Genomic DNA, 57671 nt, shown 5'->3' on the forward strand with positions numbered 1-57671 from the left:
GGGTCGGGCATACCGATCGGGTGATCAATAATGCCAATGAAGCGCTCAAGCTGAGCGTGGATCTGGAAACCGGCATGCGCGGCTACCTCCTGACGGGCGACGAGCATTTCCTCGACCCTTATGAAGTGGCCAAGCCGCGTATCGCCGTCGCCCTGGAGACATTGTTGGAATTGACAGCCGACAACCCGATCCAGACCGACCGCCTGCATAAAGTGCAAGCGCTCCAGGTGGAGTGGGCCAACTACGCGCAAAGCATGATCGACCTGCAACGCAGCAGTGGCGATTACCGGGGAGCGGTGAAGGCCGGGCGTGGCAAGCGCTTGACCGATGAAATACGCAAGACCTACGAGGATATCGTCGAATCCGAGCAGCAGCTGCGCGCAGAACGCAACGACCAGGTGCGCACCACCACCCTCTGGAGCATCGCTCTGTACCTGTTGTTCGTGGCCGCCGTCAGCGGCTTGCTGGCCTATGTCGGGCGCCGGGATCTGTTGGGGCTGTCCAACAATTACAGCGCCAGCCTGAAGGTCCAGCAGCAGAGTGCTTTGCATCTGGAAAAACAGGCCTGGCTGCGCAATGGCCAGACGCTACTGGCCGAGCAGGTTCTGGGGCAACTGACGTTGAACCTGCTGGGACGCAACATCCTGCAGTTCTGTGCCCAATACATGGGCGCTGTAGTGGCCGCACTGTATGCGCGGGAAGAAAGCGGCCTGCTCAGGCGCGTCGCCACCTACGGCATGTCCCGAGAGGATGAAGAGCAACAGCAACAGGTGATCGTTGTCGGCGAAGGCATCGCTGGCCAGGCGGTCCAACAGGCGCGACTCATCCGCCTGGATGACGTGCCCGACGACTACCTGAAAGTCAGTTCGGGGTTGGGCCAGGGGTTGCCCAACAGCGTACTGGTCATGCCCACCAGTGACGATGACCGGATCAACGGCGTTGTCGAACTGGGCTTCCTGCGACCTGTGACCGATCGCGATATCGAACTGCTGGAACTGGTGGCCGGCAATATTGGCACCTCCATCGAAGCGGCCCGTTACCGGCAGCGTTTGCAGGAAGTCCTCGCCGAAACCCAACAGTTGAACGAAGAACTGCAAGTTCAGCAGGAAGAACTCCGGACCGCCAACGAAGAGCTGGAAGAGCAGTCACGCATCCTCAAGGAGTCCCAGGCGCATCTGGAAGCCCAACAACAGGAACTGGAGCAGACCAACGAGCAACTGGCTGAACAACGCGATGCCATGGACCAGAAGAACAGCGAGCTGAACCTGGCGCAGATCCAGTTGCAGGAACGCGCCGAAGAGTTGCAGCGTTCGAGCAAATACAAGTCCGAGTTCCTGGCGAACATGTCCCATGAACTGCGTACACCGCTCAACAGCTCACTGATCCTGTCCAAGCTGCTGGCGGAGAATCCGCAGCAGAACCTCAACGAAGAACAGGTGAAATTTGCCGAGTCGATCTATTCCGCCGGTAACGACCTGCTGAACCTGATCAACGACATTCTCGACATTTCCAAGGTCGAGGCCGGGAAACTGGAAGTGCGTCCGGAAAACACCGGCGTGACGCGCCTGGTGGAAGGCTTGCGTGACATGTTCATGCCCCTGGCGACCGAAAAAGGCCTGAGCTTCGAGGTGCAACTGCTGCCCGACGCCCCGGCCATGCTGTATACCGACCGTCAGCGCCTGGAGCAGGTACTCAAGAACCTGCTGTCCAATGCCATCAAGTTCACCGAGAAAGGCACGGTATGCCTGACGGTGGCCGGCCAGGCCGGGGCGGGCATCGCGTTCATGGTGCGGGACTCAGGAATCGGCATCGCCGCCGATCAGCAACAAAGCATCTTTGAAGCCTTCCGCCAGGCCGATGGCACTACGAATCGCCGGTACGGCGGGACCGGTTTGGGCCTGTCGATTTCCCGCGACCTGGCCACCTTGCTCGGCGGCTCGATCTCTGTCTCCAGCGAGCCGGGGCAGGGCAGTGTGTTTACGCTGGTATTGCCAGAACGCTATGTCGAGTCGGGTGAGCCGCTGGTAGAACCGGGGATGTTCACTGCGACCACCACAATGGCGCCACCCGCGCCCCCTGAACCCGTCAGCGCACCGCTGATCGCCCAGGTCGATGTGCCCGTCGCCCCCTTCGCCGATGACCGCGACAAGGCACCGTTCAACACCCGCTGCATTCTGGTGATCGAAGACGAGTCCAGCTTTGCCCGGATCCTGTTCGACCTGGCCCACGAACTCGGTTACCAGTGCCTGGTGGCCCAAGGTGCCGATGAAGGCTTCGACCTGGCTTCGCAATTGAGCCCCGATGCAATCCTGCTGGACATGCGCCTGCCGGATCACTCCGGGCTGACGGTATTGCAGCGGCTCAAGGAGCAACCTGGAACCCGGCACATCCCGGTACACGTGATTTCCGTCGAGGATCGTGTAGAAGCCGCGATGCACATGGGCGCCGTCGGCTATGCGGTCAAGCCGACCTCTCGCGAAGAACTCAAGGAGGTATTCGCCCGCCTGGAAGCCAAGCTGACCCAGAAGGTCAAGCGGGTGCTGCTGGTGGAGGACGATGATTTGCAACGCGACAGCATCACCCGGCTGATCGGTGACGATGACATCGAGATCACCGCTGTCGGCCTGGCGCAGCAAGCCCTGGACCTGCTGCGAAGCAACGCCTACGACTGCATGATCATCGACCTGAAGCTGCCTGACATGCTGGGCAATGACCTGCTCAAGCGCATGTCCACCGAAGATATCTGCTCATTCCCGCCCGTGATCGTCTACACCGGACGCAACCTGACCCGCGATGAAGAAGCCGAACTGCGCAAGTATTCACGCTCGATCATCATCAAGGGCGCCCGTTCGCCGGAGCGGTTGCTGGACGAAGTGACACTTTTTCTGCACAAAGTCGAATCCCGGTTGTCCCATGAACGGCAGCGGATGCTCAGGACCGCCCGCAGCCGCGACAAGGTTTTCGAGGGCCGTAAAGTGCTGCTGGTGGACGATGATGTGCGCAACATTTTCGCCCTGACCAGTGCCCTGGAGGCCAAGGGGGCGATCGTCGTCATCGGCCGTAACGGCTATGAAGCGATCGAGCGTCTGAACGAAGTCGACGACATCGACCTGGTGCTGATGGATGTGATGATGCCGGAGATGGACGGTTTCGAGGCCACCGCGCTGATCCGCAAGGACCCGCGCTGGCGCAAGCTGCCCATCATTGCCGTGACGGCCAAGGCCATGAAGGATGATCAGGAGCGCTGCCTGGCGGCCGGTTCCAACGATTACCTGGCCAAGCCGATCGATCTGGATCGTCTGTTCTCGCTGATTCGCGTGTGGTTGCCGAATATGGAAAGAATTTAGTGGAACGTAACACTGACATTGAAATCCGTTTGTTGATCGACGCGATCTACCTCAAGTACAGCTACGATTTTCGGGACTATTCCGGCGCCTCCATCAAGCGTCGGGTCCAGCACGCGCTGAGCCAGTTCGAGTGCAAGACCATCTCGGCACTGCAGGAGCGCGTGTTGCACGACCCGGGCATGTTCATGCAACTGCTGCAACTGTTGACGATCCCTGTCAGTGAGATGTTTCGCGACCCGTCGCATTTCCTGGCGATCCGCGAAGAAGTGGTGCCGCTGCTCAAGACCTATCCTTCGATCAAGATCTGGATCGCTGGTTGCAGCACCGGGGAGGAGGTCTATTCCATGGCGATCCTGCTGCGCGAGGAAGGGCTGCTGGACCGCACGCTGATTTATGCCACCGACATCAATCCGCGGTCCCTGGAAAAAGCCAAGCAGGGCATTTTTTCGCTCGAGAACGTACGGGCCTACACCCAGAATTATCAGCGCGCGGGAGGGCGGCGATCATTTGCCGATTACTACACCGCCGCCTACGATTACGCGATGTTTGACAAAACCCTGCGCGAGAACGTGACCTTTGCCGATCACAGCCTGGCGACTGATAGCGTATTCTCAGAAACTCAGTTAATTTCATGTCGTAACGTCTTGATATATTTTAACAAAAAGCTGCAAGATCGCGCGTTCGGATTGTTCCATGAGTCCCTCTGTCACCGTGGTTTCCTGGTACTGGGCAGTAAAGAGACACTGGATTTTTCGTCTTTCGGCAAGCAATTCGAGCCGTTGGTCAAACAGGAACGGATCTATCGCAAGTTATGAATCAGACGATGCACAGATCCAGATCGCCCATTCAAGCCATTGTCGTCGGTGCATCCGCCGGTGGCGTCGAAGCGCTGCTCAAAGTCTTCGGGCAACTGCCAAAGGGCTTCGGCGTACCCATTCTGGTCGTGTTGCATCTGCCCGATGAGCGTGACAGCCAGATGGCCCAGGTCTTCGGCCATCGTCTGGCGATACCGGTGCAGGAAGCTCAGGACAAGCAGAACATTCAACCGGGCACTTTGTATGTAGCCACACCCGGCTATCACCTGTCGGTCGAGGCCGACCGCAGTCTTTCGTTGAGCCTGGAGGAACCGGTGCACCATTCGCGGCCGTCGATAGATGTGCTGTTCGAATCCGCCGCCGACGCCTTCGGTCCGAACCTGCTGGCGGTCGTGCTGACCGGCGCCAACAACGACGGTGCCCAGGGCCTGGCCAAGGTCCGGGAGCTGGGTGGAATTACGGTGGTCCAGGACCCCGGCGAAGCCCAGGTTTCGACCATGCCCGAAGCAGCACTTGCCCTGCAAGAGCCCGACCATATCCTCACTTTGCAAGGCATCGGCCAATTGTTGGCCGCTCTGGAATGAACCACATGCCAAGAGATATTCAAGCCAAACTGCTGATCGTCGACGATCTGCCAGAAAATCTGTTGGCCCTGGAAGCGCTGATCAAACTCGACGGCCGCCAGGTTTTCAAAGCGCTGTCGGCCGATGAGGCGCTGTCCTTGCTGCTGCAACACGACTTTGCCCTGGCCATCATCGATGTACAGATGCCGGGAATGAACGGCTTTGAACTGGCCGAGCTGATGCGCGGCACGGAGAAGACCCGTAGCATTCCTATCATCTTTGTCAGCGCCGCCGGCCGTGAGCGCAACTATGCCTTCACCGGCTATGAAAGTGGCGCGGTGGACTTCCTGCACAAGCCGCTGGACAACCACGCCGTCAAAAGCAAGGTCAATGTGTTCGTCGAGCTGTATCGCCAGAGAAAGGCGATGAAGGAGCAGGTCATTGCATTGCAGGAGAGCCGCCGCGAGCAGGAGGCCTTGTTGCAGCAGTTGCAGGCTACTCGCAGCGAGCTGGAACAGGCGGTTCGCATGCGTGATGACTTCATGTCGATCGTTGCCCACGAAGTCCGTACGCCTCTCAACGGCCTGATTCTCGAGACGCAACTGCGCAAGATGCACCTGGCCCGGGACAACGCCGCAGCCTTCAGCCTGGATAAGGTGCAGGCGATGGTCGAGCGCGACGAGCGCCAGATCAAGAGCCTGATCCGGCTGATCGAGGACATGCTCGACGTGTCGCGGATTCGTACTGGCAAATTGTCCATTCGGCCAAGCCGCTTCAACCTGACGACACTGGTTGAAAACCTGCTGCGCAACTTCCAGCCGCAGATCGCGGCGGCCGAATGCACATTGACGTGCTCGACCGAGCCGTCGGTGGAGGGACAATGGGATGAGTTTCGTATCGAACAAGTGGTGTCGAACCTGCTGACCAACGCCTTGCGCTACGGCGGGAAAAGCCCGATCGAGGTGCGCGTCTACAAAACGCCTGACCATGCTTGCGTCGAAGTCCAGGATCACGGTATCGGCATCAGCGAGGAAAACCAGCAGCGCATCTTCCAGCAGTTCGAGCGGGTGTCGTCCAAAGCCGTCGCATCCGGCCTGGGCCTGGGGTTATTCATCTCCGAGCAGATTGTGACCGCCCATGGCGGTACTATTACGGTCAATAGCCGCCTCAATGAAGGGGCGTTGTTTCGCGTCTGCCTGCCTTTGCAGAAAACGGTCCTGGCCAAAACCGTCGAACAGACGCAACCTCTGAGTGACCCTACGGTCGTATCAGCAGCTATTGATCGAACAAAGGCTTCTCATGAGTGAAGATGCGCAAGACGTTGTACTGATCGTCGAGGATGACCCGTCGATCCTGATGGTATTGTCGGCCTACCTGTCGGGCGAGGGGTATCGAGTGCTGCAGGCCGAAAACGGTGAGCAGGCGTTCGAGATCCTCGCCAGCAAGCCCCACCTGGACATGATGATCACCGACTTCCGCCTGCCCGGGGGTATCACCGGCGTGCAGATCGCTGAACCGGCGGTCCGGTTGCGACCCGACCTGAAAGTCATCTTTATCAGCGGTTATGCCCAGGAAGTGCGCGACACCGACAGCCCCATCACCCGCAAGGCGCCGATCCTGGGCAAACCGTTCGACCTGGATGTGCTGCAGGACATGATGCGGACGATGTTGTCCTAGGCCTGTAAAAGCAGGGTGCAGGGCGGGATTTTGTGGGAGCAGGCTTTGCTGCCACAAAATCCTTGATCACGGGCGCACGGTCGGCTGATATCCGGGCATTGCCTCAAACCTTGATCATCTCCCGCACCTTGGCCGTCAACAGGTCAAAGGTGAACGGTTTGGTGATCATCTGCATGCCCGGGTCCAGGAAGCCGCCGCGCACCGCTGCATGCTCAGCATAACCGGTGATGAACAGTACCCGCAGGTCCGGGCGGATCTGCCGGCCGATTTCCGCCAGTTGCCTGCCGTTCATGCCTGGCAGGCCCACGTCACTGATCAGCAGATCGATGCGCTGGCTTGACTGAAGGATCGGCACCGCGCCGTCAGCATCGGCTGCCTCGACGAAGGCATAACCCAGCTCGCTCAGTACGGCGCTGACCAGCACCCGCACCGCCGGGTCGTCCTCGACGATCAGCACGGTCTCACCGTCTTGTGCGTACGGGGCGTGTTGTGTATCGACCCGTGGTTCGTGAACCTCTTCACCGACGAAACGCGGCAGATAGAGGCTCACGGTTGTGCCTTTGCCGACTTCACTGTCAATCGTCACGTGACCACGCGACTGCTTGCTGAACCCATAGATCATCGACAAGCCCAGCCCGGTGCCCTGGCCGATCGGCTTGGTGGTGAAAAACGGGTCGAACGCACGATTGATGACCGCTTCGGGCATTCCGCAACCGGAATCCTGCACACTCAGCACGACGTAATCGCCCGGCTCCAGGTTGGTATAAGCCTGGGTGAAGTCGGCATCCAGGTGTTGATTGAGCGTCTTGACCACCAGTTGCCCACCGTCGGGCATTGCGTCCCGAGCGTTGAGTACCAAGTTGAGTAGGGCGCTTTCCAGTTGGTTTGGGTCGGCTTCGGCGATCCAGAGCTGGTCGTCCAGTTCCATGTCCAGCCGGATACTCTCGTTGAGGCTGCGCTGCAGTAGCTCGCCCATGGACAGCACCAGGGTGTTCATCTGCACCGCTTTTGAGTCCAGCGATTGGCGGCGGGAGAAGGCCAGCAAACGATGCGTCAGGCCGGCTGCGCGATTGGCCGATGTCACCCCCAGGTCGATCAGGCTGTCCAGATCCTCGGTGCGACCTCGGGCCAGGCGTCGGCGCAGCAGTTCGAGGCTGCCGATGATCCCGGTGAGCATGTTGTTGAAGTCATGGGCGATCCCCCCCGTGAGTTGCCCGACCGCTTCCATTTTTTGCGACTGGCGCAAGGCCTCTTCGTTGTGGCGCAGTTGGGCCGTGCGTTCTTCCACTTGTTGCTCAAGGGTCTCCAGGGTGGTTTGCAGGCGCAGCTCGCTGTTGCTCAGGTCGATCAGCCGGTCTCGGGCTTCATATTGCCTGCGCCGGCCCCGCAGGGCGGTGGTGACCACGCTGACCAGGGTTATCGGGTGAAAAGGGCGCTCGAGGAACGTTACGTTGCCCAACTGAGTGCCGATACGCGCCGCCGGGTTCTGTTCCGGCCCGCCGTGGTGGGTCAACAATACGATTGGCAAATCCGACCAGGCCGGTTGCTCTTCTATATGTGACAACAGCGTTTCCAGCTCCGGCCCGACCAGGGCTTCGGAGGAAATCACCAACAGGCCGGCGCCGTGCTCCAGCTCTTCGCACAAGTGGCCCAGATGCTGGCAGATAAGGCCGCCGAAGCCGGCTTCGCGCAGGATCATCAGGGCGATCTGGCTGTCGCGCCCCAGCGGTGCGAGGATCAACGCCCGCTCCGACAGGGGCTCGACCAGCGTCACTGTTGATCATCCTTGAGCAACGGATTATCCGCTCCCATATAGTTCGGCACCCCACGCAATACCCCCTGGAATGCTTCCAGCGGCTCGCCGATGGTCATGCCCTCGCTGCTGATGCGGTATTCGCGAATAGTGGATTCATGGCTACCGGTGCGTTTCTTGATGATGGAGATCGCTCGACGAACTTTGCCCAGCGCTTCGAAATAACGCAACAGAATCACCGTGTCGGCCAGGTAGGTAATGTCCACCGGGGCCTGCATATCGCCCACCAGACCGTGTTGCGCAACGGTCATGAAGGTCGCAGCGCCCCTGCGGTTCAGGTAGAGCAGCAGTTCATGTACGTGCAGCACCAAGGCGTTTTCTTCCGGCATGGCGGCCTGGTAGCCATTGATACTGTCGATCACGACCGTCTTGATGTTACCTTCATCGACGCAACGGCGTACCCGATGGGAGAACTCACCGGGAGACAGCTCAGCGGCGTCCACCTGTTCGATCACCAGGTTGCCGGTTCGTCTCAGCGCTTCCAGGTCGATACCGACGTTCCTCATGCGCTCGAACAGCAAGCCCAATTCTTCATCGAAGATGAACAGCGCGGCTTTTTCGCCACGCTGCACGGCGGCTGCAGCGAAAATCATCGAAATCAGCGACTTGCCGGTGCCGGCCGGGCCCAGGATCAAAGTGCTGGAGCCTGTCTCGATGCCGCCGCCCAGCAAGGCGTCCACGCCATCGAGGCCGCTGGACAGTTGTTGGCGCAGGTATTGCCCGCGGTGTTCGGCGGCTACCAGGCGTGGGAAGACATGAATGCCGTCGCCCATGATGGTGAAGTCGTGAAAGCCGCCACGGTATTTCTGCCCGCGATACTTGACCACCCGAATGCGTCGCCGCTCGGCGCCATAATTGGGTGTCAGTTCTTCCAGGCGAATCACCCCATGGGCGACGCTGTGCACGGTCTTGTCCAGGGATTCGGTGGTCAGGTCATCAAGCAGCAGCACCGTGGCGTCGTAGCGCACAAAGTAATGCTTGATCGCCAGGATCTGCCGGCGATAGCGCAGTGAGCTTTGCGCCAGCAGGCGGATCTCCGACAGGCTGTCGAGCACCACCCGGGTCGGCTTGACCCGCTCGACCACCTCGAAAATCTGCCGGGTCGCTTCCCCCAGCTCCAGGTCCGAGGAGTACAGCAGGCTTTGCTGATGCTCGGCGTTGAGCAGGCTCTCAGGAGGGGTAAGCTCGAAGATATGCACGTTTTCGTCGATCATCCAACCGTGGGACGCCGCGCCCTGGCGCAACTCACGCTCGGTTTCCGACAGGGTGATGTACAAGGAACGCTCGCCGGCCTGGGCACCGGCCAAGAGGAATTGCAACGCGACCGTGGTCTTGCCGGTCCCGGGTTCCCCTTCCAGCAGGAACACATGGCCGCGGGACAAGCCACCGGAAAGGATGTCATCCAGCCCTTCGATACCGGTGGCGGCTTTAGCGCTGATCAACTCGTTAGATGTAGACAAAAAAAGCCCTCTCATGACTAGGGAAGTGGGCAGCAGGCTGGAGTACGCCTGAAAATGAACTGCCTGAACACTTGACCTTTTGCCGTGATCACGGTTCCGCTTTCGTTGATAAAACGAGGTGTACTGCTCAATTTTCTGGCAGCGGGGAAACGCCTACAGGCCTTGCTGCAGCGCCGGATCATCGGGGTTGAGTTGCTCCAGTTGCGCCAACAGGATCTGCACATTCTGCAACTGCCCGGACTCCTTCCAGTAGTTGATCAGCAGCACCCGCGCCCTGCGATCAGCCGGGTAGCGCTGGACGATTTCCTGTAACTGTTTCTGCGCCGCTTCCAGTTCCTGTTCGGCATACAAGGTGGTTGCCAGGTCATAACGGTAATGTCGGTTTTCGGGCTCAAGCTCCACGGCTTTTGCCAAACCAAGCAGCGCGTACTCCGCCTGGCCATGGTGCAGCAGCCACAGACCCAATGCATGTTGCAGATAAGCCGACTCCGGCTGGTTTTTCAACTGTTGGGCAAGCAACTGACGTGCAGCGTCGGCCTGGCCCTGTTTGTCCAGCACGTCGATCTGCATGACCAGCGCTGGCAGGTTGTCCGGTTGCAGGCGCAGGACTTGTTCCAGCGCCAACTGAGCCTTTTTCAGTTCGGCGTTATGCAGGTGCAGCCGGGCGAGCTGATAGTGGGACTCGGCGGTTGGTGGACCGTCTTCAAGCATCTGCTCCCACATACCGATGACAAGCTGCATAGGCCCGAAGTACAAACCAAGCTCATCCGGCGATAGGCCCAGCAACGCGTTCACTGCGGCGAAGCGGACGCTGGGGTCTTGATCTTCGAGCAACGGCCCCAGCAACAGGCTGCGTTGGCCGGTTGGCACCAGCCCGCTGATGCTGCCGATGGCCGCTCGACGCACATCCGGCGACTCGCTGTGCAGGTCCGCGTCCGCCAGTTTCAGGGCTTGGGGGCTTGGGTAGTTCGCCAGCTCTGCGTGCAGCCATACCCGGCGCTTGGGCGACAGGTCCGGGCGACCCAATTGCTGATAGAGCATCCGCGCCGCCCCTGGCTGCCCATTGCGTGCGTGCTCAAGGGCTTCACTGTAGCCACGCTTGATTGCCTCGGGAATTTGCGGCGTGGTGCTGCGTAGCCACATTGCGACTAGACCGATTACCAACAGGACAGACAGGCTGAGCAACAGATAGCGGCGAGGCGAGGGCATGCAGGTAGTCCATAACCAGGAAGCGTGAAATGCCGCAAGCTTCGGTCAGGTGCGGGCTTGAGTCAAACCTTGAAAGAATCTGCAGATAACCCGGTGGGAGCGAGCCTGCTCGCGATAGCGGTATATCAGTTGGCATTTGAGTTGACTGACCCAGCGCCATCGCGAGCAGGCTCGCTCCCACCGGGCGTTTTGCAGCAGGCAAAAAAAGCCCCGCGTCCAACATGGGAGGCGGGGCGAAAATTTGGTTGGTTGCGGCCAACCAAAGGAGCTCGGTTGAATAAGGTCGGTCAGTTGCTGGCTACGGCTTCCGGTTGCCAGCCGCCGCCCAGGGCCTTGTAGATCGCGACAATGCCGCGATACAGGTCCACTTCGGCCTGGGCCTGAGTGTCCTCGGCGGCCAGGCGCTCACGTTGGGCATCCAACAGGACGAGGAAATCCTCTGTGCCTTCGCGGTAGCGGATTTCGGCCAGGTCAGCGGCGGCTCGACTCGATTCGCTCTGCCGGATCAGCGAAATCAGGCGTTGTTGGCGCTTGCCGTAGTCGCTGAAGGCATTTTCCGATTCCTCCAGGGCCAGCAGCACTTGCTGTTCGTAGGTCGCCAAGGCGCCGTCCGCCTCAGCGTCGGCACCGCGCAGACGCGCCCGCACACTGCCCAGATCGAAGGCAGCCCAGGTGATGCTTGGCCCCAGCGCCCAGGCATTGGCCGCCGATGAGCCGATCTGCGAACCGCGCCCGGCGGTAAAGCCCAGGAAACCGCTGAGGCTGACCCGTGGGAACAGATCGGCCTTGGCCACGCCAATGCGCGCGGTGGCGGCAGCGAGTTGGCGCTCGGCGCTGAGAATGTCCGGGCGACGTTGCAACAGTTCACCCGGATCGCCAATCGGCAGGGCCTTGGCGATGGCCGGAAGCTGTTTGGGACTCAGGTCCACACTCAGTTTGTCCGGGCGCTCACCCAGCAAGGTAGCGATGCGGTTGCGCTGGCGTACCTGTTCGGCCTGCAACTGCGGCACGCTGGCTTCGACCGAGGCCAGGCGCGCATCGGCACGGACCACGTCGAGCTGATCGCCGACGCCGGCATCACGCAGACTTTCGGTGATCTTGCGCGACGCCTGCTGGTTCTCGAGGTTTGCCAGGGCGATTTTTTCCCGCAGTTGGGCGCCGCGCAGTTGACCGTAGGCGTCCACCAGTTCGGCGATCATTGTCACCTGCAACTGGTAGAGATCGGCTTCGACCGCCTGCTGATCGGCATCGGTGGCTTCCAGGTTGCGCTGGATGCGTCCGAACAGATCCAGCTCCCAGGCCATGTCCAGGCCCAGGTCATAGCGTTCGGTGCTGACCCGGTCGGTGGTCTGCCCCGGAATCTGGCCTTTGCCCAGGTTGCTGCTGGCGCGGCTGGTGATGGTCGGCATGACGTCATTGCTGGCGTCGTCGCGTATCGCTCGGGCTGCTCGCAAACGGGCGAACGCCACGCGTAACTCGCGGTTGCCCTCCAGGGAACGGGTGACCAGCGCGTTGAGCGTCGGGTCTTCGAACTGCTGCCACCAGATCCCTTCGAAACGGGCACGGTCGAAATTTTTCTGGCCGGCGGCACCGTCGGTGGCGGTGGTGATGTTCGCCGCCTCCGTTTGCGGTGCCTTGTAGTCCGGGCCTACGGCGCAAGCACTCAAGGCCAGTACCAGCAGGCTCGGCACAAACACTTTCAAACTCATTGTTGCGCCTCCAGTTTCAACGCCCGGGCCGCTTTGCGGGCCTCGCTGCGCTCGACGAAGTTGCGGATCAGTACATAGAACACTGGCGTGAGCAGCAGACCGAAGAAGGTCACCCCGAGCATGCCCGAGAACACCGCGACACCCATGGCATGGCGCATTTCAGCACCTGCACCGCTGGAGAAGACCAACGGCACCACGCCCATGATGAACGCGAAAGAGGTCATCAGGATCGGCCGCAGACGCAGGCGGCAGGCCTCCAGCACCGCAGCCAGGGGGTTCATGCCCTCGAGCTGTTTATCCTTGGCGAACTCAACGATCAGAATGGCATTCTTACAGGCAAGCCCCACCAGTACGATCAATCCGATCTGGGTAAAGATGTTGTTGTCGCCGCCGGAAAGAATTACCCCGGTAATGGCCGACAGCAGGGTCATCGGTACGATCAGGATCACCGCCAGCGGCAAGCTCCAGCTTTCGTACTGTGCCGCCAGCACCAGGAACGCCAGCAGGACACAGAGCGGGAACACGAACAGCGCGGTATTGCCCGAGAGAATCTGCTGGTACGTCAGGTCGGTCCACTCGTAAGTCATGCCGTTGGGCAATTCGTCCTTGAGCAGTTTCTCGATGGCTTTTTCAGCCTGGCCGGAACTGTAGCCCGGGGCAGCGGCACCGTTGATTTCCGCAGTGATGAAGCCGTTGTAGTGCATTACGCGGTCAGGCCCCGAGGTGTCGCTGACCTTGATGAAGGTCGCCAGCGGGATCATCTCGCCACGGTTGTTGCGCACCTTGAGCTGGCCAATCTGGTCCGACTCCAGGCGGAACTGTTGCTCGGCCTGAACGTTGACCTGATAGGTGCGGCCAAAGCGGTTGAAGTCGTTGGCATACAGCGAGCCCAGGTAGATCTGCAGGGTGTCGAAGATGTCACTGACGGCCACGCCGTGGGTCTTGGCTTTTTCACGATCGATGGCGGCATCGACCTGCGGCACGTTCACCGTGTAGCTGGTGAACAGCCCGGCCAGTTCCGGCACGTTGTGGCTCTTGGTGATGATGTTCATGGTTTCTTTGTACAGCTCGTCGTAGCCCAGGTTGCCCCGGTCTTCGATTTGCAGACGGAAACCACCGATCGTGCCCAGGCCCTGTACCGGCGGCGGCGGGAAGATCGCCATGTAGGCTTCCTGGATTTCCGAGTACTGGCCGTTCAAGGCCCCGGCAATGGCCCCGGCAGACATGCTGGGGTCCTTGCGCTCGTCGAAAGGCTTGAGGGTGACGAACACGATGCCGGCGTTCGGACTATTGGTGAAGCCGTTGATCGACAGGCCAGGGAAGGCCACGGCGCTTTCGACGCCCGGCTGCTTGAGGGCCATGTCCGACATACGCTTGATCACGTCTTCGGTGCGGTCCAGGCTCGCGGCATCCGGCAGTTGGGCAAAGGCCACCAGGTATTGCTTGTCCTGGCCGGGTACGAAACCGGTCGGGGTGTTGGAGAACCCGAAGAACGTCAGCACCATCAGGCCTGCGTACACCAGCAGGGCGATGCCGCTGCTGCGGATCACGCGGCCAACTGTGCCCACGTAGCTGTGACTGGCACGGTCGAAGAAGCGGTTGAACGGACGGAACAGCCAGCCACCGAATATCTTGTCCAGGAACCTGGAAAAACGGTCCTTGGGCGCGTCATGACTCTTGAGCAGCACTGCGGCCAGGGCTGGCGACAGGGTCAGGGAGTTGAATGCCGAGATCACCGTGGAAATGGCAATGGTCAAGGCGAACTGCTTATAGAACTGCCCGGTCAAGCCACTGATGAACGCCGCCGGTACGAATACCGCGCACAACACCAATGCCGTGGCGATGATCGGCCCGGTCACTTCGCCCATGGCGCGTTTGGTGGCTTCCACCGGAGTCAGTCCCAAGCCGATGTTGCGTTCGACGTTCTCCACCACCACGATGGCGTCGTCCACCACGATACCGATCGCCAGTACCAGCCCGAACAGCGAGAGCGCGTTCAGCGAGAAGCCGAACAGATGCATCACGGCAAACGTACCGATCAGCGACACCGGCACGGCCACCAGCGGAATGATCGAGGCGCGCCAGGTCTGCAGGAACAGGATCACCACCAGTACCACGAGAATCAGCGCTTCGAAGAGGGTGTGAACCACCGCCTCGATGGAACCGCGCACGAAGATCGTCGGGTCATAGACGATGCTGTAGTCCATTCCCGCCGGGAAGTTCTGCTTGAGTTCGTCCATCTTGGCGCGAACATCGTTGGAAATCTGGATGGCGTTGGAGCCGGGGCGCTGGAAGATCGGGATCGCCACCGCCGGCTGGTTGTCGAGCAATGAGCGCAGGGCGTATTGACTGGAGCCCAACTCCACTCGTGCGATGTCTTTGAGGCGGGTAATTTCACCGTCCTCGCCGGAACGGATAATGATGTTTTCGAACTCTTCCTCATTCACCAGGCGTCCCTGGGTGTTGATCGAGAGCTGGAATGCCTGGGCATTGGGTGCCGGAGGCGCGCCCAGGGCACCGGCGGCGACCTGACGGTTCTGTTCGCGGATGGCGGTGACCACGTCGGTGGCGGTCAGGTTACGCGAAGCAGTTTTGTTCGGGTCAAGCCAGACCCGCAGGGAATAGTCCCCCATGCCGAATAGCTGCACATCACCCACGCCGCCCAGACGCGCCAGCTCATCCTTGATGTTGAGCAGGGCATAGTTGGACAGGTAAAGCATGTCGTAGCGCTGGTCCGGCGAGGTCAAGTGCACAACCATGGTCAGGTCGGGCGATGCCTTGTCCACCGTGATGCCGATCCGGGTGACTTCTTCCGGCAACTTGGGTTCAGTCCGCGTGACGCGGTTCTGCACCTGCACCTGGGCGTTGTCCAGGTCGGTACCCAGCGCGAAGGTGATGGTCAGGGTGATCTTGCCATCGGCGGTGGATTGCGAGGACATGTACAGCATGTTCTCGACGCCGGTGATGGCTTGCTCCAGGGGCGCGGCTACGGTTTCGCCGATGACCTTGGGGTTGGCACCCGGGAAGTTGGCGCGCACGACCACAGTCGGCGGCACGACTTCCGGGTACTCGCTGATCGGCAACTGGAACAGTGAGATGGCGCCGGCGATCAGGATCAGCAACGAAAGCACCGCTGCGAAGATCGGCCGCGAAATGAAGAACTGGGAAAATTTCATCTTGAGTTCAGTCCCTTAACCGCGTGGGGTCGCTGCGGCCAGTTTGCCTGCCGATCCGGAAGCAGCCTTGGCAGGCGCGACTTGGGGCAGGTTGCTGGCTTCGAGCGCTTTTCGTTGTTGTGCCAGGGCGGCAATGGTTTCTTCGCTGGCCATCGGCACGGTTTCAGGCGTGACTGGTGTACCGGGGCGAGCGCGTTGCAGGCCCTTGACGATGATGGTGTCGTCCTTGCTCAAGCCGTTGCGCACGATGCGCAGGCCTTCGATCTTCGGTCCCAGCTCGACAGCGCGGTAGGCCGGCTTATTGTCGGCGTCCATCACCAGCACGAATTTCTTGCCAAGGTCGGTGCCGACGGCTTCGTCGTTGATCAGCACGGCCGAGTAAGTGCCGCTGCCCACCAGTTTCAGCCGGGCATACAGCCCAGGGGTGTAGGCGCCATCCTTGTTGTCGAACACCGCGCGACCACGAATGGTACCGGTCTGTGGATTGACCTGGTTGTCGATGAAATTCATATGGCCCAGGTGCGGATTACCTTCCTCGTTGGACAGGCCCATGTAGACCGGAGTGGCCTGACCGCGCTGACCTTCGCGGGCGAGGCGGGTGTACTTGAGGAAGACGCGCTCGTCGGCATCGAAGTAGGCGTAGACCTTGTCGGTGGACACCACGCTGGTGAGCGGCGTGACATCGGCGGTCACCAGGTTGCCGGCGGTGATGTCCGCCCGGCTGACGCGACCGCTGATAGGCGAAGTGACCCGGGTGAAGCTCAGGTTCAGTTTGGCCAGGTCCAGTTGTGCCTGGATCGCCGCAGCGGCAGCGCGGGCTTCCTGGGCAGCACTGGTACGCGAATCTGCCAGCTCGGCGGAAATGGCATTGCTCAAGCGCAGGCGCTCGCCACGCTTGGCTTCGTTCTCGCTACGGGTAGCCGTCGCTCGGGCCTGGGACAACTGGGCTTCGAGGCGACGCACTTCAGCCTGGAAGGGACGCGGATCGATCTGGAACAACAGGTCGCCTTTCTTGACCAGAGCGCCTTCGGTGAACGCTACGTTATCGATCTGTCCTGAAACGCGGGGTCGGATCTCAACGGTTTCAGGTGCCTCGAGGCGCCCGGTGAATTCGTCCCACTCGTTGACCGGCTGCTCCAGCACCTTGGCCACACTGACTTTGGCCGCCGGCATGGAAGCCGCCGTATCTGGGGTCTTGCCGCATGCACTCATCACCAGCACCGCCATCAGTGCCAGGGGAAAGCGCAATTTTGAAAGTGAATATTCCATGGATAGCATCCGCCAAGAGTATTGAGATGGGCGGATGATGCGTGGGGAGGCGGTGAGGCACGAATCGAATGAAGCAAAGGTAACTATCATTCGGAATGATATAAGACATCGCCCAGCGCTCTAGCTGAGGGCTTTCGTTAGGCGGCTATCAATTGCGTTGATGTCCCTTCAGGTTGCCAGATGCACCGAATTACCTGCGTGAAGAACGCTACTGCGGCAGATAGCGGTCATGGATGCGCTGGATTTCGCCGCTGGCGCGAAGGCTTTCAACGGCCGCCCGCAGCTTCTTGACCATTTTCGGGGAGCACCGTTTGGAGCAGGCCAGATAGAGATCGGCACTGCTATTGACCGGGCTCATGAGCAGTTCGCGCTTGGACACCTTGGGCCAGATATACCGACTCTCAGGGACGCCGTTGAACCAAGCGTCGATACGTCCCATCAAGAGCATCTGGGCGGGGTTGTCGCCAATGACCAGCGGGTAGATCTGCTCATCGCTGAACCCTTCGGTGCGCAGGATCTCCTGCTGCGCACTTCCCAGGCCGACGCCAATCTTGCGGTACGTTTGCCGGGCTTCGGCGAAACTGCTCACTTGCCGGTCGAGGGTGAAGAAGGCGCGTTCCATGGGCATGACCGAAGCGATCCAGGTAAAGCGATCCTCGCGTTCCGGCGTGCGCGACAGGGGCGCGATCAGGTGATTGCGCTGTTCGCTGACGTGCTTCTGTGAGCGGGCCCAGGGAAGGATATGGAACTGCACGGTATACCCGGCCTTGGTCATGGCCGCTACAGCAACATCGCCGACAATTCCGTGCCCCTTGGGGTCATCGACAAACGTCAACGGCGGCGCGTCCAGAATGTGCAGTTCAATCGTCAAAGGTGCGGCGTAGGCGCTACAGACAATCAGCGTCGGCAGCACCAGGCATAGGCGCGAGAGTGCTTTGGTACGGCCTTCCAATACGCGTTTGATCCGGCTCATGATCGATACTTCAGGCATTGAAAGTGATGCGCCATTCCAAACCCACGGCGCCAGAAACATCATCCTGCGATGTTCACCACGGCTTTTTTATTATTGCCTATCAACGCTGTCGGCCTGACTGCGTGTATCTGAAGGTATAGATCATTCGGTCGACAAAAGCTTTTTTACTCAGAACCGGTACTGGCTTGTTCGGCAATCAGTTGAGCCAAAGTCCGCACCGGTTCGGTGAGGCTTTGTCCCGACCGATGCACCAGTCCGATATCCCGATGGAAGGTGTGCTGACCAAGGTCCAGGGCTCTGACACCCGCCGGCCAGTCATGGGCCGATGTTTGCGGGACCAATGCCACTCCCACACCGTTTTCAACCAGCTTGATGATGGCCTCCAGTTCATCCAGTTCACACACCTCGCGCACGGTGAAATGCATTTGCCGCAGGAAACGATCCACCTGCCGGCCACCGAATGAAGCACGGTCATATCGAATGAATGGAAGGCTGGAAAGGAGTGTCGCCCAATCTTCCCCCGGCACTTCGCGGGCAACGATCAATCGATACGGCTCAAGTGTCAGGGTCGTCCAGCGCAGGTCGCTCTGAAGCGAGAAGGGCGGACGGATGATGGCCGCCATGTCGATTTCGCCAGCGTCCACCAGATTGACCAGCTCCATCGACAGCCCCGGCAGCACCCGAGTACGGCACTGAGGGCATTGCTGATGGAACCTGGCCAAAGCGTCCGGCAAATAGGAACGCTGAACGGACGCAATGGCGCCGATGTTCACCAGGACATTGGTCGCAAGTTCGGCGGTGCCACAGCCCAGATTGTCGTAGAGGCGCAGCAACTCTTGTGCCTGCAAGAGCACTTGGTGCCCCTTGCGGTTGAGGTGCGCCGAGCGTCCTTTCCTGTCGAATATTTCGAAGCCAAGCTGCGCCTCCAGACGCTGGATTTGCGCGCTCACGGCGGCCTGTGTGAGGCCGATCCTGTTCCCGGCCGCAGCGAAAGTGCCTTCCCGTGCGACGGCGAGGAGCGTCTTGAGTTCTTTAATCATTCACAAATATTAATTGTGTTTCTAAGCAATATATATTGATTTTTCCGCCTGTAGCGCCGCTCTACGATGGCCTCACCCAAAAAGCACAAAAAAGGAGTCCTGATGAACCTCTCTCCCTTCCACTTGGCAATCCCGGTTTACGACCTCGCTGGCGCACGCACCTTTTATGGTGAAGTGTTTGGACTGCAAGAGGGGCGCTCCAGCGCCCAGTGGGTCGATTTCAACTTTTACGGCCACCAGTTGGTGATCCATGAGCAGCCAAAAACCGCGGCTCAGGAAAGCGTTCACAGCAACCCGGTGGACGGCCATGACGTACCTGTTCCTCATTTCGGCGTTATTTTGGGCTGGGAGGAATGGGAAGCACTGGCCGAACGCTTGAAGTCCTTCGGTACCCAGTTTGTGATTGAACCCTACATTCGCTTCAAGGGGCAGGTGGGTGAGCAGGCGACGATGTTCCTGTTCGACCCTTGCGGTAACGCGCTTGAATTCAAGGCGTTCAAGGATATGAGCCAGCTCTTTGCCAAGTGATAGAAGTAAAGGCCCGAGGTGAGATTTTCCTACTGAGTCTATAACGACGCTCTGATCACCAATGGGCAATCTACCGGCTGGGCGCCCGACACATCGAGGTTCTCGATCAGGTGCCGGGCAGCCCTGCGACCGATCTCGTAGTACGGCAGTTGGACCGTGGTCAGTGGCGGCATGAACAGCTCGGCGATGCCGATCATGTTGTCATAGCCGAGCACCGCAACATCGCTGGGAATCTTCAGGCCACGGCCCAACAACAACTGATAGGCACAGAAGGCGATACGGTCGTTACCGCAGATCAGAATGTCGAACTGCGGACGCCCCTCGATGATGTGCCGGTCGAGAATGGCTGCGGTTTCACCGTAGGCATCGTGATCGGAAAGGTCGTATTGCAGAAGTGCTTCAGGCGCCAGCCCAAAGGCCTGGCAGGCACGTTGCAAACCTTCTTGTCGCAGGCTCCAGGCAAGGCTCTGTTTTGGCAGATTGATACACAGAGGGCGCCGATAGCCTTGGCTCAAGGCGTGATGCACCGCTCGATGCTGCCCCGTTTCATCGTCGGGCACATAGCTGACCAGGCGAGTGTCATCGGCCAGGCAATTGGCGAGTACCAGGGGTTTGCTTTTCAGGCGCTCGGGGATGCTCACCTGGCGCAATCCCATGGCACTGAAGATCAACCCGTCGGGACGGTGCGACATCATCAGGTCGATGTTCTGCTCGGTGGGCGGGTTGCTCAACAGGTTGAGGATAAACACATTCCAACCGGCTTGCTGCGCGGTCTGCTCGATGGACAGCAGCAGCTCGACTGCGAAAGGTGTGGTCGCGGTATCCAGTGCGAACACACCGATGGTTCGCGCCTGGAGATTGTCCCCGCGCATCCTGCGCGCCGAAAGGCTCGGTACGAATTGCAGTTCGTCAATGGCGCGACGCACCCGCTGAAGGGTTTCGGGGCTCAGTTTTTCCGGATTGTTGAGCGCTCGAGAAACCGTCATCAGGGACACGCCGGCCAGCTGTGCAACGTCTTTCACTGAAGTCATGCGAGGTGCGGCCAGTCAGGTTGACGCCGAATCATGACACAGGCTCCGGGCTTGTCGCGACTCGAATGACATTGCTCATAGCCATGCGGAAGCCAGCGGCCATGCATTACCAATGGAGACGCGTCCGCCAGCCCCGCTTGCCAATAGTTTTACCCCCAGGCTGTCGGGCCGCGGATAGACGCGGCTGCTGAGGCTGAAGCGGCCGTCTTGCTCAAACACCTCGATGGACGAACGATCCAGAAACACCCGCAGGTGCAAGGACTTCTGGGCGTGGTCTATCGCCACGCTGCGCTGACCGCTCACCTGCGCGCCCGAACGACTGCGATCCAGTACCAGGCGCTGCAGCGAAGCGTCGTAATAGAGCAGGGTTTGTTCGTCGCCCTCAGCACTGCAACGCAAGGCGATACCCAGGTGACCTTCGGCACAGCCGAGCAAATCCAGATGCACATGGAGCTCGAGCCTGTCGCCATTGACCTGTGGCACCCATTCGTAGCCCGGTCCAACCCACGCAGAGGTGTGCGGCAGCGGTGCCTTGCGTAAAGCGGTCAGTTCCCGGGCCGGAAACACCCTGAGGCGGTCGGCATGCAACTGCAGTTCCCGGGGTAGGCCGAGCATGCCGCACCAGTGATGGGCCTGGCTCGGCATCGGACTTTCCCACATGTCGAGCCACGCCCACACCAGGCGCCGACCGTCAGCAGCCACCAGCGTTTGCGCAGCATAGAAGTCATGGCCGTTATCCAGCTCGATAAACGGGTCGCCGCTGAAGTGCCATTGGCTGTCGAGTTGCCCCACGCGATAACCGGTCTGGTACTTGTTGAGCCGCTCGTAACCCTCGGGGCGCATGCCCTGGGGGGAGTACAGCAGCACGTCGCGCCCATCGAGGCGAAACAGGTCCGGGCACTCCCACATATAGCCATCGCCCTCGTTGCCGCGGGCTACATAGTCAAGGAACTCCCAGGCGCGCAGATCGATGGAGCGGTACAAGGGGAGTAAAGGCGTATCGCCCAGGCGTGCGCCGGCAATCAGGTACCAATAGTCGTTGTCCTTCCAGACCTTGGGATCACGAAAATGCATGATCGTGTCTTGCGGTGCGGTCTCGATGACGACACCCTGCTTGACGAACCGGACGCCGTCGACGCTGGTGGCAAGACACTGGACCTGGCGAATCTGGCGTTCGTCACCCACTTCCCCCAGCCAGGTGTGCCCGGTGTAGATCAACGCCAACGTGTCGCCACACACCACCGCACTGCCGGAAAAACACCCGTCGCGGTCAAAGTCATCGCCTGGCGCCAGTGCGATGGGCAGGTGCTGCCAATGGACCAGGTCAGCACTCTTGGCATGCCCCCAATACATCGGGCCCCATTTCGCGTCGAAGGGGTGATGTTGATAAAACACGTGATACTCGCCGCGAAAGTACACCACTCCGTTAGGGTCGTTCATCCAGCCTGCGGGCGGGGCAAGATGATAGTCGGGGCGATAGTCATCGGTGACGCGAGACAGGCCGGCGCTCAGCGCCTGTTGTGCAAGCTCAAGGGTCGCGGACATTGGAGCGTTCATGGGATTCACACACACGGTCATAGGGCGCCTGCTCGTACCGAGCGCTGGGCAATGTCATCCAACGGGGTTTCGAGGGATTGTGGGTGGCGCCTCAAGGCCGTGCCGTCGGCATCGAACAGGTGCAGATTGTCGATCTCTACCTGCAGTTCGACCCGATCACCCACTCGCCACCCGGCGTGGACCTCACAGCGACAGATCATCGGCTCATCCTGACCGGTATCGAGGTGCACATAGGTTTCGCTGCCCAGGTATTCGACCCCGATCACGGCGATGCCGGCTGTGCCCTGTGCCGCCTTGAGTGCTACATGTTCCGGTCGAATCCCCAGGCTCAGTTGGCTGTTCGCCGCCAGGCTTGAGCTGTCAAAGGGCAGGGTGGTCCTGCCCAATACCAGGCTTTCCACCAGGCTGCTTGCGCCTGGCGTATGCAGGAACGCTGCAAGAAAGTTCATCCTTGGCGAGCCGAGGAAACCGGCGACAAAACGAGTCGCCGGGCGTTCGTAGAGTTCTCGCGGCGAGCCAACCTGCTCGATACGTCCGCCATTGAGCACGACAATCTTGTCGGCCAGGGTCATCGCTTCAACCTGATCGTGGGTCACGTAGATCATGGTCGTGCCCAGTCGGGCATGCAGCCTGGCGATTTCATTGCGCATTTGCACGCGCAAAGAGGCGTCCAGATTGGACAGCGGCTCATCGAACAACAAGATGTCCGGTTCCCGTGCCATAGCCCTGCCCATGGCCACCCGCTGACGTTGGCCACCCGATAATTCCTTGGGTTTGCGTTGCAGCAGTTTGTCCAACTGCAGGATTTGCGCGGTTTTCAGCACGCGCTCGCGCAGGCTGGTTTTTTCGGTCTTGGCCAACTTGAGACCAAAACTGATGTTGTCGTAGACGTTCATGTGCGGGTAGAGGGCATAGGACTGAAACACCATGCCGACGCCACGCTCGCGCGGCTCCAGGTCATTGACCCGGCGCCCGTCGATCAACAGGTCGCCGGCGCAGATGGAATCCAGCCCGGCGATCAGTCGCAACAGGGTGGATTTTCCGCAGCCCGAGGGGCCGACGAACACCACGAATTCACCGGCGGCGATTTCCAGGCTGACGTCGCGAAGAATGCGCATGCCGCCCAATTGTTTGTTCACGTTGTCTAGCTTCAACTTGATCACGATGCTGTTCCTTGTCTTTGTTGGGCATCAACCCTTTAACGCACCGGTAGTGAGACCGGAAACGATTCGGCGCTGGAAGATCAGCACCAGAATCACCAGTGGGACGGTGACCAGCACCGAAGCGGCCATCAACAGCCCCCAAGGCAACTCATGGGAGCTGCCGCCGGAAATCAGGGCGATGGCTACCGGCACCGTGCGCTGCGTGTCGGTGAGGGTGAAGGTCAGGGCAAACAGGAACTCGTTCCACGCAGCAATGAAAGCCAGCAGGCCGGTGGTGACCAGCGCAGGCCAGAGCAGCGGCAATAACACGCGGGTCAGGGTGACCCAGGGCGAAGCACCGTCCATGATCGCCGCCTCCTCCAGCTCATGGGGCAGTTGGCCCATGAACGTGGTCAGCACCCAGACGGTGAAGGGCAGGGTGAAGATCGTGTAGCTCAGGATCAGCGCCCAGGGCGTGTTGTACAGGCCCAGGGCACGGATCACCTCGAACAGCCCTGACAGCACCGCGACCTGGGGAAACATCGACACGCCCAGAACCATTATCAACACCGCGCCGCGTCCACGAAACTTCACCCGGCCCAAGGCATAGGCGGCGGTCAGGCTGAGGAACAGCGCCAGCGCGACCACACTCAGGGCAACCACCAGCGAGTTACCGATTGCCCGCAGGAACGAGGCCTGGTGGAGCACGGCGGCATAGTTGGAGAAGTCGGGGTTGTCGACCCAGTAGCTCACCTGGAACAAGGCACTGGACGGCTTCAGCGACGTCACGATGGCGTAGTAGAAAGGGAACACCGCATACAGCAGCAAAATCGCGATCAGGCACCAGAATCCGACGCGCAACAGCGCTTTTTTCAGTAGGCGCGGGCTCATGAGCGAACCTCCATTTGACGGCGTCCGAGGTACAGATAAATCATGGCGATGACTGCGACGACCAGAAACAGCAAGGTCGAGGCCGCGCTGCCGTAGCCGACGTCCTGAAACTCCATCAGATGCTGGCGGGCGTACACCGACATGCTCATGGTGCTCGACGAGTTGGAGGTCAGCACATAGATGACGTCAAACACCCGCAACGAATCGAGGATGCGGAAAATCGCCGCCACCAGCAGCGCAGGCATCAGCAGCGGCAGGGTGACTCGCCAGAACACCTTCAGCGGGTGAATGCCATCGACGCGGGCGGCTTCGTAGCAATCGCCCGGCAACATCTGCAAGGCCGCCAGCATCAGCAGCGTGACGAACGGGACGGTCTTCCAGACGTCGACGATGATCACGGCCCACATCGACAAGTCGGCGTCTGCCGTCCAGGCCAGGGGCGCGTCAATCAGGCCGACACCCAGCATCAGATGATTGATGATGCCGAACTGGTCGTTGAGCATCCAAGACCAGATTTTCGCCGAGACAATGGTGGGGATCGCCCAGGGAATCAGAATCAATGCCCGCACCAAGGCGCGCCCGGTGAACTTGACGTTCAGCAGCAGCGCCACCAACAGCCCCAGCACCATTTCCAACCCCACTGAGACCACAGTGAAATGCAGGGTGTTGCGCACCGCGTTCCACCATTGTGGATCGACCAGGATGCCTGACCAACCGGTGCTGCTGTGCAGCAGATAATTGCTCAGGCCGATAAAACTTGCGTCACCGGTGTCCGCCAGGCTGGCGTCGGTCAGGCTGAACCAGAATGTACGCAGCAGCGGCCAGGCCGCCACCAGGGCCAGGCACAGTAGCATCGGAGTCAGGAACAGCCAGGCGGCGCGAACCCGGCGGCGTTGTACCGGCGTTTCCAGGGCGGGCAGCAGCTCGTCACCGGACGCCAGGGTAGTGGAGACAGACATGGTGAATTTCCTTCCTTGTGGCTTACCAGTTCCGGCGCTTGATGCGTGTCAGTTCGCTTTCCAGCTCCGCCAGCGCCTGATCGACCGGCACCTCGCCGGCCAGCACACCATGCACTTGATCGAAGAAGGCATTGGAGACACGTGGATAGCGATCGGCGGTAATCGAGGCGGGCCGCATGACCCCATCCTTGAGAATGCTGCGCAGTTGACTGTAATAAGGCATCGCCGCGAGCAGCTCGGGGTCTTGATAAAGTGACTCGATCACCGGGTTATAGGCGCCGACCAGGGCACGATGTTTCTGCTGCTGAGCACTGCTCAGGTAGCTCACCAGCTGCGCGGCAAGCTTTGGATTGGCGCTGTAACGCGACACCGCCAGGCCCCAGCCACCCAGGGTGGAGGCGTGGGTGCCGGTCTCGCCACCGCGGGGCAGGGGCGCCACGCCGACCTTGTCTTTTACGACACTGTCCGGGCTTTGTACCAGGGCCCAGACATACGGCCAGTTACGCATGAACAGCGCATTGCCCGACTGGAATACACCTCGTCCTTCTTCCTCGGTGTAGTTGAGTACGCCACGTGGGGAGATGTCTCCTACCCAGCTCTTGGCCAGCGTCAACGCGGTTCTTGCGGCCGGGCTATTGACCACGATATCGCCCTGTGGATTGACCAGCCCACCCTGCGGCTGGCTGCTGATCCACTCCAGTGCATTACACGTCAGACCTTCATAGGCGCGGCCCTGAAAGACGTACCCCCAGGCATTGGCGTTCCCGGCGTTGCGCTCAGCCTGTTGGACTTCCCGGGCGGTTGCAGTCATTTGCTCCCAGGTCTGCGGCACCTGTTTGTGGTACTTCTCGAGCAAGTCCTTGCGGTAATACAGCAGCCCCGAATCGGTGAACCAGGGCATCGTCACCAGCCGGCCGTTCACCGTGGCGTTATCCACCTGGGCCTGGAAGTAGCCCTCGGTCGCGTTGGCAGGGAGCACCTCGCGCAGGTCCATCAGATGGTTGGCCAGCATCCCCGGCCACACCATATCGATTTGAATGATGTCGATGTCGCTGGATCGGGCACTCAGGATTTGTTGGTAGAACGACAACCTTTCGGTGGCCGAGTTAGGCGTGGAAACCACTTCGACGCTGTTGCCGGTCTGCTTCGACCACGCCTCGACAGCCTCCTTGCACAGCTGCAATTCAGCACCTACGGCACCGCAGGAGATCGTCAGATTGGCGGCAGTCGAGAGGGATGGAAGCCCGACACAAAGGCCGAGCAGCGCAGCAGGAAGGAGCGATTTGAGCTGTTTCATAAAGCCCTCTTTATTTTTGTTTTTAGAAAAGTTAACGTTAACATAGCCAAATGTAGCAGCGTATTAGCGATGAGGCATCCTTTTTTTCACGGTTTTTGACAATTCAAAAGCCGAAGGAAAAAGACCATTGCGGGAACAAAAAAATAAAAACAAAACAGGGAAATCCACATGCAGAAAGCATCAAGCTGGCTTCTCGCAGGCGTGCTCGGCACCGCGGCGGCCACCTCTCACGCTGCGACGCTGGAAGAACGCATGGCTGCGTTCGAGGCCCGTGCCAGCGCCGCGGAAAAACGCGCCGCGGCTGCCGAACAGCAAACCCAGGCCCTGGCCAGGGAACTGCAACAACTCAAACTCGCCGCTCCCGCGCTCCAACCGGTAGCATCCACTGCAAACGTTGCCACGCCGACGCTGGACACGCGGCTGGCAAAACTCGAAGCCCGACAACAAAGCCTGGAAAAACAAGACAGTGGCGCATCCCTCACGGACGGATTCAGCTTCAAGGGCTACGCCCGCTCGGGGTTGCTGGTCAATGACGGTCTGGGTGGTGGTCGTGGCGGCCCTTATACAACCCCGGCCGGTTCCGTCGGCGGTGCCGTGGGGCGACTCGGTAACGAGGACGACACCTATATGCGGATCGACCTGTCGAAAGAGCAGTACGCGCAGAACGGCACCCGCTCAAAATTCACCGTGTCCATTGCCGATGGCGTAGAAAGCTCCAATGACTGGACGGCCGACGAAAGCAACCTGAACGTGCGGCAGGTGTTTACCGAACTGGACCACATCGCGGCGTTCAAGGGAAACTCGGTGTTTGAGAATTCCACCCTCTGGGCAGGCAAGCGGTTTGACCGGGACAATTTCGATATCCACTGGCTGGACTCGGACGTCGTCTACCTGGCTGGCACCGGCGGTGGCATCTACGACGTGCAGATGAACAAGAACTGGCGCTCGAATTACTCGTTGATCGGGCGAAATTACGGGGAGTTCAGTGACGGCGGCGTCAATGCCGATGTTGAAAGCTACATCCTGACCTCCAACCAGTTCTTCGACAATGGGCAGTGGCAGTGGATGTTCAACGCCATTGGCGCTAAAGAAAACGACATCGGCACCCGCAACAATGAGGCGGGCCTGACACCTGCGGACTCCGGCCTGCACAGCATGGTGGCCAATCACCAGAAGAACTTTTTCGGCAGGGAAGGCTTCTTCAAAACGGCGTTGCTCTATGGGCAAGGCCTGGGGGCAGAGGTTAAGAACATCGGCTCGGACGGCGAACTGATCGACGACGCCCGTGCTTTGCGTCTGGCGCTCTATGGTGAGACGACCATCGCCCCCGGCTGGCGCATCGGTCCCAGTTTACTGGCCGAACAGAGCAAGGACCGGTACGTCAAGGGCGACGACTACCGCTGGATGACACTGAACGTGCGCCTGGCCAATGAAATCAACAGCAATTTCGAGATGGCCTACGAGATGAGCTGGCAAACCATGGACCTCGATCCCAAGGGCTACCTGCAACGCAATGCAGTCGACGGAAACTTCTGGAAGTTCACGGTCGCCCCGACCTTCAAACCTGATTTTGGAGACCTTCTCACACGCCCCGAACTGCGCGTGTTCGCCAGCGTCATGAACTGGTCCTCGGATCTGGACAGATACAGCGCCTCCGATTCCTTCGGCAAGTCTGACTTCAACGCAGGCGGCGTGTGGCAATACGGCATACAGATGGAAACCTGGTTCTAGTTGGACGGGGGCGTCTTCTGAAGCTGGATTCGAGATGCCCCCGGTATTGCCGCTTTGATCACGTGCGCCTTGCTTCTGTTTCCCCGGCATGAGAAGGGCAGGTCGAGCGGGCACAGGTCAGGATTGGTTGGTCTATGGCGAGTGCCTGTGAGGGACTGGGTGGTGACAGCAGCCCGGAGTTTCTACAAGCTATCCGGATCGCCAAAAAACATCTGAATCCGCGAACGCAACCAGCGCTCACCCGGGTCGTTGTCCTGGGAGCCGCGCCAGGCCATGTGCAGTTCAAAGCTGCGCACCGGAATCGGTGGGTCTTCGGCGCGAACGCCGCCAGCGGCGGTCAGTGCGTCGGCGGTGTAGTCGGGCACGATGGCGATAATGTCAGTGCCCGCCAGCAGCGTGCTCAGGCCATTGAACTGCGGTACGGCCAATACCACGTGACGCTTGCGGTCCAGTTTCTCCAGCTCTTCATCGATGAAACCGCTCAGGTCCCCGGCGAAGGACACCAGCGCATGGGGCCGGGCACAGAATTCGTCCAGGGTCAGCCGACCCGGCGCAGTGTCGGCCCGCAGCACTTTGGGCATGCTGCGCCGCAAGACTTTACGCTTGGCGTTGGCCGGCAGATCCTCGGTGTAGCTGACGCCGATGGAGATTTCACCGGACGCCAGCAAGCCCGGCATCAGAATGTAGTTGACCCGGCGCACGACCAGGACAATCCCCGGAGCTTCGGCCCGCAGGCGCTTGAGCAGCATCGGCAACAGCGCGAACTCGGCGTCGTCCGACAGGCCGATGCGGAACACCGAGGTGCTGGTGGCCGGGTCGAACTCCGCCGCGCGGCTGACCGCCGTGGAGATCGAATCCAAGGCTGGGGAGAGCAGGGCGAAGATTTCGACCGCCCGGGCCGACGGTTCCATGCTGCGACCGGTGCGCACGAACAGCGGGTCATCGAACAGGTTGCGCAGCCGTGACAGCGCGGCACTGATGGCTGGCTGGCCGAGGAACAGCTTCTCGGCGGCTCGGGTCACACTGCGTTCATGCATCAATGTTTCGAACACGATCAACAGGTTCAGGTCGACACGACGCAGGTCATTACGATTCATCTGGGGTCCTGGCAGATTCAGCAAGCTTGACGTGAGCGGCCATATGAGAACAATGACCGGCATGAATCTTACGGGGAAAGACTGGTACTCTGCACCGGCTAATTGCTTTTTCTTAGGGATAGGCCCTACAAGACTGGGTTCATTTTCTTGCTGCGGAATCAATGACAGGCATGTCGACTATTAATAGCCACTGATGGTCTTGGGTACAAAGCCCGGATAGAGTTCATGGCATTAGAGGTTACTTTGACGAGGTTTGCGATGTCCCGCACGATCCGTTTTCACAAGTTTGGTGGTGCCGAGGTGCTCAAATGCGAAGAGCATGCGGCGGCTCTTCCTGCGCCAGGAGAAGTGCAGGTCCGTGTCGAAGCGATCGGCATCAGCTGGTATGACACCCTGTGGCGCCAGAATCTGGCGTCGTCCCAGGCGCGCCTGCCGTCGGGCCTTGGTCATGAAATGGCTGGGGTGGTGACGGCTGTCGGAGACGGTGTCGACGACCTGGCTGTAGGCGACAAAGTTGCCAGTTTCCCTGCCGAGAGCCCTAACGATTACCCGGTGTACGGTGAGATCATCGTGTTGCCGCGTACCGCGCTGACCCGTTATCCCGACGTGCTCACCCCGATCGAAGCCGCTGTGCACTACACGCCACTGCTGATCGCCTATTTCGCCTACGTGGACCTGGCAAGGGTCAAGCCGGGGCAGTTTGCCCTGGTCACTGATGCCAGTCATTGCGCCGGACCATCCTTCGTGCAACTGGGCAAGGCCTTGGGTGTACGGGTGATCGCGGCCACCAAGACCGCTGATGAGCGTGAGTACCTGCTGTCGCTCGGCGCCGAAAAAGTCATCGTCACCGAAGAGCAGGACTTGCTGATGCAAATCAACAAGCTCACTGATAACCGTGGCGTCGATGTGGTGTTCGATGGCCTCGGCGGGCCGCAAATGTCGCTGCTCGGTGATGTGCTGGCGCCGCGGGGCAGCCTGGTGCTGTATGGCTTGCAAGGCGGCAACCAGACGCCGTTCCCGGCCTGTGCGGCGTTCCAGAAGAACATTCAGTTCTTTGTGCACTGCATCGGCAATTTTACCGGCAAGCCGGAACTGGGCATCATCCAGGATCAGGTTGCATTGCAGCGGGCGCTGCGTGATATCAATCAACTGACCGCCGATCGCGTGCTGTTGCCCCTCAAGACCCGGGTGTTTCCATTCTCCGAGTTTGTCGAAGCCCACCGTTACATGGGCGAATGCCCCTGCCGTGAACGCGTTGCCCTTCAGGTAGTCGACCCCGCCTGATTCCTCCTCCGCGCAAGAGTCAGCATGGCGACTCTTGCGCTGCCTTCGGCCTGAACCTGCTTTCCTTCCTTTCTTCTGCCATTGCCGCTCCGTTCGGCAATGACGCCCTGGTGCGCGGCAACCACGCCTTCGCTTGGGCGGTCCAGTTCACTCAACACCCAAAAAGCGTTTAATCCCCAGAGAACTGAACTGGTTTTTGCCCTCAATCTGTATCTTCTAATCGTTATTTAAGTCCTGATAATTGAACGCTGATTTCCATCTCAAGGAAGAAGTCGTGGCGCAGTACAAGTTTCTAGAGAATCGTCATCCTTCGGGCAAAGGTGCATCAAGCGTTAATTATTTTAACGCCATCAATCGACTGTGGGAAAAACTGACTGGGGCAGGGGGACAATTGAAGTTAGGCATGTTCTTTGTTTTTCGTACTCATTGTCTGAAGGATGCTGTCGGAATCTTCCTAGGACGCAGGGCGGAATCGCTGAAACCCAATGCCTCATGGGCTTGCAGGCACGTACCGAGGCGAAGCGGGCGAACTCCACAGCTTATGTATCAAATAATTACGACAAGCAAAGCTTGAGCGTATTACCAATACTCTTTGCAGTACTAGAACAACCTTCCAGATCAACCCGTCGCCCGGTCACGCTATGCCGGTGCGACGCCGATATTTGAATTTCCAGGTATATGGCTATGAGTTCAATTCATGAGCAGGCAATGAATCACGTGTATCAACAGATATTGCAGCGACTGTCAGGTTTTTATTCCCGCGCGGAACGGACGGCGTTGCAGCTTTTGATCCAGCGTTTAATTGTCGCCGCTGGCGGCATCGACCGGATCGGCGACTATCGTGTGTTGACGGTCCAGAACGGCAGCCGGGACAGTTTTTATGTCCTGACCGCCTTGCGGGCCGCACAGTTGAGCATCGCCGGCAGGCATCCGGTGACCTTCGACTTGCGTGTCGCCACGCCACGCCTGAGCGAAACCACCCAGGCGACCCTGGAAAACATCCACCGCTGTTACAGCGCGCTGTTCGTCTACGACGACCCCCGGGTGGAACTGCTGATGGCGGATAACCGCGAGGTAGTGCCGTTCAATCACAAGCAGCCATTGTCGGCGGCCGGGCATGAGGCCAATCGCATGGACACGCTGGTTCTGGGCCACCTTCGCTCGATCGACAGCCCCTTGGAAGTAGGCGATCACGGCTACCTGGCGATGGCGGAGTTCTATCGGCATATGGCTCGCTGGGAGCGCGGCGTGGACTCGTTAGTCAGCAGTGATACGCCTCGCGAGCAAAAACAGTTCATGTCGGGCCTTCGACGTGCCGCCCGCAAGGTCGGCCTGGCGACTGACCCGTCCAGCGGTTTCGACAGTCTCTTCGCGCAACTCGATACCTTGGGCGCTAATCCCTACCTGGGCTTCTATGGTCAGGACCACGAGGGCGCGTGGAAACCCGAGGGGCATTTCGAGGCGTGTCGGCGCGTGAGTCACATCGGTATCGACGACCTGATCGTCGACAGTTCGCAAGAAACCAACTGGCCGCTGTTCAGTGAATTCCTTCGGGTGCGGACCGATGAACTCGTCGCATCGGCGCCGGAAAACGAATACCTGAGCCCACTGCTGTCAGCTCACCTGCATGGCCTGCAGGCCTGTTATCTGCAGGGGCGCAGCTATGAGGCAGGTTATGGCGACTATGTACAACGAGCGATCATGATCATGCATCGCAAGCAGTTGCCCGAGCACGTCTGCGAGCAGGCACGCATGCTGTTCGGCCCACCCACGGCCATCCCCGAGCGGCGCGCCCAGGCCACCAGCGACGCGCAAAAGACCCTGGGGCTCAACGAAACGCAACTGGTGTGCATGTTGTTCGCGCCCTTCGTGGAGCAAGGCGCTGGCCTGGAGCACTTCCTGCGCTGCTGTCATCCGGGCATGCTGGTGGCGATGCCCGATCTGCACAAGGCCATGCAGGGCGCGGCCATCGCCGATCAGGTGGCGCAATGGATGGTCGACGTCAGTGGCCTGTCCATCGATATGCTCGGCAAACTGTATCGGGCGAGTATCACGCCGCCGGAGCAGGAGCAGGCATCGGGGATGGATGCGCAGCAACCTGTCGATGACATCGACATTGAAGAAGCCGGGCAGGGCGACGATGCCATGCGCGAACGTGCGGCACGGCATTGAGGGGCAGGATTTGACGGATTCATTCGCCACGTCGCCTGGCCCAACCCCATGAAAGGTTGCCGGGAAACAGACTTCGCGTATCAGGCGGTTTATCGTTACCTCACCACCCTGATCAACGAACTGGGCGCCGACGCCCGAGTGCGTTTGCCGTCGTTACGGCAACTGGCCGAGCGCCTGAACGTGTCGATCTCTACCATCCAGTACGCTTATTCGTTGCTGGAGAAGGAAGGGCGGGTCTATTCGGTCGCCAAATCCGGTTATTACGCGTTGCCAGTACCCTGCGTCGCGACGCTGGGCGGCGGTGATGATTTGCTCGAGACCCTGTATGTCAATGCACGACGACCGGGAATGCTGGTACTCAGCGCTGACGAGCCTGCGTCGATGCAACCGCTGGACAGCCCGCTGTTGTTACTGGAGCGTGAGCTGCTGCGTCAGTATCCGCGCTCCTCACAAATGCCCTCGCAGCCTTGGGGCGAGCTGGAACTGCGCACCGCGCTGGCGGCTCGCTACACGTCTTCGCCGGCCCGGTGCTGGAACGCCGACGATGTATATATCGGCGCTGATCTGCGCGGTGTATTGGAGATTCTGATCGCCGTGCTGGCGCTCAAGGGCGCCACGGTGCTGATCGAATCACCCTGCGACTGGACCGTCCTGCGCTTGCTGCAGGCGGCCGATATCGACGTAATCGAACTGCCACTGCTGGCGGATGGGGAGATCAATGTCGAGCAACTGGAACAATTACTGACGAGTAAAGCGGTCCGCCTGGTCATCCTGTCCTCGGTCCTGAACATGCCCAGGGGCACGCTCGCTCCTGAAAACAACCGTCGCGCCGTCGCGCGTTTACTGGATCTGCACGGCATATGGGTGCTGGAGAACGACAGCTATACAGACCTGGCGTTCGAAGCCGGGGTGACGCCTTTTCGAGACTTGCTCGACCCCGACCGGCTGATCGTCTATTCCACTTTCGAAAAAACCATCGGCCCCGAGGCCCCCTACGGCTATGTGTTGTCGCGACAGCTGACGCTGGAGTTGCAGCGACATTTCCTGCTGCGCGCGTTTCGTCTGTCACCGATTCGCCAGAAGGCCATCGCCCGTTTGTACAGCAACGGACGGATCGATCAGCACTTGCTGGTGTTGCGACGATTGTTGCGTGAAGGTGCGCTATCGACAACGCAAATGCTGCGCGAGCGGCTGGGGGACAGCCTGCAATGGCTGGAGCCCCAAGGGGGCGCAACGATCTGGACCCGATCTTCGCGGCGCGTCGATCTGCGACGGGTGTTCCAGCGGCTGCTTGCGCAACGAATCGTCATTGCGCCGGGGGAACTGTTCAGTTTGCAAGGGCTGTACGCACAACATCTGCGCCTGACCCACGCCTTGAGCGGTTCACACGATCTGGATACTGCACTCTGTGCGCTGGCCGATGCCTTGAGACTTGAGCAATCGTAATGGAGGGCGATGGATCGAACCCATCGCGCCACGGTCGAACTGTCAGTAAACTGCATCCATTTTATCGAGCCACTCCATTCAGAGGTTTTGCATGACAGTCAGTCCATTTGCGGGCAAGCCGGCACCGGCAGAGTTGTTGATCGATATCCCGCGACTGGTGACGGCCTATTACACCGGCCGACCCGACGCCTCGGTTTCGACCCAACGGGTGGCTTTCGGCACCTCCGGTCACCGTGGCAGTTCCTTCGACCTGGGGTTCAACGAATGGCATGTGCTGGCTATCAGCCAAGCGATCTGCTTGTACCGTGAAGCCCAGGGCATCAACGGCCCCTTGTTCCTGGGGATCGATACCCACGCGCTGTCTACTCCGGCAGGCGCCAGCGCGCTGGAGGTATTCGCTGCCAACGGGGTCACCGTGATGATCGCCGAGGCAGATGAATACACGCCCACGCCGGCGATCTCCCACGCCATTCTTTGCTACAACCGTGGGCGCACCACCGGTCTGGCGGACGGCATCGTCATCACCCCGTCCCACAATCCGCCGCAGAGTGGTGGCTACAAGTACAACCCCACCAACGGCGGCCCGGCCGATACCCATATCACCAAATGGATCGAAGCCAAGGCCAACGAGCTGCTGGCAAGCCAGTTGGCCGGCGTTAAGCGCATCAGCTATGAGCAGGCCCTGAAGGCCGACACCACTCACCGTCACGACTACGTCAACACCTACGTGGCGGACCTGATTAATGTCATCGACTTCGATGCCATTCGCGCTGCCGGCTTGCGCCTGGGCGTGGACCCGCTGGGCGGAGCGGGGGTGCGCTACTGGCCCGCCATTGCCGAGCATTACCGCCTGGACCTGGACGTGGTCAACACCCAGGTGGATTCCACCTTCCGCTTCATGACCGTCGACTGGGACGGACAGATCCGCATGGACCCATCCTCCAGCCATGCCATGCAGGGGTTGATTGGCCTCAAAGAGCGTTTCGATGTGGCCTTCGCCTGCGACCCGGACCATGATCGCCACGGCATCGTGACGCCATCCGGCGGCTTGCTGGCGCCGAACAACTATCTGGCGGTGTCCATCGACTACTTGTTCCAGAACCGGCCGCAGTGGCGTGCCGATGCCGCCGTGGGCAAGACGGTGGTCAGCAGCGGTCTGATCGATCGCGTGGCCCAGCGTCTGGGTCGGCGTCTGTATGAAGTGCCGGTAGGCTTCAAGTGGTTTGCCGACGGCTTGTTCGACGGTTCCTTGGGCTTTGGTGGCGAAGAAAGCGCCGGCGCCTCGTTCCTGCGCAAGGACGGCGGTGTGTGGAGTACAGACAAGGACGGCCTGATCCCGGCGTTGCTGGCGGCCGAAATGACCGCGCGCACCGGTCGCGACCCAAGCCAGGCCTACCGTGCCCTGACGGATGAACTGGGTGAGCCGTTCTCCGTGCGCGTCGATGCCAAGGCCAGCCCGCAACAGAAGGCGCTGCTGAGCAAGCTGGCACCGGAGCAGGTTGCATCCACTGAGTTGGCCGGGGAGACCATCCAGAGCATCCTCAGCCATGCACCGGGCAATGACCAGGCCATTGGCGGCCTGAAGGTCATGACTGAAAACGGCTGGTTCGCCGCGCGGCCATCAGGCACTGAAGACATCTACAAGATCTACGCCGAAAGCTTCATCGGTGATGAGCACCTCAAGCAATTGGTGGTCGAGGCGCAGGCATTGGTCGATGGAGCCATTTCCAGTCAGTGACTCAAAACCCATCGCGAGCAGGCTCGCCCCACATTGGCGCTACGGTGCACGCCGGCCTCTGTGGGAGCGAGCCTGCTTAAGGTGGGTCGGGCGACACTGATGGCCATGTGCGACAGCACTTTCACTTCATCGCCTAAATCCATGACTTAAAAGCTTTTGGGTGGAATCCGCTGGCAAATACAGACACCATAGCCGCCATGGTTCTGAACACCGGAGTCCCCCAGCGTGTCGCAACACACTCCCGATCTTCCCCCCGAACTTCTGCCCCTGGCCCAGATGCCTCTGCTCAAGCGCCTGGCCGCGCGTTTTCTGGGTCATGGCCTGACGCGACTTCGAGCCCAGCATCGGGCTTCCTGGCTACACGGCCAGGCCGATGGATTTCGCAGCGGGCATAGCGCCGGTTTTGACTACGGCTATAAGGAAGGCAAGGCCGATGGACTGGAAGAGGGCCGGCAGGTCCTGCTGATCCGAGATTTCCGAAGCACCGAGCACCCGGCACCGAAAGTCGATGAGCTGTTGTTCGATGACTGGCGCCTGCCGTTGACCGCCGAACTCAAGAAGCGCATCAAGGCCGATGTTGCCCGATTGCTTCCCGCTCACGCCCAGCCGAGCGCCGCGCAGTGGAAAATGATCCTGAGCGATACGCCGTCTACCTCGATCGTCGCGGGCGCAGGCGCCGGGAAATCCACAACCCTGGTGCTACGCCTTGTGCTGCTGTCCCATTACCTGGGTTTTGAGTTGGATTCGATGACCGTGGTGACCTTCACGCGGGAATCGCGCAAGGACTTCATTCACAAGCTCATTGAAGTTTTTGCCCTGTGGGGGCGGACAATCAGCCTCAAGGAAGCCCGCGATCTGGTGCGGACCTTCCATTCACGCATCTTGCCCATGGTGCGCAGCCTGCCCGGGTTCGAGCGGCTCCAGGCGTTTGAAACCCTGAGCCATCGCAACGAAACGGCTGATGATGACGCCCAGGGCAATCCCTTTGAGCTGCGCATCAACGATGCTCAGCGCCAACAACTCAATGCCTGCTATCACGGTCTTTATCAACGCGATGAGCGTTTTCGCGAACTGATCAAACCGATGTCCCGACACGCCTTGCAGCTCAGGGAGCTGGAACGCGACCATCCCGATGTGCAGAAACGGGTGGCCGTGACCGAACTGGCCGCCCAGCGCGATGAAGAGTTGTGCGATGCGATCGAAGACCTGTGGTTTCGCGCCGGTGCCTGGCCGATCAAGGGCATCGAGCCAAAGCGTCAGGCCTTCCAGATCAACGGTGCGACGTTTCATTGCCACGGCTACGTTCCAACTCTGGACGCCTGGGTGATGCTGGGTTTCGACCCGCGGGAAGATGCCCGGCTCAGCCGGCCCGGCGCCAAGCTGAGTATCCGCGCAGAGTGGGCGGTAAAGCGTACCCTGTTTCAAGCTTTCTGCTCTAAGCCATTGATATGGATAGATAGTTATGAGGCGTCAAAGCGTGTACTGAGCGTGTTGGCCGGGGATGCCAGCGCAGGCCCTGGGTTCGATTACAAGGTAAAAGGCGAACTGGCTTCGGCACCGTTGCTGGATTGTTTCGTCGCGGCGGCCGGCTTTATCGAGAACCTGGGTCTGGACGTCCCGGACGCCGTGGGCCGGATGTGTTTTGCCCAGGATGACCCGGATCGTTATTTCTTTGAGGCCCTGAGTCGCTACTGGCGAGCATTTGAAGACCACCTGCTGGACCAGTCGCCGCCCGTCATGACCTATAACCGAATGTTCGCGTTGTTCAGTGAGCACTCCCCAGAGAACTTCAAGCTGCTGAGCGATGCGACATTGCGTCCTCTGTCACACCTGATGATCGACGAGTTTCAGGATGTCTCGCCGCAGATTGTTTCCTGGCTTCGCGCCAGCCTGCGGGAAGTGCGCAGCCGCGGCCCTGCCATGCATGTCGGCCGGGGCGCCCAGCGTTCCTCCTTGCTGTGCGTGGGTGATGACTGGCAATCGATCTACGGCTGGCGCGGCAGTTCACCCAGTTATTTCATGGCGTTCAACAAACAGTTTCCTTCACCGGCAAACACCCGGGTCATGCTCACCGATAACTACCGCAGCCACCAGCACATCATTGACGCCGCCGAACACGTGGTGCGTGCGGCTGCGGCGATTCCCGGCAAAAAGGCCAAGGCCAGCGGCACGCCTCGAACCTTGAGCCCGGTCAATGTGTTGGACAGAGACGACGAAGGCTTGGCCAAGCGCCTGGACGAGCACTACCGCAAGGGCGATTCAATCTTGATGCTCTATCGAAAAAGCAGCGATAAGTTATTGATTGAACAGCATATCCAACCAACAGTTAATGTGGATTCTAGCTTGCCGTACCCGGCAAGACGCCTCCGGCAGATGACCTACCATAGCGCCAAGGGGCTTCAGGCCGACGCGGTGTTTTTGCTCGGTGACTGCCAGCACTCCACCAGTTCCCCCTACAAGAATCAGGTCTACCGAATGGCCGGGCTTGGCCAGGAGGGCGATGCCGAGCCGTACGACACGGCACAGAAAGACGAGATTCTGCGCCTGGCCTATGTCGGCATTACCCGGGCGGTGCAGCATTGCTATTGGTATGTCGATGGGCAGGACACCCAGGTCAACAAGGCGCCCAAGGCGTCGGATCGGATAGGGACCGGCAAACCGTTCTTTATCGATCATCGCCGCGCCCGCAGTTGAGAACTTCGGGGCACGAACAAAACTGTCAGGCAAAAAGAAGCCCACTGCTGTGGGCTTCATTTTTCAGGAGGCAAATCGTCGCAAGCCAACTGGTGGCACGAAAGCTTCCAGCTCGGCTTCCACCGCTTCGATTATTCGCTCCACGTCAGGGGCGTTCATCACTGTCGCGCAGGGGATGCCCGCAATCGCGATCATAGTCTCGCCGCTGGCACGGTCAAACAGCCGGGCGACCATACTGCCCGGTGCGTCCATGCTGGCCTCGAATCCCATGGGATGAAAATGCCAGCGCATCAACTGGCAGGCGTTGGGAAACGTAACCTTGCTGAAAGATCCTCTATTCATCTGTTGCCCACCTTCTTCATCAAGCGCTTCCGTTTGCTCATAGTCAGGAAGGAAGAGCCATCATGGCTCTACCAGTGAGAACTAAAAATAGCACCTGAAAATGAATGTCATGTGGCTTTTTTCAGGTCGTTTGGCGATTGGTTCACTTTTTTTGATCTGCATCACGACTTATGCCGTTTTGATCCTGGCCTCACTTTCTTTGGGCAAAGATGTCATCACGCCCATCCAGAGGCTCTGGTTCACGGCATTTCAAGACGACGACCCAAGCCAGTAACATCAAAAACGTGGCAACAGAGAAGGTGAGATGCAAGCCATTTACCACTGCTTCGGGAGCTGCCTGGGCGATACCATTCGTCGGTACAGAGAGCGCAAACACCGCGCCGAGCGCCGATGCTCCGGTAAAGAAACCCAGATTACGCGACAGATTGAGCAGCCCTGAGATGACGCCGCGCTTGCCCGCGGGCACGTCCGCCATCACCGTTGTGTTGTTGGCCGTCTGGAACAGCGCATAGCCAAGGGTCGTTACCGCGATAGCGGCGACATAGCCGCCCACACCGAGGGTCGGTGACATCAACGACAGCATCAGGCAGCCGAGAATCATGATCAGCAGCCCGACGAGTCGCACGGGGCGCACGCCAAAGCGGTCCACCAAGCGCCCGGCAGGCACCCCCGTCAGTGCAGCGACCGACGGTCCTGCCGCCAACACCAACCCCACCAGCGCGGCAGGCAGCCCAAGGGCGACGGATAGATAAAAAGGCCCCACCAGCAGCGTCGCCATCATGACCGTTGCCACCAGAGCACTGGTCACCAGCCCGGCAACCAGCGACCGGTCCCCAAGCACCCCCAAGGGAATCAACGGCGACGCGACCCACCGTTGGGCCATGACAAACAGACCGCCGCCCAGGATCGCCATCAGCAACAGCGCAATGTTCGGCCAGCCGAAGTCGCCTCGGCCCAACGTCGTGGCCAATGCATAGGCAGCAAGCGTCGCCGCCAATAACAGCGTACCCAGGGTGTCGAAGCGGGGGCGCGCGACCGATCCCTCCGGTTGCCGAGCCGGCAGTGAACGCCAGGCCAGTCCGAACGCCAGCAGTCCAAGCGGAACGTTAATCAAAAATAGCGCCTGCCAACCGAAACCGCTGATAAGTGCACCACCCAGAGAGGGGCCAAGGGCGGTGCCCACCGCAGATAGGGTGCCCAACAGCCCCATCGCGCTACCGGTCTTTTCCTTGCTAACGGTTTCACCCACCAGGGCCAAAGTCAGCGTCATCATGATCGCCGCTCCAAGGCCCTGTAACGCCCGACCAGCGACCAACAGCCAAAGCGAGGGCGCCATGCCGCAAAGCGCCGACGCGAGGGTGAACAGCACGATCCCGGTCAATAGCAACCTGCCACGCCCGAGCAAATCGCCCAATTTTCCGAGACTGACAATCAGCGTGGTAATCGCCAGTAAATAGGCGAGAACCACCCACTGAACCTGCTGGAAGGAGGCCTCGAACGCATGGGCCAGCGTCGGCAAACCGACCGTCACCACGCTGGCGCCCAAGGAGGCCAGCAAGGTCGACAGTGACAGGCTGGCCAAGGCCCAGCGCGGTGAAAAGACCCGTTGGGTGCCCGTCGCGCTCGACAGGCTGGATTGGGTATTGGCTGGTTTCATCATGTCCTCTGGCTCTGCCGCTCTGAAATGGAGCTGTCAGAACGTTACGCCTGGGCATAACATGGCGGAAGACGCATGGATTGCACTTTATAACTGCATGCAGCGCCACCTATTCCAACCCAGGACTGCGCCATGTCCACACCCGACCTCAATCTGCTGATTACCCTCGACGTCTTGCTGGCAGAAGGCAGCGTGGCCCGAGCCGCTCGGCGACTGCGACTCAGCCCCTCGGCCATGAGCCGGGCGCTGGCGCGGTTGCGCGAAACCACGGGTGATCCGCTGCTGGTGCGGGCTGGGCGTGGCCTGGTGCCCACACCCCGCGCCTTGGCGTTACGCGAGCAGGTCAGCCAACTGGTGCAGGATGCCCAAGCGGCGCTGCGGCCGTCCCAGGTGCCGGATCTGCGCCGACTGAGCCGCACCTTCACGCTGCGCACCCGGGAAGGGTTCGTTGAAAACTTCGCCATCGACTTGATTGCCCGTATCAGCGAACAGGCGCCCGGTGTACGCCTGCATTTCCTGGACAAGGCCGACAAGGACAGTACGGCGTTGCGAGAGGGCACCGTGGACCTGGAAACGGCGGTCGTGGACAAGGACACCAGCCCGGAGCTACGAACCCAGGCGTTGTTCACTGATCGCCTCATTGGCGTGGTGCGCGCGGATCACCCGCTGAGCCAGGCCGAGGTGTGTGCCGCCGGTTATGCAGCGGGCGAGCACATCGGCGTTTCCTTGCGGGGCCTGGACCACAGCGCCCTCGATCAAGCCTTGCGGTCCTTGAACCTGACACGGCAGATCGCGATCACCGTCCCCGGCTTCTCCACTGCGCTGGGCCTTGCCCGGTCCAGTGACCTGATCGCCAGCGTGCCTGAGCGCTATACCACCCGCCTGCGTGCCGGCATGCACAGCTTTGCGCTGCCGTTTGCGGTGCCGACATTCACGATTTCCATGCTTTGGCACCCCCGAATGGATGCTGATCCTGTGCACCGCTGGTTTCGTGGTTGTCTGCGGGAAGTGTGTTCAGGCAAAACCATAGATATCTAGCCGCCATTAATTAGTAGCGTTTCGCTGGCACTTAGTTGCTAGAAGTGCGACGTGATTGGCAAATAGGTGGTTAACCTCATTTAATATTTAAATAGAGTTTTGTCCTACAATCTTTAATGTCGCCGTCGAAATACCTGTACTAACGGGGCGCCGTGTATCTTTTGCCGTTGTTGAAGGCGTGAGTGTGAAAAGGGGGCAAAAAAATTCGCTGGACGTTTGATTTCCAATTGTGTCAGTTTTCTTGCGTCCTCAATTGGGCGAGTGATAGGACGCTCTCGCCAGAGATTGTTCTATCTGACAAAAACTGTTCCATTGCAAACAAGGAAGTGTGTTTATGTCGAAAGTCAAAACCAGCGCTATTGATTCTGCCGAACAAATGCTCTGGGCGCCGCAGTCACTGGCGGCGGCCAGCAGTGCATTCAATCAGATCAACAGTTTCAGCCACCAATACGATCGGGGTGGCAACCTGACCGTCAACGGCAAACCGTCGTACTCGGTGGACGAAGCTGCCACCCAGTTGCTGCGCGACGGTGCGGCTTACCAGGACCGGGACGCCAGCGGCAAGATCGAGCTGACCTACACGTTCCTGACCTCCGCCTCCTCGAGCACCATGAACAAGCACGGCATCAGCGGTTTCAGCCAGTTCAGCGCGCAACAGAAAGGCCAAGCGGTCCTGGCCATGCAGTCCTGGGCGGACGTGGCCAATGTCACGTTCACTGAAAGGGCCAGCGGTGGCGACGGCCACATGACCTTCGGCAACTACAGCAGCGGCCAGGACGGCGCCGCGGCATTTGCCTATCTGCCGGGCACGGGCGCCGGTTATGACGGAACCTCCTGGTACCTGATCAACAGCCGCTACACCCAGAACAAGAATCCGGAACTGAACAATTATGGCCGCCAGACCCTGACCCATGAAATCGGTCACAGCCTGGGCCTGGCGCATCCTGGCGACTATAACGCCGGTGAAGGCAGCCCGACCTACGATGACGCCACCTACGGTCAGGACACCCGTGGCTACAGCCTCATGAGTTACTGGAGTGAAACCAACACCAGCCAGGACTTCAGCAAGGGCGGCGTCGAAGCCTATGCCTCGGGTCCGCTGATGGATGACATTGCGGCCATTCAGAAGCTCTACGGTGCCAACACCAGCACCCGGACCGGCGACTCGACCTACGGCTTCAACTCCAACACCGGTCGCGACTTCTACAGCGCATCCTCGTCTTCGGACAAAGTGGTGTTCTCGGTATGGGACGCCGGCGGCCGCGATACCCTGGATTTTTCAGGCTTCACGCAGAACCAGAAGATCAACCTCAATGGCGCCTCGTTTTCCGACGTTGGCGGCATGGTGGGTAACGTTTCCATCGCTCAGGGGGTGACCATCGAGAATGCCATTGGCGGCTCGGGCAGTGACTTGCTCATCGGCAACTCCGTGGCCAACGAACTCAAGGGCGGTGCCGGCAACGACATCCTCTGGGGCGCGGGCGGTGCCGACAAGCTGTGGGGCGGTTCGGGCTCGGACACCTTCGTGTTCGCGGCCAGTTCTGACTCACGGCCAGGTGCGGTCGATCAGATCCTCGATTTTGTCAGCGGCCTGGACAAGATCGACCTGACCGGCATCACCCAGGGCGCGGGCCTGCACTTCGTGAATGCGTTCACCGGTGCGGCGGGTGATGCGGTGCTGTCGACATCGGGTGGCAACAGCCTGCTGTCGGTGGACTTCTCCGGGCACGGCGTGGCTGACTTCCTGGTCAGTACCGTCGGCCAGGCGGCTGTCTCGGATATCGTGGCCTGATGTCCCCGATCCCGTGGGAGCGGCCAGCGCTCTTGCGGGATCCTTCAGGATTGAACAGATGTGCAGAAATCCCAAGCCCCAAGGCGTCCAGGCAAGTGCCTGGTTACTCGCTATGCTGATGATCTTTACCGGAGAAGCCGCCATGGCGCGCAGCCTGTTGTTAGCAGAACCTTCCCAGTTGGCCGGTCAGTGGCAGGCTGTTCTGTCGGGGCCGCAGGAGCCTGCGCAAACCCCGCCGTCCAGCATCTGCCTTGTCGAGCTCAGGGCAGATCAAACCCTGGTCGGGCAAACCGCCTGCCTGGGACAGTGGCTGGGCGATGAGCCGGTCCATTGGTTCACCGAACCAGACGGTCTTTCACTGATTGGCAAACAGAACAGCCGGATTCACTTGCAACTGCGTCAAGAACAACACTATCAAGTCACCTTGAAATCAGGTCAGGTAGTGACACTCGAACGGAGTCCGCCCCAAACCACTCCTTAACACGTGAGTACAGTTTGCGAATGCCCCAGGCACGCTTGTTTAACAGGCGTGCAGCGCTCCGCGGCCGGATGTAAATCATTTAAAGATTGGCAAGTTGAATAACCTGGCAAAGCCAACAGCAAGGATATCTTCATGAACATGACAAGGCGCGCTGCGACGGTGCCGCTGTTTAGAGCGCTGGGCGACTATAAAAATATTCTGATCAGCGTCGGTTGTTTTACCGCACTGATTAATGTCCTGATGTTGGCGCCTTCGATTTATATGCTCCAAGTGTATGACCGGGGCCTGTCATCACAAAACGAAACCACGCTGTGGATGTTGTCGTTGATGGTGGTGGGCTTCTTCATATTTATCGGGCTGCTGGAAATGGTGCGCAGCTTCATTGTCATCCGCATCGGCAGCCAACTGGAAAGGCGCTTGAACCTTCAGGTGTACAAGGCCGCGTTCGAGCGCAACCTGCGCCAGGGCGAGGGCAACGCCGGGCAGTCGCTGGGTGACCTTACCCACATCCGCCAGTTCGTCACCGGACCTGCGCTGTTCGCATTCTTCGACGCCCCGTGGTTTCCCGTGTATTTGCTGGTGATCTACCTGTTCAACGTGTGGCTCGGCGTGTTCGCCAGCGTTGGCACCTTGCTGCTCATTGGCTTGGCCTGTCTGAACGAAGCCATGACCAAAAAGCCGTTGGGGCAGGCCAGTGTCTACTCGCAACAGTCCAGCCAACTGGCGACCAGCCACTTGCACAACGCCGAGACCATCCAGGCCATGGGCATGCTCGGCGCGTTGCGCGGGCGCTGGTTTGCCGTGCATTCGCGCTTTCTCGGCCTGCAAAACCAGGCCAGTGATACCGGCGCGGTGCTCAGTTCCCTGAGCAAAACCCTGCGCCTGTGTCTGCAATCGCTGGTGCTGGGGTTGGGCGCGTTGCTGGTGATCAAGGGCGACATGACCGCCGGAATGATGATTGCCGGCTCGATCCTGATGGGTCGGGTGTTGAGCCCCATCGACCAGTTGATCGCCGTGTGGAAGCAGTGGAGCGGGGCCAAACTGGCTTATCGCCGTCTCGATGCGCTGTTGCAGGCTTACCCAGCCCAGGACGAAGCGATGACATTGCCGTCGCCCAAGGGCCAGGTGAGCTTCGAACAGGTCAGCGCCGGCCCGCCGGGGCAGCGCAACGCGACGCTGCATCAGCTCGGTTTCAGCCTGAGCGCCGGGGAAGTGCTCGGGGTGCTGGGGGCGTCGGGGTCCGGCAAATCCACCCTGGCCCGTGTGCTGGTGGGGGTGTGGCCTACACTCGGAGGCACAGTGCGGCTCGACGGGGCCGACATCCATCGCTGGAATCGCGACCAGCTCGGTCCGCACATCGGTTATCTGCCCCAGGACATTGAGTTGTTCAGCGGCAGCATTGCCGAGAACATTGCCCGTTTCCGCCTGGCCGATCCGCAAAAGGTCGTCGCCGCCGCGCAACAGGCCGGCGTGCATGAACTGATCCTGCGCATGCCGCAAGGCTACGACACCGTGCTGGGAGAGGATGGCAGCGGTTTGTCCGGCGGCCAGAAACAGCGCGTCGCCCTGGCCCGGGCCATGTACGACCAACCGAGCCTGGTGGTGCTCGATGAACCCAATTCCAATCTCGACACGGTCGGTGAAGCGGCACTGGCCGGCGCCATCGCACAGATGAAAGCCCAGGGCACCACGGTCGTGCTGGTGACCCATCGCTCCTCGGCGCTGGCTCAGGCCGACAAGCTGCTGGTGCTCAATGAAGGCCACCTACAAGCGTTCGGTCCAAGTCAGGAGGTGCTGCGGGCATTGTCCGGCCAGCCGCCATCGCAACGCGACAAACCCCAGGCAGCCCCCAACGGACTGAGCATGAGTCGCCAGTATTCGGCTGCCAGCAAACCCAGCGGCGCATGAGCAAGGATCGCGACATGAATCTGCAACACTCTCAAGACCTCGAACATCCCGAGCGCGATGCCCGTTTCTTCACCCGCCTGGGGTGGACACTGGCGCTCATTGGCGCTGGCAGTTTTTTCACCTGGGCCAGCCTGGCGCCGCTGGACCAAGGTATTGCGGTGCAAGGCACCGTGGTGGTGTCCGGCAAGCGCAAGGCCGTGCAATCGATGAGCAGCGGGGTGATCAGCCGGATCCTGGTGCGTGAAGGCGAGGCAGTGAAACAGGGCCAGCCGCTGTTCCGCCTGGACCAGACTCAGACAGCCGCCGATGTGCAAGCACTGCAGGCCCAGTACCGCATGGCCTGGGCTAGCCTGGCACGTTGGCAAAGCGAGCGGGACAACCTCCCACAGGTCAGCTTTCCGGCCGAACTGAGCCACGACCCCGACCCGCGCCTGGCGCTGGTGCTCGAAGGCCAGCGGCAGTTGTTCAGCAGCCGCCGCGAAGCGGTGGCCCGGGAGCGGGCCGCGTTGCGCGCCAATATCGAAGGTGCCACGGCGCAACTGGCGGGCATGCGCCGGGCTCGCAATGACCTCAATGCCCAGGCCCAGTCCCTGCGCCAGCAGCTAAGCAACCTGCAGCCGTTGGCAGACAACGGCTACATCCCGCGCAATCGTCTGCTCGATTATCAACGGCAACTGTCGCAAGTGCAGCAGGAACTGGCGCAGAACACTGGCGAAAGCGGCCGGGTGGAGCAGGGCATCGTCGAGTCCCGCCTCACGCTTGAGCAACACAACGAGGAATACCAGAAGGAGGTGCGCAGTCAGTTGGCCGAAGCGCAGCTCAAGAGCGAAACCCTGCAACAGCAACTCAAGTCTGCCGCGTTCGAGCTGCAACACAGCGAGATCCTCGCCACCGCCGACGGCATCGCCGTGAACCTGGGCGTACACACCGAAGGCGCCGTGGTCCGTCAAGGCGATACCTTGCTGGAAATCGTGCCCCAAGGCACGCGACTGGAAGTGGAAGGGCGCCTGCCGGTCAACCTGATCGACAAGGTGGGCACCCATTTGCCAGTGGACATCCTCTTCACCGCCTTCAACCAGAACCGCACGCCGAGGGTGCCGGGGGAGGTCAGCCTGATTTCCGCCGACCAGATGATCGATGACAAGACCGCCGAACCGTATTACGTCCTGCGCAGCAGCGTCAGCGAAGTGGCGATGGAAAAACTCAACGGGCTGGTGATCAAGCCCGGGATGCCGGCGCAAATGTTCGTGCGCACCGGCGAGCGCTCGCTCATGAACTACCTGTTCAAACCGCTGCTCGACCGAGCCAGCTCCGCGTTGACCGAAGAATGAGGATGTTCGGAGGTATGAAGGGACGTAACTGGCTCGCCGCGCTGGCGGCGGTTATCTGCAACAGTGCCTGGGCCATGGGACCATTCGAGTTCTATGAACAAGCCCTGCGCAATGACCCGGCCTACCTGGGCGCGATCAAGGAGCGCGATGCCGGCCTGGAGAACCGCGCCATTGGCCGCGCCGGGCTGCTGCCGCACCTGGGCTACAGCTACAACAAGGGCCGCAACCAGTCCAAGGTTACCTACCTCAACGACCGCGGCGCCAGCCAGCATGACGACCGCAACTACAGCAGCTATGGCTCCAGCCTGACCCTGCAACAACCGCTGTTGGACTACGAGGCCTACGCCGCCTATCGCAAAGGCGTGGCCCAGGCGCTGTTTGCCGACGAAAACTTTCGTGGCAAGAGCCAGGAATTGCTGGTGCGGGTGTTGAGCGCCTACACCCAGGCGTTGTTCGCCCAGGATCAGATCGACATTGCCCAGGCCAGGAAAAAGGCTTTCGAACAGCAGTTTCATCAGAACGAGCATCTGTTTGCCCAAGGCGAAGGTACGCGCACCGACATCCTTGAAGCCGAGTCGCGCTATGAGTTGGCGATTGCCGAAGAGATCGAGGCCCGCAACGAGCAGGACGCATCCTTGCGCGAACTTGGCTCGTTGATTGGCGTCCCGACCCTGAACATCGGCGACCTGGCGCCCCTGAGCGAAACGTTCCAGACCTTCACCCTGCAACCGGCCAGTTTCCAGACATGGCACGAATTGGCCGTGAGCAACAACCCGACCCTGGCATCCCAGCGCCAGGCCGTGGACGTGGCGCGCTACGAAGTCGAACGCAACCGTGCCGGACACCTGCCCAAGGTCAGCGCCTACGCGACGATGCGCCAGAACGAGTCGGAAAGCGGCAACACCTACAACCAGCGCTACGACACCAACACCATTGGACTTGAGATCAGCGTGCCGCTGTACGCCGGTGGCGGGGTCTCGGCGTCGACCCGTCAGGCCAGTCGCAACATGGAGCGGGCCGAATATGAACTGGACGCCAAAACCCGGGAAACCCTGATCGAGCTGCGCCGACAGTTCAGCGCCTGCCTGTCGGGGGTGAACAAATTGCGGGCATACCGCAAAGCCCTCAGCGCCGCCGAGGCGTTGGTGGTATCGACCCGGCAAAGCATCCTCGGCGGCGAACGGGTCAACCTCGATGCCCTGAACGCTGAAGAACAGCTCTACACCACCCGACGCGACCTGGCCCAGGCCCGTTATGACTACCTCATGGCCTGGACAAAGTTGCACTACTACGCCGGCACCTTGGGCGCGCAAGACCTGGCCCAGGTGGATGAGGCATTTGTGGCCCCGGCGCTGACCCAATGACTGGCAGTGCCCAAGAACTTCGCCTGTATCGACAACCTTTCCAACAACAAAAAAAGAGGTCATCACGATGGGTATCTACGACTACAAAAACCTCGGCACCACCGAGTCCAAGGCGCTGGTCAGCGATGCAATGGCGATCATGCTGTATTCCTACCACAATCTGGACCACGGCTTTGCCGCCGGCTACCAGCAGAACGGCTTCGGCGCGGGACTGCCCGCCACGCTGGTGACGGCGCTGCTGGGCAGCACCGATTCGCAAGGGGTGATCCCAGGTGTGCCGTGGAATCCCGACTCGGAGCAGCTCGCCCTGGAGGCGGTGCAAAAGGCCGGCTGGACCCCGATCAGCGCATCGCAACTGGGCTACACCGGCAAGGTGGATGAGCGTGGAACGTTTTTTGGTGAGAAGGCCGGCTACACCACCGCGCAGGTGGAAATTCTCGGCAAGTACGACGCCGATGGGCAACTGACGCAAATCGGGGTGTCGTTTCGTGGCACCAGCGGCCCACGGGAGACGCTGATCAGCGACTCCATTGGCGACGTCATCAGCGATCTGATGGCGGCTTTCGGCCCCCAGGACTACGCGAAAAACTACGTCGGCCAGGCTTTTGGCAACTTGCTCGGGGACGTCGCGGCGTTCGCCCAGGCCCACGGTCTGACGGGCCAGAACGTGCTGGTCAGTGGCCACAGCCTCGGTGGGCTGGCGGTCAACAGCCTGGCGGACTTGAGCACCAGCCAATGGTCGGGGTTCTACAGCAGCGCCAATTACATCGCCTACGCCTCGCCAACCCAAAGCAGCACCGACAAAGTGCTGAACATCGGTTATGAAAACGACCCGGTGTTCCGGGCGCTGGACGGCTCCACGTTCACCCCTGCGTCGGTGGGCGTGCATGATGCTCCGCAGGAGTCAGCCAGCAACAACATCGTCAGCTTCAACGACCACTATGCCTCGGCGGCCTGGAACGTGTTGCCGTTTTCCATCCTCAACATTCCCACCTGGATATCCCACCTGCCCACCGGTTACGGCGATGGCATGGGCCGGATCCTCGATTCGGCGTTCTACGACCTCACCGAGAAAGACTCCACCATCATCGTCGCCAACCTGTCGGATCCCGCACGCAGCAATACGTGGGTCCAGGACCTCAATCGCAACGCTGAAACCCACACCGGCAGCACGTTCATCATCGGCAGCGAGCGTGATGACCTGATCCAGGGCGGGCAGGGCAATGACTATCTGGAGGGGCGCGCCGGCAACGACACCTTTCGCGACGAGGGTGGGTACAACGTGATATTGGGCGGGCAGGGCAGCAACACCCTGCTGCTGCAGTCCTCGGTGAAAGATGCAAGCTTCGTCCAGGACGGCGCCGGGACCTTGTACGTGCGCGATGCCCAGGGTGCAATCAGCATGACCCGAGACATCGACACGCTCGTCAGCAAAGAGCCCGGTTTGTTCTGGGGCCTGCTCAAAGACGAGGTGAGCCACAGTGTCACGGCCAACGGCTTGGTGGCGGGGGGCAAGCTGACGGCGTATGCATCGTCGACCGCAGGCACCTCGGCAGACGACACCTTGACCGCGCGATCATCGGGGGACTGGCTGTTCGGCCATGACGGCAACGACGTGCTGTTGGGCGGTACGGGTAACGACACCTTTGTCGGCGGTTCGGGCAATGACTGGCTGCAATCGGGCGGCGGATCTGACACGTTCGTTTTCAATGGCGCGTTCGGCCATGACCAGATCAGCGGTTATGATGCCGGCGACACACTGGTGTTCCTTGGCGTGCAGGGCGCCGGGGAAGGTTTCGACTACCGCCAGCACCTGTCTCAGGTCGGCAGTGACACGCTGCTTGAGGTCGGTGACAGTTCCGTGACCCTGGTGGGGGTCAATCCGGGCCAGGTAGGAGGCGAATTTGTGTTCGCCTGATCCAAGGTTGTTTTGAGTACGTGGTGCCGAGGGGATGCGTGTGTCCCCTCGGCACAAGAGGGAGTGAAGCAGTGAGCAGTAAACAAGCCTCAATCATCGGCCTGATGTGGGGACTGGCCTCGGCTGGCGCCTTGGCCGAATTGCCGGATCAATCGATTCTGACCCGCTACGGCGTCACCTCGGAGCAATTGCCCGCCGCCCAGGCAGGCGCCCCTGTCGAGGCGACGTCGCCCCGACCGCGCTTCGACGTGCAGGCAGAAAAGCCCTGGGTATCGGTGAGTCTCGGGGAAGTGAACAAACCGGCCACGACCGGAAACATCAGCATCGATCACGCCATTGAACAGGAATACAACCGCTGCCTGCGATTGAGGGAGCAGATGATGCGGCGAAAAGGTGGGCTGATCAGTTGCCAAGAGGGTAGTCCGACACCCGGGATGGACATCGGATTCAGCCGATGACATGAGATCAGGCCCTCTCCGAGGGAGAGGGCCTCAATAAACTCAGTCTTCCTTGCGTACTGTCGCCACTTCATCGGCGCGAACCCGCACTTTCTTGCCGGAAATGTCTTCGAACTCGTAGAAGCCGTCGGCGGTACGGGTGTTAGGGGCATCCTTGGTCAAATACTGGGTACCGTTCTGCAGGGTCACCACCGTGGGTGACGAGCAGCCGGCCAGAGCCAGGAGCGCAGCGGCGACCAGGGGCAGACCCAGAATCCTGATGTTCATATCCGTAACCTCTCAATCAAAAAGACGCCGTTCAGTTGATTAGACCGCGCCATCACTGTAGTTAACCGCCATTGGTCTCGCTTGCCGTAGGAAAGTTCATCGCCGACTGCAGGATTTCCCTCCTGAATGCGGGCGACCGCTCATCTTTTGCAGTTGCCTGGGCCCGCCGCAGCTGATATCTGTACGCATAACCAGTATTCCAGCAGGCATGGCACCTCTTTCCGTGACAAATAACCCCCTCGACGACCCTTTCTACTACCTGAACAACTTTCAGCAGGTGCTCGCCTGGTTGGCAACGCGCTATGCCGATGTGCTCAGCCCTGAGGAGCAACGCTTCATCGACGAGTTCGCCAGCTTGCCCCGTGCATCCCAGGGATTGCTGGTGCGCATGGTGATGCGCAAGGGGCTGCATTTTCGCCAGAGCAAGCTGCATTACCCTGAGATCGGTGATACCGGCAGCGCCATCGAGCCGTTGCTGGCGCGGGGCTGGGTCGAGGATCAAGCGCCTCTTGGCCTTGGCGAGCTGTTCGAGGTGCTGCTCAAACAGGAAATCATCCTGTGCCTGGGTCACCTGATCGAACACCCCAAGGCGACAAAGGGCCAGTGGCTGGAGTCCTTGCAGGATCATTTCAATCAACCACAGCCTTTTCGCAGCTGGTGCCCGTTGCTGGAAGACCGACTCTTCAGCCTGACGATCATGAACCTCTGCGATCGGTTGCGGTTGCTGTTTTTCGGCAATCTCTATCAGGACTGGTCGGAGTTCGTGCTGGCGGACCTGGGCATCTTCACCTATGAAACCGTCGAGTTCAGTGCCCAATCCCGTGGCCTGCGCAGCCGCCAGGATGTGGATGCCTGCCTCTTCCTGCACGAATGTCAGCAGCGTTTCGAAGCCGGCGAGCCTCTTGAAGAGATCGTTGCCCAAGCCCATGCCCTGAGCCTGGACAATCCGTGGCTGGAGCGACGCCGAGGCAAGCTGCTGTTCCAGATCGGCCAGCACGCTGAGCGTATCAGCGATTTCACCCTGGCCTTGCGCATTTATCAGGATTGCAACTACCCCGGCGCACGGCTGCGGATGATTCGGGTGCTGGAGCGCATCGGCGAGTACGCCCAAGCCCTTGAATGGGGTGAAGCGGCCGCACAATCACCGCAAAGCGCCGCCGAAACCCAGGCACTGCTCAGGATCCTGCCCCGGCTGCGCCGCAAGTTGGGCGGCCCCCCGGTGCCGCGGCACCTGGCGCGCAAGGTAGAGCGGCTGGACCTGCACCTGCCTCGTGTCGATCCGGCCTTGTCGGTGGAGTATCACGTGCAGGCCCATCTGCACGATGAAACCGCGCCGGTGCACTACGTGGAGAACAGCCTGATCAATTCGCTGTTTGGCCTGCTGTGCTGGCCGGTGATTTTTGCGCCGTTGCCGGGGGCGTTTTTCCACCCGTTCCAGCGCGGGCCGGTGGACCTGCTCAACGAAGACTTTCACGACCGACGCGCCGAGCTGTTCGCGGCCTGTTTCGCGCAGCTCGACGATGGCCGCTACCGGGACACCATTGTCCGTCGTTACACCGAAAAATGGGGCGTGCAGTCGCCTTTCGTGTTCTGGGGCGCGCTGTCCGAAGAGTTGCTCCATCAGGCCCTCGACTGCCTGCCTGCCGAACACCTCAAGCACTGGTTCAGCCGCCTGCTGCTGGATATCAAGGCCAACCGCGCCGGCATGCCGGACCTGATCCAGTTCTGGCCGCAGCACAAGACCTACCGCATGATCGAAGTCAAAGGCCCCGGCGACCGCCTGCAAGACAATCAACTGCGCTGGCTGGAGTTCTGTCACGAACACCAGATGCCCGTTGCCGTCTGCTATGTGCAGTGGGTGGAGCAGGGCGCATGACCCAGGAACCTGGCTACAGCATCGCCGTTCGGGCACTGTGCGAGTTCACCGCCAAGACCGGCGACCTGGACCTGCGCTTCACGCCGTCACCCACGGCCATGGAAGGGATCGTCGGCCATCGCACCGTGGCCTCGCGGCGTAGCGAGGGTTACCAGGCCGAAGTGAGCCTGGAGGGCCGCTACCAGACGCTGAAGATCAAAGGCCGGGCGGATGGCTACGACCCGGCCTGCAACCGCATCGAAGAAGTGAAGACCTACCGGGGCGACCTGGACAAGCAACCGGCCAATCATCGCCAGTTGCATTGGGCCCAGGCGAAAATCTACGGCTGGTTGATGTGCCAGAAGTTGCAACTGCCGCGGATCGACGTGGCGCTGGTCTACTTCGACATCGTCAGCGAAAAGGAAACCTGCCTCACGCAAAGCTTTGAAGCGGCGCAGCTTGAGGTTTTCTTTGAACAACAGTGCGCGCTGTTCCTCGCCTGGGCCGAACAGGAGATGGCTCACCGACAGGCGCGCAACCTCGGCGCTCAGACGCTGGCATTTCCTCACGCCGGCTTTAGGACAGGGCAACGCCACCTGGCTGAGTCGGTGTTCAAGGCCATCAGCACCGGCCGCTGCCTGATGGCCCAGGCGCCCACCGGCATTGGCAAAACCGTTGGCACCTTGTTTCCGATGCTCAAGGCACTGGCGCCACAGCGACTGGACAAGGTGTTCTTCCTCACGGCCAAGACCCCAGGGCGCAAACTGGCGCTGGATGCGGCCCGAGTGATTACCCAAAGCGCGCCCTCGATGCCGTTGCGGGTGCTGGAGATGATCGCTCGGGACAAAGCCTGCGAGCACCCGGACAAGGCCTGCCATGGCGAAGCCTGCCCGTTGGCCCGCGGGTTCTACGATCGGCTGCCGCACGCCCGTGCGGCGGCGAGCCAGATCACGCTGCTCGATCAGGCGGCGTTGCGCGATATTGCTCTGGCCCATGATATCTGCCCGTACTACCTGAGCCAGGAAATGGCCCGCTGGGCAGACGTGGTGGTCGCTGACTACAACTATTACTTTGACTTCAGCGCCTTGCTCTTTGGTCTGGCCCAGGCCAATGGCTGGACCGTCGCGACCCTGGTGGACGAAGCCCACAATCTGGTGGAGCGAGGGCGGCAGATGTACAGCGCGACCCTCGATCAGTCCGCTTTGGCGGCAGTGCGCAAAACCGCGCCCGAGACGTTGAAGAAGGCCTTGCAGCGGGTCAATCGCCAGTGGAACGCGTTGCATGAGCCCCAGGTTGCGGTCTATCAGGCGTATGAAAAACCACCGGAGAAACTGCTCCAGGCCCTGTCGCTGTGCACCACGGCTATCAGCGATTACCTCAATGACCATCCCCAGGGCCTGGACAGCGCTTTACAGGCGTTCTACTTCGATGCCTTGCAGTTTGCCCGGGTGGCGGAGTCCTTTGACGAGCACTTTTTGTTCGACATACACAAGCGTGAATACGGCCGCCAGCGAAGCGCATCGACCCTGTGCCTGCGCAATGTAGTGCCGGCCGCCTTCCTGCGACCCAGGCTGACGGCGGCCCGCAGCAGCGTGCTGTTTTCCGCCACCCTGAACCCCCGGCATTATTATGCTGACCTGTTGGGCGTCCCGGCGGACACTGTCTGGATCGACGTGGAGTCGCCATTCCAGGCGCAACAGCTTGATGTACAGGTTGTCAGCCGGATCTCCACCCGCTTTGCCCACCGCCAGGCGTCCCTGGAACCTATCGTCGCGTTGATGGCCCGCCAGTTCAGCGAGCGCCCGGGCAATTACCTGGCCTTCTTCAGCAGTTTTGACTACTTGCAGCAAGTGGCCGGACTGTTTGCCGAGCGCCATCCGCAGATTGCCACATGGTCGCAATCACGCGGCATGGGCGAAGCACCCCGGCAGGCGTTCCTTGAACGATTCATGGAACACAGCCAGGGGATTGGGTTTGCGGTGTTGGGCGGTGCATTCGGGGAGGGCATCGATTTACCGGGTTCGCGCCTGATCGGGGCGTTCATCGCGACCCTGGGGCTGGCGCAGTTCAACCCGGTCAACGAGCAGATGAAGCTGCGCATGGCGGCTATTTTCGGCGATGGCTACGACTACACTTACCTGTATCCCGGCCTGCAAAAAGTGGTGCAGGCTGCGGGTCGTGTCATTCGTACACAGCAGGATCGTGGGATGGTGATGTTGATCGACGATCGATTTGCTGAGGCAAGGGTGCAGCACTTGTTGCCGCGTTGGTGGTCAGTTAGTCAAGAGCAGCACAACTGCTGTGGGAGTGAGCTTGCTCCCACAAAGGATCTGTGGTGAATCTCATATCGCGACCAAGCTGCTGATTCCCACGGATTTAATCACTATTTCCGATGCCGCACTTGCTCCATACTTCGCAAAAAATCCTTCTGGATGCCTTGGCCAAAAAAATGCTCGAAGACGCCCCCAAGACCGCACTCATCAATCAGGAACAGCGTTTTCGCCTGCTCATCGACGCCGTGGTCGACTATGCCATCTACATGACCGACCCCTCCGGCATCATCACCAGTTGGAACTCCGGTGCCAGGCGTTTCAAAGGCTATGAAGAATCCGAGATCCTAGGCCAGCACTTCTCACGCTTCTACACTGACCAGGATCGCGCCGACGGTCTTCCGCAACGGGCGCTGGACACGGCCCTGCGCGAGGGGCGTTTCGAAGGCGAGGGCTGGCGGGTGCGCAAGGACGGAACGTTGTTCTGGTCCCATGTCGTCATTGATCCGATCATCGATAGCCAGAGCGGCGACTTGCTTGGCTTTGCCAAGATCACCCGGGACCTGACCGATCGCAAGATGGCCGAGGAAACCCTCAAGCAAAGCGAACAGCAGTTTCGCCTGTTGGTGCAAAGCGTCACCGATTACGCCATCTACATGCTCGATCCAGACGGCCAGGTGACCAACTGGAACCTGGGCGCGCAACGGATCAAGGGCTATCTTCCGGCGGAAGCCATCGGCCGGCATTTTTCGATGTTCTATACCCCTGAGGACCGTGACGCCGGTGAGCCTCAACGGGCCTTGAGCATCGCCGCCAGTGAAGGGCGCTTTGAAAAAAGGGGCTGGCGGTTACGCAAGGATGGCACCCGGTTCATGGCTCATGTGGTCATTGACGCGATCCGCAACGACACGGGGACGCTACTGGGTTTTGCCAAGATCACCCGCGACATCACCGATGCCACCCGTGCGCAGCAAGCCTTGGAACAGGCTCGCGAGGCGCTGTTCCAGTCACAGAAACTGCAAGCCATCGGCCAGCTCACCGGAGGCATCGCCCATGACTTCAATAACCTGCTGACGGTGATCCTCGGCAACCTGGAAATTGTGCGCAAGCGCATGCCCAGCGATCCGAAACTCATCCAACTGCTGGATAACGCCACCCAGGGCGCGCTGCGCGGTGTCTCGCTGACGCAACGGATGCTCGCGTTCGCCCGCAGACAGAAACTGTCCTCCGAATCGGTCGAGCTGTCGGCACTGGTGCAGGGCATCAGTGGTTTGTTGCAAAGCTCCATCGGCCCTTCGATACACATTCAGACCGACTTTGCCCAGGCGCTTTCGCCGGTGTTGGCCGATGTCAACCAACTGGAACTGGCCATCCTGAACCTGGCGACCAACGCTCGGGATGCCATGCCGCAGGGGGGGCGGATCCTGATCTCGGCCCAGGAACGCTCCGACACCGAGGCCGGCAAGGACGCGCCGATGGCACCAGGGCGATACATTTGCCTGTCCATCACCGACGAGGGCGAGGGCATGGACGAGGCGACGCTGGCTTCGGCCGTGGACCCGTTTTTCACCACCAAAGGGGTAGGCAAGGGCACTGGCCTGGGCCTGTCCATGGTGCATGGCTTGGCCGAGCAATTGGGTGGCCGCCTGATACTCAAGAGCCGCAAAGGCGAGGGCACTACCGCTGAGCTGTGGTTGCCGATAGCCGACAACTCGGCGCCAGACAAAGTGCCGGCCCAGGCCACGACGACACCCTCGGTGAACGAGCTACGGGTGTTGGTCGTGGACGATGACAGCCTGGTACTGACCAGCACCCGGCTGCTGATCGAAGACCTGGGCCACCGCGTGCTGTGCGCCCCATCGGCGGCTCAGGCGCTACAGATGTATGAGCTCAATCCGGACATCGACCTGGTGATCACCGACATGGCCATGCCGCAGATGGATGGTGCGCAATTGGCGAAACTGCTGCGTGATCGTCATCCGACCTTGCCCATTATCCTGGCCACCGGCTACGCCGAACGCCTGGAAGGGTTCGCCACGCAACTGCCGCGCCTGACCAAGCCGTTCAAGCAGATTGACCTGGTGCAGGTCATTGGGCAGGCGATGAAGTAACTCCAGGCATGGCGCTGCCAGAGGTTCATTCAGTATTTTTCCTGAACCCTCGCAAGTTCATCGCACACAGGCAGAACTGCAGCACGATCAACGCATAGGCGTCTGAATGCAGCCCCCAGATGACCCATAGAATATTGCTCGCGATAAAACAACTGAACCCGGCCACCCGCCGTCGGGGCTGACGTGAGCCGATCAGCCAGGCGGCCAGCACCGTCACCACCATCGCCGGCCATTGCACCCATCCAAGATAATCCACAGAGC

The 57671-nt window shown here is 60.3% G+C and carries 42 protein-coding genes (1 of these 42 running past the window's edge); 23 read left to right on the forward strand and 19 right to left on the reverse strand.

The window, feature by feature from the left end; translation table 11 throughout:
• The 5 genes in view from T3A99_RS04595 to T3A99_RS04615 are tightly spaced (at most 5 nt apart) and all read left to right on the forward strand, a layout consistent with a single transcriptional unit that may run on beyond the window.
• A protein-coding gene (locus T3A99_RS04595; RefSeq protein ID WP_322833996.1) for a response regulator crosses the window boundary here: on the forward strand, positions 1 to 3347 show its 3' portion. Its footprint begins 139 nt before the window's first position; the window shows 3347 of its 3486 coding nt (coding positions 140-3486); its start codon lies beyond the left edge, outside the window; it ends in the stop codon at positions 3345 to 3347.
• Positions 3347 to 4162: a CheR family methyltransferase gene (locus T3A99_RS04600; protein WP_047229105.1), complete on the forward strand. Its 816-nt coding sequence runs from the start codon at positions 3347 to 3349 to the stop codon at positions 4160 to 4162. The genes T3A99_RS04595 and T3A99_RS04600 overlap by 1 nt, the downstream gene beginning before the upstream one ends.
• Positions 4159 to 4746, forward strand: a complete 588-nt coding sequence (locus T3A99_RS04605) for a chemotaxis protein CheB (RefSeq protein WP_047229104.1) — start codon at positions 4159 to 4161, stop codon at positions 4744 to 4746. Before T3A99_RS04600 ends, T3A99_RS04605 begins: the two co-directional genes overlap by 4 nt.
• 5 nt (positions 4747 to 4751) lie before the next feature.
• Positions 4752 to 6032, forward strand: a complete 1281-nt coding sequence (locus T3A99_RS04610; protein ID WP_047229103.1) for a hybrid sensor histidine kinase/response regulator — start codon at positions 4752 to 4754, stop codon at positions 6030 to 6032.
• Positions 6025 to 6402 carry a response regulator gene (locus T3A99_RS04615; RefSeq protein ID WP_047229102.1) on the forward strand — a complete coding sequence of 126 codons (378 nt, stop codon included), beginning with the start codon at positions 6025 to 6027 and terminating at the stop codon, positions 6400 to 6402. Before T3A99_RS04610 ends, T3A99_RS04615 begins: the two co-directional genes overlap by 8 nt.
• Before the next feature lie 103 nt (positions 6403 to 6505).
• Here the strand turns inward: T3A99_RS04615 and T3A99_RS04620 are convergent, their stop codons facing one another.
• The 8 genes from T3A99_RS04620 to T3A99_RS04655 all read right to left on the reverse strand — a co-directional run bounded on the left by T3A99_RS04620 (position 6506) and on the right by T3A99_RS04655 (position 19051).
• Positions 6506 to 8176 carry a response regulator gene (locus T3A99_RS04620; RefSeq protein ID WP_188250848.1) on the reverse strand — a complete coding sequence of 557 codons (1671 nt, stop codon included), beginning with the start codon at positions 8174 to 8176 and terminating at the stop codon, positions 6506 to 6508.
• Positions 8173 to 9675, reverse strand: a complete 1503-nt coding sequence (locus tag T3A99_RS04625) for an ATPase domain-containing protein (RefSeq protein ID WP_076384603.1) — start codon at positions 9673 to 9675, stop codon at positions 8173 to 8175. Before T3A99_RS04625 ends, T3A99_RS04620 begins: the two co-directional genes overlap by 4 nt.
• 153 nt (positions 9676 to 9828) lie before the next feature.
• On the reverse strand, positions 9829 to 10884 hold the full coding sequence (locus tag T3A99_RS04630; RefSeq protein ID WP_139050051.1) for a HEAT repeat domain-containing protein: 1056 nt from the start codon (positions 10882 to 10884) through the stop codon (positions 9829 to 9831).
• Positions 10885 to 11171: 287 nt separating this feature from the next.
• A complete protein-coding gene (locus T3A99_RS04635; RefSeq protein WP_139050053.1) occupies positions 11172 to 12593 on the reverse strand; it encodes an efflux transporter outer membrane subunit in 1422 nt (473 codons plus the stop codon).
• The gene (locus tag T3A99_RS04640) at positions 12590 to 15769 is read right to left on the reverse strand and encodes an efflux RND transporter permease subunit (RefSeq protein WP_047229097.1); all 3180 of its coding nucleotides are present in this window, start codon (positions 15767 to 15769) and stop codon (positions 12590 to 12592) included. The genes T3A99_RS04635 and T3A99_RS04640 overlap by 4 nt, the downstream gene beginning before the upstream one ends.
• A 15-nt stretch (positions 15770 to 15784) precedes the next feature.
• Positions 15785 to 17038: a multidrug efflux RND transporter periplasmic adaptor subunit MexE gene (gene mexE / locus T3A99_RS04645; protein ID WP_076384609.1), complete on the reverse strand. Its 1254-nt coding sequence runs from the start codon at positions 17036 to 17038 to the stop codon at positions 15785 to 15787.
• A gap of 208 nt (positions 17039 to 17246) precedes the next feature.
• The gene (locus T3A99_RS04650) at positions 17247 to 18011 is read right to left on the reverse strand and encodes a substrate-binding periplasmic protein (protein WP_107323274.1); all 765 of its coding nucleotides are present in this window, start codon (positions 18009 to 18011) and stop codon (positions 17247 to 17249) included.
• 164 nt (positions 18012 to 18175) lie between these two features.
• The gene (locus T3A99_RS04655; RefSeq protein ID WP_047229095.1) at positions 18176 to 19051 is read right to left on the reverse strand and encodes a LysR family transcriptional regulator; all 876 of its coding nucleotides are present in this window, start codon (positions 19049 to 19051) and stop codon (positions 18176 to 18178) included.
• A 102-nt stretch (positions 19052 to 19153) separates the two neighbouring features.
• On the opposite strand from T3A99_RS04655, the gene T3A99_RS04660 reads away from it, so the two are divergent.
• Positions 19154 to 19579, forward strand: a complete 426-nt coding sequence (locus T3A99_RS04660) for a VOC family protein (RefSeq protein WP_316913204.1) — start codon at positions 19154 to 19156, stop codon at positions 19577 to 19579.
• 38 nt (positions 19580 to 19617) lie between these two features.
• Here the strand turns inward: T3A99_RS04660 and T3A99_RS04665 are convergent, their stop codons facing one another.
• From T3A99_RS04665 to T3A99_RS04690, 6 genes are all read right to left on the reverse strand, one after another.
• Positions 19618 to 20610, reverse strand: a complete 993-nt coding sequence (locus T3A99_RS04665) for a LacI family DNA-binding transcriptional regulator (protein WP_322833997.1) — start codon at positions 20608 to 20610, stop codon at positions 19618 to 19620.
• A gap of 75 nt (positions 20611 to 20685) precedes the next feature.
• Entirely contained in the window at positions 20686 to 22188 is a 1503-nt protein-coding gene (locus tag T3A99_RS04670; RefSeq protein ID WP_173406944.1) for a glycoside hydrolase family 32 protein, read from the reverse strand.
• A complete protein-coding gene (locus T3A99_RS04675; RefSeq protein WP_173406945.1) occupies positions 22185 to 23330 on the reverse strand; it encodes an ABC transporter ATP-binding protein in 1146 nt (381 codons plus the stop codon). Before T3A99_RS04675 ends, T3A99_RS04670 begins: the two co-directional genes overlap by 4 nt.
• Positions 23331 to 23357: 27 nt before the next feature.
• Positions 23358 to 24200 (reverse strand): carbohydrate ABC transporter permease, encoded by an 843-nt coding sequence (locus T3A99_RS04680; RefSeq protein ID WP_047226425.1) that lies wholly within the window; start codon positions 24198 to 24200, stop codon positions 23358 to 23360.
• A complete protein-coding gene (locus T3A99_RS04685; RefSeq protein WP_322833998.1) occupies positions 24197 to 25159 on the reverse strand; it encodes a sugar ABC transporter permease in 963 nt (320 codons plus the stop codon). The genes T3A99_RS04680 and T3A99_RS04685 overlap by 4 nt, the downstream gene beginning before the upstream one ends.
• A 22-nt stretch (positions 25160 to 25181) precedes the next feature.
• Complete coding sequence (locus tag T3A99_RS04690; protein ID WP_322833999.1) at positions 25182 to 26456, reverse strand: ABC transporter substrate-binding protein; 1275 nt, start codon at positions 26454 to 26456, stop codon at positions 25182 to 25184.
• Between the two features lie 168 nt (positions 26457 to 26624).
• Here T3A99_RS04690 and T3A99_RS04695 point away from each other — a divergent pair, with 168 nt between their 5' ends.
• Positions 26625 to 28187 carry a carbohydrate porin gene (locus T3A99_RS04695; protein ID WP_188250856.1) on the forward strand — a complete coding sequence of 521 codons (1563 nt, stop codon included), beginning with the start codon at positions 26625 to 26627 and terminating at the stop codon, positions 28185 to 28187.
• Positions 28188 to 28369: 182 nt separating this feature from the next.
• Here the strand turns inward: T3A99_RS04695 and T3A99_RS04700 are convergent, their stop codons facing one another.
• On the reverse strand, positions 28370 to 29284 hold the full coding sequence (locus T3A99_RS04700) for a LysR family transcriptional regulator (RefSeq protein WP_076384631.1): 915 nt from the start codon (positions 29282 to 29284) through the stop codon (positions 28370 to 28372).
• A gap of 258 nt (positions 29285 to 29542) precedes the next feature.
• Here T3A99_RS04700 and T3A99_RS04705 point away from each other — a divergent pair, with 258 nt between their 5' ends.
• From T3A99_RS04705 to T3A99_RS04725, 5 genes are all read left to right on the forward strand, one after another.
• Positions 29543 to 30568: a zinc-dependent alcohol dehydrogenase family protein gene (locus T3A99_RS04705; RefSeq protein ID WP_047226435.1), complete on the forward strand. Its 1026-nt coding sequence runs from the start codon at positions 29543 to 29545 to the stop codon at positions 30566 to 30568.
• 684 nt (positions 30569 to 31252) lie between these two features.
• Complete coding sequence (locus T3A99_RS04710; RefSeq protein WP_160892760.1) at positions 31253 to 32740, forward strand: hypothetical protein; 1488 nt, start codon at positions 31253 to 31255, stop codon at positions 32738 to 32740.
• 48 nt (positions 32741 to 32788) lie between these two features.
• On the forward strand, positions 32789 to 34186 hold the full coding sequence (locus T3A99_RS04715) for a PLP-dependent aminotransferase family protein (RefSeq protein WP_274090460.1): 1398 nt from the start codon (positions 32789 to 32791) through the stop codon (positions 34184 to 34186).
• A gap of 91 nt (positions 34187 to 34277) precedes the next feature.
• Positions 34278 to 35924, forward strand: a complete 1647-nt coding sequence (gene pgm / locus T3A99_RS04720; RefSeq protein ID WP_107322469.1) for a phosphoglucomutase (alpha-D-glucose-1,6-bisphosphate-dependent) — start codon at positions 34278 to 34280, stop codon at positions 35922 to 35924.
• A 225-nt stretch (positions 35925 to 36149) separates the two neighbouring features.
• Entirely contained in the window at positions 36150 to 38618 is a 2469-nt protein-coding gene (locus T3A99_RS04725; protein WP_322834000.1) for a UvrD-helicase domain-containing protein, read from the forward strand.
• 63 nt (positions 38619 to 38681) lie between these two features.
• Here T3A99_RS04725 and T3A99_RS04730 read toward each other — a convergent pair whose 3' ends face one another.
• Together T3A99_RS04730 and T3A99_RS04735 are read right to left on the reverse strand one after the other, a co-directional pair.
• Positions 38682 to 38960, reverse strand: coding sequence for a DUF1652 domain-containing protein (locus tag T3A99_RS04730; RefSeq protein ID WP_047226440.1), 279 nt, complete (start codon positions 38958 to 38960; stop codon positions 38682 to 38684).
• Between the two features lie 190 nt (positions 38961 to 39150).
• Entirely contained in the window at positions 39151 to 40617 is a 1467-nt protein-coding gene (locus T3A99_RS04735) for an MFS transporter (RefSeq protein WP_274090477.1), read from the reverse strand.
• A 132-nt stretch (positions 40618 to 40749) separates the two neighbouring features.
• Here T3A99_RS04735 and T3A99_RS04740 point away from each other — a divergent pair, with 132 nt between their 5' ends.
• From T3A99_RS04740 to T3A99_RS04775, 8 genes are all read left to right on the forward strand, one after another.
• A complete protein-coding gene (locus T3A99_RS04740) occupies positions 40750 to 41655 on the forward strand; it encodes a LysR family transcriptional regulator (protein WP_107322471.1) in 906 nt (301 codons plus the stop codon).
• A 334-nt stretch (positions 41656 to 41989) separates the two neighbouring features.
• Positions 41990 to 43447: a serralysin family metalloprotease gene (locus T3A99_RS04745; RefSeq protein WP_076384645.1), complete on the forward strand. Its 1458-nt coding sequence runs from the start codon at positions 41990 to 41992 to the stop codon at positions 43445 to 43447.
• 112 nt (positions 43448 to 43559) lie between these two features.
• Positions 43560 to 43928 (forward strand): AprI/Inh family metalloprotease inhibitor, encoded by a 369-nt coding sequence (locus tag T3A99_RS04750; protein WP_231990575.1) that lies wholly within the window; start codon positions 43560 to 43562, stop codon positions 43926 to 43928.
• 132 nt (positions 43929 to 44060) lie between these two features.
• Complete coding sequence (locus T3A99_RS04755; RefSeq protein WP_107322473.1) at positions 44061 to 45836, forward strand: type I secretion system permease/ATPase; 1776 nt, start codon at positions 44061 to 44063, stop codon at positions 45834 to 45836.
• The gene (locus tag T3A99_RS04760) at positions 45833 to 47167 is read left to right on the forward strand and encodes an HlyD family type I secretion periplasmic adaptor subunit (protein WP_274090457.1); all 1335 of its coding nucleotides are present in this window, start codon (positions 45833 to 45835) and stop codon (positions 47165 to 47167) included. Before T3A99_RS04755 ends, T3A99_RS04760 begins: the two co-directional genes overlap by 4 nt.
• 14 nt (positions 47168 to 47181) lie before the next feature.
• Positions 47182 to 48531 carry a TolC family outer membrane protein gene (locus T3A99_RS04765; protein WP_139050301.1) on the forward strand — a complete coding sequence of 450 codons (1350 nt, stop codon included), beginning with the start codon at positions 47182 to 47184 and terminating at the stop codon, positions 48529 to 48531.
• A gap of 67 nt (positions 48532 to 48598) precedes the next feature.
• On the forward strand, positions 48599 to 50449 hold the full coding sequence (locus T3A99_RS04770) for a polyurethanase (RefSeq protein ID WP_322834001.1): 1851 nt from the start codon (positions 48599 to 48601) through the stop codon (positions 50447 to 50449).
• A gap of 71 nt (positions 50450 to 50520) precedes the next feature.
• Positions 50521 to 50907 (forward strand): hypothetical protein, encoded by a 387-nt coding sequence (locus tag T3A99_RS04775; RefSeq protein WP_313959874.1) that lies wholly within the window; start codon positions 50521 to 50523, stop codon positions 50905 to 50907.
• A 42-nt stretch (positions 50908 to 50949) separates the two neighbouring features.
• Here the strand turns inward: T3A99_RS04775 and T3A99_RS04780 are convergent, their stop codons facing one another.
• The gene (locus tag T3A99_RS04780) at positions 50950 to 51174 is read right to left on the reverse strand and encodes a YgdI/YgdR family lipoprotein (RefSeq protein WP_173406954.1); all 225 of its coding nucleotides are present in this window, start codon (positions 51172 to 51174) and stop codon (positions 50950 to 50952) included.
• 208 nt (positions 51175 to 51382) lie between these two features.
• On the opposite strand from T3A99_RS04780, the gene T3A99_RS04785 reads away from it, so the two are divergent.
• From T3A99_RS04785 to T3A99_RS04795, 3 genes are all read left to right on the forward strand, one after another.
• On the forward strand, positions 51383 to 53050 hold the full coding sequence (locus tag T3A99_RS04785; protein ID WP_281459226.1) for a VRR-NUC domain-containing protein: 1668 nt from the start codon (positions 51383 to 51385) through the stop codon (positions 53048 to 53050).
• Positions 53047 to 55368 carry an ATP-dependent DNA helicase gene (locus tag T3A99_RS04790; RefSeq protein WP_322834002.1) on the forward strand — a complete coding sequence of 774 codons (2322 nt, stop codon included), beginning with the start codon at positions 53047 to 53049 and terminating at the stop codon, positions 55366 to 55368. The genes T3A99_RS04785 and T3A99_RS04790 overlap by 4 nt, the downstream gene beginning before the upstream one ends.
• A gap of 110 nt (positions 55369 to 55478) precedes the next feature.
• Complete coding sequence (locus tag T3A99_RS04795; RefSeq protein ID WP_047226631.1) at positions 55479 to 57410, forward strand: hybrid sensor histidine kinase/response regulator; 1932 nt, start codon at positions 55479 to 55481, stop codon at positions 57408 to 57410.
• A 25-nt stretch (positions 57411 to 57435) separates the two neighbouring features.
• Here T3A99_RS04795 and T3A99_RS04800 read toward each other — a convergent pair whose 3' ends face one another.
• The gene (locus T3A99_RS04800) at positions 57436 to 57666 is read right to left on the reverse strand and encodes a hypothetical protein (RefSeq protein ID WP_047226450.1); all 231 of its coding nucleotides are present in this window, start codon (positions 57664 to 57666) and stop codon (positions 57436 to 57438) included.
• Positions 57667 to 57671: the final 5 nt, after the last annotated feature.

Source organism: Pseudomonas sp. N-137 (assembly GCF_034555295.1).
GTDB lineage: Bacteria > Pseudomonadota > Gammaproteobacteria > Pseudomonadales > Pseudomonadaceae > Aquipseudomonas > Aquipseudomonas rhizophila.

Coding starts and splice junctions, on each gene's coding strand:
- T3A99_RS04605 (WP_047229104.1), top strand. CDS start 4,159: ATGAATCAGACGATGCACAGATCCAGATCGCCCATTCAAGCCATTGTC.
- T3A99_RS04610 (WP_047229103.1), top strand. CDS start 4,752: ATGCCAAGAGATATTCAAGCCAAACTGCTGATCGTCGACGATCTGCCA.
- T3A99_RS04615 (WP_047229102.1), top strand. CDS start 6,025: ATGAGTGAAGATGCGCAAGACGTTGTACTGATCGTCGAGGATGACCCG.
- T3A99_RS04630 (WP_139050051.1), bottom strand. CDS start 10,884: ATGCCCTCGCCTCGCCGCTATCTGTTGCTCAGCCTGTCTGTCCTGTTG.
- T3A99_RS04635 (WP_139050053.1), bottom strand. CDS start 12,593: ATGAGTTTGAAAGTGTTTGTGCCGAGCCTGCTGGTACTGGCCTTGAGT.
- T3A99_RS04640 (WP_047229097.1), bottom strand. CDS start 15,769: ATGAAATTTTCCCAGTTCTTCATTTCGCGGCCGATCTTCGCAGCGGTG.
- mexE (WP_076384609.1), bottom strand. CDS start 17,038: ATGGAATATTCACTTTCAAAATTGCGCTTTCCCCTGGCACTGATGGCG.
- T3A99_RS04650 (WP_107323274.1), bottom strand. CDS start 18,011: ATGAGCCGGATCAAACGCGTATTGGAAGGCCGTACCAAAGCACTCTCG.
- T3A99_RS04655 (WP_047229095.1), bottom strand. CDS start 19,051: ATGATTAAAGAACTCAAGACGCTCCTCGCCGTCGCACGGGAAGGCACT.
- T3A99_RS04660 (WP_316913204.1), top strand. CDS start 19,154: ATGAACCTCTCTCCCTTCCACTTGGCAATCCCGGTTTACGACCTCGCT.
- T3A99_RS04665 (WP_322833997.1), bottom strand. CDS start 20,610: ATGACTTCAGTGAAAGACGTTGCACAGCTGGCCGGCGTGTCCCTGATG.
- T3A99_RS04670 (WP_173406944.1), bottom strand. CDS start 22,188: ATGACCGTGTGTGTGAATCCCATGAACGCTCCAATGTCCGCGACCCTT.
- T3A99_RS04680 (WP_047226425.1), bottom strand. CDS start 24,200: ATGAGCCCGCGCCTACTGAAAAAAGCGCTGTTGCGCGTCGGATTCTGG.
- T3A99_RS04685 (WP_322833998.1), bottom strand. CDS start 25,159: ATGTCTGTCTCCACTACCCTGGCGTCCGGTGACGAGCTGCTGCCCGCC.
- T3A99_RS04690 (WP_322833999.1), bottom strand. CDS start 26,456: ATGAAACAGCTCAAATCGCTCCTTCCTGCTGCGCTGCTCGGCCTTTGT.
- T3A99_RS04695 (WP_188250856.1), top strand. CDS start 26,625: ATGCAGAAAGCATCAAGCTGGCTTCTCGCAGGCGTGCTCGGCACCGCG.
- T3A99_RS04700 (WP_076384631.1), bottom strand. CDS start 29,284: ATGAATCGTAATGACCTGCGTCGTGTCGACCTGAACCTGTTGATCGTG.
- T3A99_RS04705 (WP_047226435.1), top strand. CDS start 29,543: ATGTCCCGCACGATCCGTTTTCACAAGTTTGGTGGTGCCGAGGTGCTC.
- T3A99_RS04710 (WP_160892760.1), top strand. CDS start 31,253: ATGAGTTCAATTCATGAGCAGGCAATGAATCACGTGTATCAACAGATA.
- T3A99_RS04715 (WP_274090460.1), top strand. CDS start 32,789: ATGAAAGGTTGCCGGGAAACAGACTTCGCGTATCAGGCGGTTTATCGT.
- pgm (WP_107322469.1), top strand. CDS start 34,278: ATGACAGTCAGTCCATTTGCGGGCAAGCCGGCACCGGCAGAGTTGTTG.
- T3A99_RS04730 (WP_047226440.1), bottom strand. CDS start 38,960: ATGAATAGAGGATCTTTCAGCAAGGTTACGTTTCCCAACGCCTGCCAG.
- T3A99_RS04735 (WP_274090477.1), bottom strand. CDS start 40,617: ATGAAACCAGCCAATACCCAATCCAGCCTGTCGAGCGCGACGGGCACC.
- T3A99_RS04740 (WP_107322471.1), top strand. CDS start 40,750: ATGTCCACACCCGACCTCAATCTGCTGATTACCCTCGACGTCTTGCTG.
- T3A99_RS04745 (WP_076384645.1), top strand. CDS start 41,990: ATGTCGAAAGTCAAAACCAGCGCTATTGATTCTGCCGAACAAATGCTC.
- T3A99_RS04750 (WP_231990575.1), top strand. CDS start 43,560: ATGCTGATGATCTTTACCGGAGAAGCCGCCATGGCGCGCAGCCTGTTG.
- T3A99_RS04755 (WP_107322473.1), top strand. CDS start 44,061: ATGAACATGACAAGGCGCGCTGCGACGGTGCCGCTGTTTAGAGCGCTG.
- T3A99_RS04760 (WP_274090457.1), top strand. CDS start 45,833: ATGAGCAAGGATCGCGACATGAATCTGCAACACTCTCAAGACCTCGAA.
- T3A99_RS04765 (WP_139050301.1), top strand. CDS start 47,182: ATGAAGGGACGTAACTGGCTCGCCGCGCTGGCGGCGGTTATCTGCAAC.
- T3A99_RS04770 (WP_322834001.1), top strand. CDS start 48,599: ATGGGTATCTACGACTACAAAAACCTCGGCACCACCGAGTCCAAGGCG.
- T3A99_RS04780 (WP_173406954.1), bottom strand. CDS start 51,174: ATGAACATCAGGATTCTGGGTCTGCCCCTGGTCGCCGCTGCGCTCCTG.
- T3A99_RS04785 (WP_281459226.1), top strand. CDS start 51,383: ATGGCACCTCTTTCCGTGACAAATAACCCCCTCGACGACCCTTTCTAC.
- T3A99_RS04790 (WP_322834002.1), top strand. CDS start 53,047: ATGACCCAGGAACCTGGCTACAGCATCGCCGTTCGGGCACTGTGCGAG.
- T3A99_RS04795 (WP_047226631.1), top strand. CDS start 55,479: ATGCTCGAAGACGCCCCCAAGACCGCACTCATCAATCAGGAACAGCGT.